The sequence below is a fragment of the Sphingomonas sp. AAP5 genome (assembly GCF_004354345.1).
Lineage (GTDB): Bacteria > Pseudomonadota > Alphaproteobacteria > Sphingomonadales > Sphingomonadaceae > Sphingomonas > Sphingomonas glacialis.
In genome coordinates this window covers 3,707,501-3,764,672 of the sequence record NZ_CP037913.1, presented here as the reverse complement: position 1 = coordinate 3,764,672, position 57,172 = coordinate 3,707,501, and the positions used below count along the sequence as shown (strand labels likewise).

Sequence of the window (57,172 nt, the reverse complement as noted above, 5' to 3'; positions counted from 1 at the left end):
CGACACCGCGATCGGATCGGCGGGCTCGGTCCGCGCGCTGTCGCGCACGCCGAAACCCTCGCGCAGGCCCTTGGCGAGCGCATGCCGGTCGAGCGTCTGGCTCGCCTGGAGAAACACGAAAAATCCGATCAGCAGCAGCGCCAGATCGGCGAGCGTCATCAGCCACACCGGCCGGCTCGAACCGAGCTCGGGCAGCGCGTCCTCGAAGGCAGCTACGGTCATGCGACTTCCATCAGCGCGGCACCGCGCGGACGCTCGCGCGCGGCGAGCGCGATCAGCGGCGGATCAAGCCGCAACCGCTCGATCGCCTCGTCGCGCGCCTGGCGGCGCAGCCGCGCGGCGATCGGCGCGAGGACGAGGTTGGCGAGCACCGCGCCATAAAGCGTCGCGAGCAAGGCAACCGCCATCGCCACGCCGATCGCGGCGGGATCCTGCATCTTCACGAACATGCCGACGAGGCCGATCAGCGTGCCGACCATGCCCATCGCCGGCGCGGTCTCGGCCGCGCCCGACCACAGTTCCGCAGACGCCACGGCGCGTTCGGTGCGCGCGCGGCGGCGCTGGCGGAGCAGTTCGGCGACATCCTCGGGCGTCGCGCCGTCGACGATCGCGGCGACCGCGGCGGCGATGTCGGGGTCGGCGATGACGGAGCGGTCGAGCGCCATCACGCCGTGGCGCTTGGCGATGCGGCCGAAGGCAGCGATCTGGTCGAGCAAAGGATCGGCATCGAACCGCGCCCCGGCAAGTGAGCCGAGCGCGGCAAACCCGCCCGCCAAGTCGCGCGCCGGCGTGCGCAGCACCATCGCCGCGAACGTCCCCCCACCGACGATGGCGAAAGCGAGCGGATCGAGAAAGGGGGCAAGGAGCGCTGTCATCGCGCTGTGCATTGCAAGGCGCGGGCCAGTTTCACCCCCGCGTCGCCCCGGCGCAGGCCGGGGCCGCCATGGGACCGCGCACGGCGTCACCCGCGCGCTACGCCGGCTCTCTCATGTCGCAGCGGCCCCGGCCTGCGCCAGGGCGACGACCGGCAATCGTATTGCCGCCTTCCGGCAAGCGTTTGCCGCCCGCTCCCGCCGAATGCCGCATTTCACGCCCATACTCCATTTGGCACGCCCCTTGCTGATACCCCTTCGCGCAATAAGGCGCTGGAGACGGGCGATGCCCAACGACAGTTTGTTCGGAGTACATGGGTCAGCCCTCGAAGTGCGTTCGCAGCGCATGGGCGTGCTCGCGTCGAACATCGCCAACGCTTCGACCCCGGGCTTCAAGGCGCAGGACGTCGATTTCCACACCGCGCTCGCCGCGGTCGAAAATGCTGGCGGCGGCAATGCGAGCATCACCGGCGCGCTGCAATATCGCGTGCCCTCGCAACCTTCGCTCGATGGCAACACCGTCGAGCTCGCGACCGAGCAGACCGCCTTTGCCGAGAACGCCGTCGCCTATCAGACGACGCTTTCCTTCCTCAACGGGCGGATCAGCCAGATCACCCGTGCACTGCGAGGCGAATAGAATGGCCGATCCTCTCACGATCTTCCAGGTCGCCGGGCGCGCGATGTCCGCGCAGCTCGTGCGGATGAACACGACCGCGTCGAACCTCGCCAATGCCGGCTCGGTCACGACCAGCGCCGAGACCGCCTACCGCACGATCAAGCCGATCTTCCGCACGCAGTACGACAAGGCCTCGGGCCTCGCGACGGTCAACGTCGAAAGCATCGTCACCGCCGGCGAGACGCCGTCGAAGCATTACGATCCGTCGCATCCGCTCGCCGACAAGGACGGCAACGTCTGGGAATCGGCGGTCGATGAGACGCGCGAACTGGTCGACATGATGGAGACCTCGCGCACCTACCAGAACAATGTCGAGGTCATGCAGACGGCAAAATCGCTGATCCTCGATACCCTCAAGATGGGACGCTAACATGGCCAGCACCTTCGATTCCACGCTCTCCAGCCTCGGCATCAGCGCGACGAAGTCGACTTCGGCCGCAGCGGCCACCGCCAAGTCGACCTCGCTTGGCACGTCGGATTTCCTCAAGCTGCTCACCGCGCAGCTGCAGAACCAGGATCCCTTCTCGCCGACCGACAACAGCCAGATGGTCGCGCAGCTCGCGCAGATCACCAGCACCTCGGGCATCGCCGACATGGGCACGACCTTGAAGGCGATCCAGACCAAGCTCGGCGCCACCAGCACCGCCGACGCGCTGTCCTATGTCGGCAAGACGATCCTGACCGAAGGCAGCACCGCCTACGGCCGGACCAGCGGCGGCATCGCCGGCGCGGCCGAGATCGACGGTGATGCGAGCGCAGTCCGCGTCGCGATCAAGGATGCCAACGGCCAGTTGCTCAACACGCTCGACCTCGGCGCGCAGAAGGCCGGCACGATCAATTACGACTGGGACGGCAAGACCGCGAGCGGCACCGACGCCGGCGCCGGCCCCTTCACCGTCTCGATCAGCGCGAGCAGCGCCAGCGGCAGCGTCGCCGGCCGCAATCTGGTGTGGGCGCCGGTCTCCACCGTTTCGGTTCCCGCCACTGGCAGCCCGACGCTCACCGTCCCCGGTGTCGGCCAGGTCGCGTTGAGTGCGATTCGCCAAGTCGGCTGACGCCCTTCCCCCGCTTTCTTCCCAGATTTTCAGGAGTCCGCCATGTCCTTCTACACCTCGCTCAGCGGCCTGCAGGCCGCGCAGACCGAACTCTCGACCGTGAGCCACAACCTCGCCAACGTCTCGACCGACGGCTTCAAGAAGAGCCGCACCAATTTCGCCGACGTGATCGCCTCGAGCATCGCGACCGATCCGACCAAGCTCGTCGGGTCGGGCGTGGTCGTCAAAGCGAACCAACAGCAATTCACCGAGGGTAATCTCAAGACCACCGGCGGCGCGCTCGATCTCACGGTGACCGGCGACGGCTTCTTCACGGTCAAGACCGCCGGGCTCAATCCCACCACCGCCTATACCCGCAACGGCGGCTTCAAGGTCGATCCGGCGACGCACAACATCGTCGACGCGCAAGGGTCGGCGCTGCTCGGCTATCCGGTCGATGCCAAGGGCAACGCCACCGCAACGGGCGCGGCGGGGCTGAGCGCGCTCAACCTGGCCGAGACGAGCGGCACCCCGGTGGCGACCGGCAAGGTCGCGCTCGGCGTCAATCTCTACGCCGCCGCGAGCGTGCCGTCCGCGACGTTCAGCCCGACCAACGCCGCGAGCTACAACAGCACGACGACGTCGACGATCTACGATTCGTCGGGCAAGGCGAGCACGCTCACGAACTATTACGTCAAGACCGCGGACAATGCCTGGACGGTGCACAGCTTTGCCGGCGACAAGGAATTGACCGTCGGCGGATCGACCGCGGGAACGCCCGTGACGTTCGGCAGCGACGGCAAGCTCACCGCGCCGACCGCGGCGATCGCCTATGACGCCTTCATGCCCGGCACCGGCGGCGTCTCGCAGACGCTGACGGTCAATCTGGCGGGTTCGACGCAAGCCTCGACGGCGTTCGCGGTCAATACGCGCAGCGTCGACGGGTCTTCGGTCGGCATGCTCGCCGGCGTGTCGGTCGATACGCAGGGCATCGTCTCGGCCAATTACTCGAACGGCGACACCGTCGCGCTCGGCAAGGTCGCGCTCGCCAATTTCGCCGATCCAACGGGCCTTCGCCAGATGGGCAACAGCTATTGGTCGGCGAGCGGCGTTTCGGGCCAGGCGACGCTCGGCGCCGCCAACGAGAACGGCTTCGGCTCGATGCTGTCGGGCACGCTCGAGGGGTCGAACGTCGATATCACCGAGGAACTGGTCAATCTGATCGCGGCGCAGCGCAACTTCCAGGCAAATGCCAAGGCTCTCGATACCGCCAGCCAGATCTCGCAGACGATCATCCAGATCCAGGGCTGATCGGGAGGCGATTGGAGTAGCGCATGGACAAGCTGGTTTACACCGCGGCCTCGGGGCTCAAGGCGCATCTCGCGTCGCAGGCCGCGATCGCCAACAATATGGCGAACGCCTCGACGATCGGTTTTCGCGCCGATCGCGTCGTGTTCGACCGGCTGTCCTTGCAAGGCTCCGATTTCGACACGCGTACGCCCGCGTCGGCCGAAGTGGTCGATGCCGATCGCAAGGCCGGCACGATCCAGCAGACCGGGCGTCCGCTCGACGTCGCGGTGGCGAGCGACAGCTGGCTGACCGTCCAGGCGACCGACGGGACCGAAGCCTATACGCGCCGCGGGGATCTGGAAATCGCGCCTTCGGGCGTGCTCCAGACCGGCGACGGCTTCCCGGTGATCGGGTCGGGGGGCCCGATCACCATCCCGCCGGCACAAAGCGTCAGTATCTCGCAGAGCGGCGAGATCTCGATCATTCCGATCGGCGGCGACATCAAGAGTCCGCAAGTGATCGACACGCTCAAGATCGCCAGCGCCAAGGGGTCGGACACCGTCAAGGGCACCGACAATCTGCTCTACGTGCGCGGCGGCGGGGTGCTCCCCGCCGATGTCGACGCCAAGATCGAGAGCGGCGCGCTCGAGGGATCGAACGTCAACATGACTCAGGCGCTGGTCGACATGATCGAGAACCAGCGCAGCTACGAGGTCCAGGCCAATCTGATGAAGTCGGCCAAGGACATGGATGAATCCAGCGCATCGCTGATGCGGCTGCCAAGCTGAAGAAGGAATAGACCATGGGTAGTGCAGCCATGCAGATCGCGCGGACTGGGATCGATGCCCAGGACATGCGCATGCGCGTCATCTCGAACAACCTCGCGAACGTGAACACCACGGCGTACAAGAAGGACCGCGCCGCGTTCGAGACGCTCGCCTACCAGACGGTGACCGCGCCGGGCGCGCCGAGCTCTTCGGAATCGAAATACGCGACCGGGCTCAACCTCGGCACCGGCGTCAAGATCCAGGGCACCGCGCGGATCGATACGCAAGGGTCGTTCCAGCAGACCAACAACAGCCTCGACATGGCGCTCGACGGCGATGGCTATTTTCAGGTCCAGCTGCCCGGCGGCACGCTCGGCTACACCCGCGCGGGCAATTTCTCGCGCAGCCCCGAAGGGCTGCTGGTGACGAGCGAGGGCTATCAGGTCCAGCCCGGCATCACGATCCCCGAAGGCGCGACCGCGATCACCGTCGGCACCGACGGCACCGTCTCGGCGACCGTCCCCGGCCAGTCGGCCTCGACCCAGCTCGGCCAGATCCAGGTCGCGAGCTTCCCCAATGCCGCGGGCCTGCTGTCGAAGGGCGACAATTACCTCGCCGAGACTTCGGCCTCGGGCGCGGCCAATCTCGGCATCGCGGGACAAGAAGGCCGCGGCAACATCCGCCAGGGGCAGCTCGAAGGATCGAACGTCAACGTCGTCGAGGAGCTCGTCGACATGATCGAGACGCAGCGCGCGTATGAGGTGAATTCGAAAATGATCACCGCGACCGACGAGATGCTGAAATATGTTAACCAAAATCTGTGATGGTTAACACCATGACATCCTTCTCTCTCCGAATCGCCTGCGTCCTGACGCTCGCTTTGGTGCCGACGGTCGCGCAAGCGAACCTGTTCGGCGGCAAGAAGAAGCCTCCGGTCGATTTCTCGGCGGCACTCCCCGCAGCCGAGCCCGAGGCGCCGCTGGTGGCGAACGGGTCGATCTTCCAAGCGAGCACTGGCTATGCCGCGCTTTACGAAGGCACGCGCGCGCGCCGCGTCGGCGATCCGCTGACGATCGTGCTGGTCGAAGCGACCGCTGCGTCGAAATCGGCCAATTCAAAGCTCGGCTCGAGCGGCGGCCTCAGCCTGATCCCGCCGACAACCGGCCGGCTCGCGCTGTTCCAGGGCACCGACGTGTCGATGAGCGGGTCGCGCAATTTCAACGGCAGCGGCGCCGCCGACCAGTCGAACAGCCTGTCGGGCGAAGTCAGCGTGACGGTGAGCAAGGTGCTCTCGAACGGCACGATGCTCGTCCAAGGGCAGAAGCGCGTCACGCTCAACCGCGGCGACGAGTTCGTCCAGATCAAGGGGCTGGTCCGCTCGGCCGATATCGACGCCAACAACCGCATTCCCTCGACGCGCGTCGCCGACGCGCAGATCGCCTATACCGGCAAGGGCGACGTGGCGCGCGCGAGCCGCCAGGGCTGGCTGAGCCGCTTCTTCTCGGTGGTGAGCCCGTTCTGATGACCCTTTCGCGCGCCCTCCCCCCCGTCACCCCCGCGAAAGCGGGGGTCCCGCTTCTCCTTCGGACCGCGGGCAAGAAGCGGGACTCCCGCTTTCGCGGGGGTGACGGCTGGAAGCTGGTGCTCGCTTTCCTTTTCGCCGTGCTGTTTGCCACCCCCGCCTCGGCCGACCGGATCAAGGATCTCGGCGGCTTCCAGGGTATCCGCACCAACCAGCTGACCGGCTACGGCATCGTCGTCGGCCTGCCCGGCACGGGCGACGACAATCTGGAATACACGATCCAGTCGATGAAGGCGGTCGCCTCGCGCTTCGGGCTGCAATTGCCCGCAAACGTCAACCCCGGCCTCAAGAACGCTGCCGTCGTGATGATCACCGCCGATCTGCCGCCCTTCGCCAAGCCCGGCCAGAAGCTCGACATCACCGTCGCCTCGATGGGCAAGGCCAAGTCCTTGCGCGGCGGCGCGCTGATCATGACCCCGCTGCTCGGCGCCGATAACCAGATCTATGCAATGGCGCAGGGCAATCTCGCGGTCGGTGGCCTCGGTGCCGAGGGCAAGGACGGCTCGACGATCGTCGTCAACATCCCCTCGGCGGGCCGCATCCCCGAAGGCGCGACGGTCGAGCGCGCCGTCGCGACCGGGTTCGAGAACACGCCCACCCTGACCTTCAACCTCGCACGCGCCGATTTCACGACGGCGCAGAACGTCGCCGGCGCGATCAATTCGCGGCTCGGTGCGGGCACCGCGCAGGCGACCGATGCCGTCTCGGTCGCGGTCCGCGCGCCGGTCGGCGGCGACATCCGCGCGACGCTGATGAGCGAGATCGAGAACCTCGACGTCGTCTCGGCCGAACCCTCGGCAAAAGTAATTGTTAATGCCCGGACGGGAACGGTCGTTATCAACTCTGCGGTCCGCGTCGGCACCGCCGCGGTGACACACGGCAAGCTGACGGTGCGGATCGACGAAACCGAGAAGGTCAGCCAGCCCTTGCCATTCAGCCAGGGCCAGACCGCCAAGCAGCAAAAGTCCGCAGTTGCGGTCGACGAGGAAAAGCACCCGATGTTCCTGCTCGAGCCCGGCCCCAAGCTGTCCGACGTGGTCAAGGCGGTCAATGCGATCGGCGCCTCGCCGGCCGATCTGGTCGCGATCCTCGAAGCGCTCAAGGAAGCCGGCGCGCTCAAGGCCGAGTTGATCGTGCTATGAGCGACGTTCCCGCCATCACCCCGATCCCGGGCCCGACGACAGGCATCAGCGTCGACACCAGCCGCTTGCAGAGCCGCGCCAACCTCGAGGCCGCCGGCAAGAAATTCGAAGCGGTGTTCACCGGCATGATGGTCAAGTCGATGCGGTCGACGCATCTCGCCGAGGATGGCCTGTTCGGCTCGAAGGGCATGGATACCTTCAAGGAAATGCAGGACACGCAAGTCGCGCAGAACATGGCCGAGCATGCGCCGCTCGGCATCGGCAAGGCGATGACCGCGTTCCTCGCCAAGTCGCAGGCCGCCCTGCAGCCCGCCGCCGAGCCACCGGCTGAGGGCAAGACGCCGTGAGCGACCTGCTCAGCATCGGCGCGAGCGGGGTGAAGGCGTATCAGACCGCGCTCACCACCGTATCCGAGAATATCGCGAATGCCGCGACGCCGGGCTATGCCAAGCGGACCGCGGATTTGCGCGAAGTCGCGCCCGCGCTCGGCATCGCGAGCGGCAGCAAGATCGCGGTCGGGCAAGGCGTCATCGCCGCCGGAATTACGCGCTCGGCCGACTCGCTGCGCGCCGCCGACGTACGCAACGCCAGCGCCGATCTCGCGCGGACCGACACCAGCGTCGAATGGCTCGGCCGCATCCAGAGCGCGCTGACCGGCAACCAGGTCGGCGAGCAGATCACCGGCTTCTTCAATTCGGCCAAGACCGTCGCCGCCGATCCCACCGCATCGGCGCCGCGCGCAGCGATGCTCGAACAGGCCAAGACCGTCGCCGCCAGTTTCACTGCAACGGGCAACGCGCTCGACAGCCTCGACGCCGATCTCGATACGACCGCGACGCAGGCGGTGACGACACTGACCGCGCTCGGCACCGCCCTCGCCAAGGTCAATGACGGGCTTGGCCGCGTACAACCCGGCTCGAACGGCGCGGCGCAACTCGCCGACCAGCGCGATTCGATTCTCAATCAAATGAGCGCAATCAGCGATCTCTCGGTTTCGACCGACTCGGCCGGGCGCGCGAGCGTGAAGTTCGGCAACGGCGGCGGCCCGACGCTCGTCGCGGGCAACCAGTCGGCAAGCGTCGGCTTTGCGCGTGGCACCGACGGGACGGTCGCCTTCACCGTTCAAGCCGCCGACGGCGTGGCGCCGGTGACCTCGTCGGGCGGCGCGCTTGCAGGCGTGGTCGAGGCCGCAGCGCGGATCGCCGATGCCCGCATCCAGCTCGGTGGGATCGCCAGCGCCTTCACCAGCGGCGTCAACGCCGTCCAGGCGGAAGGCAGCGACCTTACGGGCACTGCCGGCGCAGCGCTGTTCGCGACCGGCAGCAGCGCGACCGACATCACCGTCGCACTCACCGACCCGAACGGCATCGCCGCCGCCGCCAAGGGCGCGAGCCCGCGCGACAACAGCAACCTCGCCAATCTCGCCACGTTGCGCACCACCGGCGCGTTCGAGACCAAGGCTACCGCGCTCGTCTCGAGCAACGCCGCCACGCTCGCCAGCCGCCAGCAAGTCGCGACAGCGCAAGGGTCGATCCGCGACAATGCAATTGCCGCGCGCGACGCCGTATCGGGGGTCAACCTCGATAGCGAAGCGGTCGACCTGCTGCGCTTCCAGCAAGCCTATTCGGCGTCAAGCCGCGTGATCCAGGTCGCGCGCGACACGCTCCAGTCGATCCTCGACATCCGCTAGGACCCGCCATGCAGATCGGCACCAGCCAATTCTACGATACCGGAGCGTCGCAGCTGTCGAAGCTGTCGGCCAAGGCCGACACGCTCAACACGCAGATCGCGTCGACCAAGAAGTTCACCGATCCGTCCGCCGACGTGGTCGCGTACAACCGCCTTTCCACGATCAAACAGGCGACCGCCGACAGCAAGGCCTATGCCAGCAACGTGAGCATGGCGACATCGCTGCTGCAGCAGTCGGATTCGACGCTGAGCGCGATCGGCACCCAACTCCAGCAGGCGGCCGAGCTTACCACGCGAGCCGCGAACGGCACGCTCAACGACACCGACCGCAAGGCGATCGCGATCCAGCTGCAGAGCATCCGCGACGATCTCGTCAATCTGGCTGGAACAAAGGATGCGCGCGGCCAGCCGCTGTTCGGCGCGGCGACTGGCACAAATGCGGTGACCCAGGCCGCCGACGGCACGGTCAGCTTCGGCGGCACGGGCGAAGTCTCGGCGATCCCGATCGCCGACGGCACCAACATCCAGGCGACCGACAGCGCGCAGCGCGTGTTCGGCAACATCCCGACGAGCGGCGGCGGCACGACCGATGCGTTTGCGGTGCTCGCGAACTTCATCTCGGCGCTCAACGCGGGCGGCGACATTTCGAGTGCTGCGGGCACGGCGGCCGATGGACTGAAGGGCGCGATGACGCAGGTCAACGCGGTCCAGGGCTCGGTCGGCGCGCGCGCGGCGCGGCTCGACATCGTCTCGACGCAGTCGACCGACGCCGCCAGCGCGCGCGAGCTCGATCGCTCGGCGCTCGAGGATACCGACCTGTCGAGCGCGATCGCCGAACTGCAGAAGACGATGACGGTGCTTTCGGCAACGCAAGCAAGCTTCACCAAGCTCGGCTCGCTCTCGCTGTTCGATTACCTGAAATAAGCCGGTCTTCCGCCGGGAGCGCAAGCGATCGGCGCGGCTCGCCCCGCTCCTGAGGGCGATCGGGGTAAAACAAACCTTCGTTGGTTAACTGGTTGAACACCAATCCCCGCTAAGCCGTCATCATAGTCCGCAGGTCCACCCGACCCGCGTCAGCCAGGGGCCACCGCCACTCATGTTTCCGGTCATCGGCATAGTCGTTCTTCTCGTGATGATCTTCGGCGGTTTCGCGATCACCGGCGGCGCGCTCGGCCCCGTGATGGAGGCCATCCCGCACGAGATGCTGATCATCGGCGGCGCCGCAGTCGGCGCGCTCATCATCGGCAATTCGATGAAGGAGCTGAAGGCGCTCGGCGGCGGGTTGATGAAGGTCTTCAAGGGCCCGAAATACAAGAAGCAGGATTATCTCGACGTCATCTTCCTCGTGTCGAAATTGATGAAGATGCTGCGCACCGAAGGCCCGATCGCGCTCGAACCGCATGTCGAGGATCCCGCTTCCTCCGCAGTGTTCGCCGAATATCCGCGGCTGCTGTCGGATCATGCGCTGACCAACCTGATCGCCGATACGCTCCGGCTCGTCGTCGTGTCGTCGGGCACGCTCGACGTCCATGCTGTCGAGGACGTGATGGACAATATGATCAAGACCCACCACCACGAGGTCGAGGGCCCGCAAGGCACGATCGCGACGCTCGCCGACGCGCTCCCCGCGCTCGGCATCGTCGCGGCGGTGCTCGGCGTGGTCAAGACGATGGGGTCGATCGACAAGCCGCCGGCGATCCTCGGTGCGATGATCGGCTCGGCGCTGGTCGGCACCTTCATGGGCGTTCTGCTCGCCTACGGCATCGTCGCGCCGCTCGCCAATCGCCTCAAGCAAGTGCTCGATGCCGATGGCGCGATCTACCATGTCGTCAAGCAGATCATCATCGCCTCGCTCCACGGCCACCCGCAGCCGCTCGTCATCGAAGCAGCGCGCTCTGGCATCGCGCATTCGAACCAACCCGGCTTCGCCGAGGTGTTCGACGGGTTGCGGGGGCGGTAATCGTGACGGATCTAACGCGAAGCCGCGAAGGCGCGAAAAAGACTTTCACGCGGAGACGCGGAGACGCGGCGGCGTCGCACGTCGTTGCTTCGGCAGCGCTGCACCATTGCCGTGCGGAAGACGACAGCGCGCTGGCGCGCGCGCATCCTGCTTTGCGGGAACTGCGCGCTCTGCGCTGCCGCGCAAACGCCTCCTTCTTCCTCCGCGTCTCCGCGGCTCCGCGTGACTCCTCTCCGCTTCGCGCCTTCGCGCCGTCGCGTGAGCCCCTTCCGACAGGCCGACGCTGATGGCCGCCGCCCGCGCCCCGCACGGCGCCAACGTGCCGCCCAAGATCATCTACAAGAAGATCTATATCGAGGGTCATGGCGGCCATCACGGCGGCGCATGGAAGGTCGCCTATGCCGATTTCGTGACGGCGATGATGGCATTCTTCCTGCTGATGTGGCTGCTCGGTGCGACCAATGAAAAGCAGCGCAAGGCGCTCGCCGATTATTTCTCGCCGACGCTCGTCCAGATGAAGGAAAACAGCGCGGGCTCGAACGGCATCTTCGGTGGCGATTCGATGACGTCGAAGGACAATTACGCACACCGCGCCTCGCAGACCGGCACGCGCTCGATGACGATCCCGGTCGAGGCGATCGGCGGCGACCAGGTCGGCACCGGGCAGAAGGGCACGCTCAAGGACAAGGCGCTGACGACCGAGGATCGCAAGAATTTCGAGGCGATGAAGCACGCCATGACCAAGTCGATGGCGACCAACCCGGCCCTCGCGCGCCTCTCGAACCATGTCCGCTTCGTCAAGACCAATGACGGGATGCGGATCGATCTGCTCGACGATGCCGATTATTCGATGTTCGATCTCGGCACGACGCAACTCGATCAGCGCGCGTCGGCGCTGCTCGGAATGATTGCCAAATCGATCAAGGGCACCGACAACCCGATCATGATCCGCGGGCACACCGACAATCTGGGCTATGGCGATCCGCTCGCGATGAACAATTGGATGCTGTCGAGCGCGCGCGCCGAAGCGACGCGGCGCCGGCTCGCCGCGGGTGGGTTGCCCGACACGCGATTCAACCGGATCGAGGGCGTCGCCGACCGCGAGCCGATGATCAAGGACAATCCCTCCGATCCGCGCAACCGCCGCGTCGCGATCACCTTGCTCTACCGAGTGACTGCTTTCGGGCAGTGATGCCGCGCAGGACCCAGATCGAGCGCTGGACCAGATGGAGCGTCCAGGCGGCGCTGGGGCTGCTGCTGCTCTACGGTCTCAGTTCGATCCCCGATCTGAACGCGCGATGGGGCATCACTGTCGCTTCGATCGGCGCGGTCGCCGGCTGGATCGCCCTCGCCGCAACCGGGTTCGACATCCTGCGCGAGCGCCCCGGCATCGGGCCGCTCGCCGCGCTGGCGACGACGCTCGTGGTGGTCCGCAGCGTCTTCGCGTTGCTTGCCGTCGGGCGCACATCGACCGGCGACCCCAACGCCTATCTCAATCTCGCCAAGGGCCTGCTCGCTGGCCACGGGCTGGTAATCCACGATCCGTTCTTCGGCTCGGCGTGGCGTGCGCTGTTTCCGCCGCTCTATCCGCTGCTGCTGGCAGGCTGGGGCGCGGTTTTCGGGTTCGACACGGCCGCTGTGTTGACGCTCGGCACGCTGACCGATGGTGCGACGGCATGGCTGCTCTTCGTCCTGGGGTCCCGGCTCGGCAGTGCAGTGGCCGGACGCCGCGCCGCCTGGCTCTATCTGATCTGGCCGTCGGTGCTGTTTTCGGCGCCGCTTGCGCAGAAGGAGTCGCTGTGCGCGCTGCTCGTCCTCTTGCTGGCGCTCGCCTGGATCGATCGCCGCGCGGGCTGGCGCGGTGCGCTCGCGCTCGGGGTTCCGGCCGGGTTGCTCGCGCTGACGCAGCCGGGCGAGGCGCCGCTCGCCGCTGTGTTCGGGTTGGTGCTCGTCGGCCGGATCGGGCTGTGGCCGATGCTGCGCGCGGGACTGCAAGGCGGCGTGGTCGCAGCGGTGGTGCTGGTGCCGTGGTGGGTGCGCAACTGGGCAGTGTTCCACGCTTTCGTCCCGCTCACCACCGCGAGCGGCGCGAGCCTGTGGATTGGCAACAATCCCGATGCGACGGGCAATTGGCAACCGCCGCCGCCCGCCCTCAAGGGGATCCCCGAGCTCGCTTACGGCAAGCGCATCGGCGCGATCGCGGTCGAGTGGATCCGTACGCATCCGGTCGGCTTCGTCCGGCTGACGCTGACCAAATTCGTCCGCGCGTCGGGCATTGCGCAGTTCGGCGTGACGCGGCTCGTCGCGATGGGTCCGCCGGTGCCACGCGTGCTCGCCGCCGCCCTGTGGCCGCTGTCGATGCTCGCGCATCTCGCCTTGCTCGGCGGCGCGGCGTTCAAGCTCGGACCGCGCCTGCCCTTCACGCTCGTGCTGCTGATCGCCGCCTGCGGGCTGCAATTGCTGCTGTTCGGCGTGTGGTTCGAATTCGGGGAACGCCACCGCGAATTCGTCACGCCGTTCCTCCTGCTCGCTTTATGCTGGTCGTTCGCGGCGCCAGCGGTTGAGAAAGCGCCTGCGACCCCCTAGCTTGGGGACGTGAAGAACGCCGTCACCGCCCGTATCGTCGACGGCATCGCCGCCATCCCGGCGGAAGACTGGGATGCCTGCGCCGGCTCCGCCAATCCCTTCGTCAGCCACGCCTTCCTGTCGATCCTTGAATCGTCGGGCAGCGCGCGGCCGCGCACCGGCTGGCAACCGATCCCGATCATCGTCGACGGCGCCGACGGCAAGCCCGCTGCGATCGCCCCGGCTTATGCCAAGAGCCACAGCCAGGGCGAATATGTCTTCGACCATGGCTGGGCCGACGCGTGGGAGCGGGCCGGCGGATCCTATTACCCCAAGCTGCAGATCGCCGTGCCCTTCACCCCCGCGCCCGGCCCCCGGCTGCTGCTGCGCGATCCCGACCAAGCGCCCGCGCTGATCGCCGCGATCGAGGCGGTGACCGACCAGCACGGCCTGTCCTCGGCGCACGCCACCTTCGTCGCGTCCGAACAGCTCCCCGCATTCGAGGCGGCGGGCTGGCTGATCCGCGAGGGCACGCAGTTCCACTGGCAGAACCAGGGCTATGCCGATTTCGACGGATTTCTGGGCGATCTCGCCAGCCGCAAGCGCAAGGCGATCCGCAAGGAGCGCGCTGGCGCGGTCGAGGGCCTGACGATCCGCCATATCTCGGCCGCCGACATCAGCGAGGCCGACTGGGACGCCTTCTGGGTGTTCTACCAGGACACCGGCGCGCGCAAATGGGGCCAGCCGTATCTGACGCGGCAGTTCTTCACGCTGCTCGGCCAGACGATGCCCGAGCGTGTCCTGCTGATCTTTGCCGAGCGCGACGGGCGTCCCATCGCGGGTTCGCTCAACCTGATCGGGGAGGACACGCTCTACGGCCGCTATTGGGGTTGCACCGAGGATGTCCCCTTCCTTCATTTCGAGCTGTGCTATTACCAGGCGATCGACGCCGCGATCGCGCGCGGATTGAAGACCGTCGAGGCGGGTGCGCAGGGCGAGCACAAGCTCGCGCGCGGCTATGTCCCGGTCCCGACCTGGTCGGCGCATTACATCCCCGATGCGGGCTTCCGCCGCGCGATCGCCGATTTCCTGGTGCGCGAGCGCGCCTCGGTCGAATCCGACCAGGAATTCCTCGGCGCGATGACGCCGTTCAAGAAAGGCTAGAACGGCGTCGGACGCGGGCGCGCGGTCTTCAGCGCGGCGTCGCTGATCTCGATCCCGCGCTGGCTATGGTCGACGCGGAACAGCACGCTGCTCCCGTCACGCCAGATCGGGATCAGCCCTTGGTTGAACTTGGCATCGTACGCCGGCGGGCGGATCAGCCAGACATAGTCGAAGGCATTGCGCGGGAAGCGCGCCATCGCCTTGCTGATCGGGCGCCACCATTCGCGCGGGCATTGCACACTCGTCACGATCTCGGACGGATCGTGCGCAAAGCGCTGCGCACGGACATATTTCACCGTGAGCAACTGCGCGCCCGCCATCGACCATTGATCGTTGGCATAGGCCGCGCGGCGCTCGAGCGCGATCGCGGGGAGATGTTCGAGCCGCGTCATTTTCCACGGCGCACCGCATTGCGCGCCGACGAAGGTGACGAGCTTGGCGCCGACCGGGAGATGATCGAGCGCCTTCAACTCGCGGTCGTAATCCTGCGCGAACATCCAGAAGCTCGCCGTACCCGCCGCGATCCGCACCAGTACGAAGGCGAGCCCGAGCGCCGCAATCGTCGCGCTGCCACGGATCGACAGGCCCTTTTTCGGGCGCACCGCGATCACCGCGATGGCGAGCATGAACGGCGCGAGCCGCATGTCGGCATAGGCCGATCCGAACACGATCCGCGGCAGCAGGATGAACACCGCGAGCAGGAACAGCGCCGAAAGGCCGAGATTGCGCGAATATTCGACGCTCGGATCGCGAAAACCGCGGAACAGGATCAGCAGCAGGAGCGCCATCCCGGCGAGATCGAAGGTGATCCAGCGGTCACGCAGCGCCATCGTCATATAGCCGATCTTGGCGCGCCAGTTGAACCAGTCGCCGGTCTGCCCGCCGACATGCTCGCCGCTGCGCCACACCACCATCAACACCATCGGCAGGGCGAGCGGAACGCAACCGACGCCGGCGCGCAGCCATGCCTTGATCCAGCTTAGCGGACCGCGATCGACCCGCGCATCATGCTGGCGGACCATCTCGGCCGAATACGCCAGCACGCCGAGCACGCCCCAGCCAAAGGTGTGCGCCACCCAGATGATGCACGAGAGCGGCACGAAGATCGCCGCACGCAAGCCGAAGCGCTGGTGCCGCGCGAGCCGCAGCCACAGCGCGAACGCGTTGAGCGCGAGCGCCATCGAGAAGGCGAAATTGACGAAGCCGAACTGGAAGGCATAGCTGTATGCCAGCGGCAGCGCGAACACGGCGGTCGGCGGGATGCGCCCATGCACCTCGCGCGCGATCCACAGCAGCCCGGTAACCGTCAGCACCGGGATCGTCATCACCAGCAGCTTCACCGCGAGCTCGAGCCCGAACAGCTTGGCAAGCGGGATGATCAGGATGTCGATCCCGAGATTGCCGATCAGCTGCCAGTTGAAATTGTACCAGTCCGACAGCCACGGATATTCGTCGCGCGACAATTGCACGCGGTAGCGCCCCATATGGCCCGGCAGATCGACCAGCGGCGGGATTTCGGGACGCAGCAAGGGGATGATCGCAATCAGCGCCATCACCGCGACGAACCAGCGCGTCTGCCACCATTGTAGATCGGAAGAAGTCTCGTTCGGCATGCTAGCGCCTTACCGGCGAAACGGGCGGTGCGACAAGCGAAGTCGCGCCAGGCAGTGCAACACGAGCGGCCCGGTATGCGCCGCATGGCCGATCTGACCGGCAGGAGACGACACGGCGCGATGCCGATGGGCACGCCGTCGCGGTGATCGCGACACACCCGAACCAGCGCGCTTGCGAGCAGCGCGATATTGAGAAACCTTCCCGCATTTGCGGGGTCTTACTGCGGTGGCGTTTGCGAAAACAAGCGTGCTTCGACGCGGTAGAGGGCAAACGCGCGGCCGGGCGGCGCGATCGGCACGAGCCAGTTCGGCGCATGGCCCTGCCGAATGGCATAGGCGAGCGAGGCGCCGCCTGCCGAACCGAAGCTGTCGCCGCACAGCGCAACATACTGCACGTCCCAGCCGCGCGCGATCGCCGCGGCTTGCGCCGGGGTGCCGACGAAGAAGCGATAGACCGCGAGGTTGCCCGCAGCGTTGCGATGATAGGGCGCACCGACAACGCTCAATTGCGTCGCGCCGATCGCATAGGCGCCGAGCTCGAGCGGCGCGAGCAAGCCACCGGGGGGCAGACGTCGCAGCATCGCGAGTGTCGCTGGCGCGGTGCAGCTGTCCGCCGCAGTCTCGCGGACGCTGCGGCTCGCGACGAATGCCTGCGCGGCGATCGGATACAGAATCCCAGCCGACGTGATCCACGCCCCGGCCAGCGGCAGCACGCCACGTGCGCGCGCCGCAGCGATCACCGCCGCAAGCCCGGGCGCGGCCAGGATCGCACCGGCATATGCACCGCGCATCTGCGCGCAGCTCAACAGCAGCGCGGCAAGCTGGACGATCAGCAGACCGGCCCAACGCTGGTCGCGCGTCGCATACAGCCGCCAGCCGCTCGCCAGTACGCCCGCGACCATCATCCCGGCATAGCCGATCACGGTCGGCAGCGTCGCTATGGTGACCGACCGCGCGTCGGCAATCTCGGCGCGCCACAGTTGGACGAGAATCGGATCGATGCCGCCATCCGGTACAAGGCATTCCGGCGCGACCAGCACGATCCCCGTCGCGACCACCGCGATGATGATCGTCCCCAACACCGCACGCGTCGCCGGACTGGCGATGTCGCGCGCGGCGAGCGCCATGCCCATCGGCGCGAAGGCGGCGATCACTGCGGCGCGCCAGGCGGTCATGGTGAAACCATCGCACGCTGCATAATTCCATACGATCGGCTGGAATACGATCGACGCGGCGAGCAGCCCCGCTCCGAGCCCGATCCCCAGCCCCATCATCCGGTCGTCGGCGCCGCTGCGCGCGCGCAGCCATTCGATCGCCATCGCACCGCCGACCGCCACGATCAGCGGGGCGTACTCAACCCCGATGACAAGGCTCGCCGCCCCCGCAAGTCCGGCGACCAAGCCCGGTTCGATCGCCGCCCGCGCGACGAGCGCGCGCGCCATGACCAGCACCAGCACGATCTGCAGCCCGTCGGCGTCGATCCTGCCGGGCAGAAAGATCGTGGTTGCGGGAAAGGCGATCGCAGCGACGACGGTCGCGGTGCGCGCGATCGCGCTGCCGCCGAGCGCGCGCGCGATCCGTGTGACGAGCAGCAGCGCCGCAGCGAACAGCGCGGTCGGCCAGACGATCACGGCGATCATTTCGGCAAGCGGCGCGCCGGCGATCGGTGCGAGCGCAGCGATGATCGCGCCGGGCGCGAGGTCGGGCAGACGCGACCATTCCAGCGCAAGTCCGGGCGCAGCACCGAGCCGATGCTGACGCAGATCGGCAAACCCCTGCCCCGCCAGCCAGTCGCGAATCTGCTGAAGCCGCAGCATGGCGTCGGCGTCGGGAAGGTGCAGTGACGAAAGCAATCCCCGGTCGCAAAACGCCCAGACCGCACCCAGCAGCGCCGCCAGCGCGAGCGCACACAGTGCGTCGCTCCGGCGGGCCAATCGGGATTCGCGAGCGTCCATCGCGACCGACTTAGGCGAACGGGGTTAAGGCGAAGTTAGATCGCGCCGTTTTCGCGCGTCACTTGACCCCATCCGCCTATTGTCAAACGCTTAGGCGCGATCACGCCGCCCCAGAAGCCGCAAGCGCAGCGCCTGCAACTTGATGAAACCAGCCGCATCGCGCTGGTCGTACGCGCCCTGATCGTCCTCGAAGGTGACGACCTTCTCCGAATAGAGCGAGAAGGGCGACTTGCGCCCGGTGACCGAGACATTGCCCTTGTAGAGCTTGAGGCGGACGGTGCCCGTCACCTTGCTCTGGCTGTGGTCGATTGCCGCCTGCAGCATCTCGCGCTCGGGGCTGAACCAGAAGCCGTTGTAGATCAGCTCGGCATAGCGCGGCGCAAGCTCGTCCTTGAGATGCGCGGCGCCGCGGTCGAGCGTCAATTGCTCGATCCCGCGATGCGCGAGGTGATAGATCGTGCCGCCCGGCGTCTCGTACATCCCGCGCGACTTCATGCCGACGAAGCGGTTTTCGACCAGGTCGAGCCGGCCGATACCGTGACGCCGGCCCATCTCGTTGAGCGTCTCGAGCAAAGTCGCCGGCGACATGCCGACGCCGTTGATCGCGACGCCGTCGCCGCCCTCGAAATCGATCGTGATCGTCTCGGGCTCGTTCGGCGCGTCCTCGGGATTGACCGTGCGCGAATAGACGTAATCGGGGACCTCGTCCCATGGATCCTCGAGCACTTTGCCTTCGGACGACGTGTGCAGCATGTTGGCGTCGGTCGAGAACGGCGCTTCGCCGCGCTTGTCCTTGCTCACCGGGATCTGGTGCTGTTCGGCGAACTCGATCAGCTTGGTGCGGCTGGTCAGATCCCATTCGCGCCACGGCGCGATCACCTTGATGTCGGGCGCGAGCGCGTAATAGCCGAGCTCGAAGCGGACCTGGTCGTTGCCCTTGCCGGTCGCGCCATGGCTGACCGCGTCGGCGTTCAGCATCTTGGCGATTTCGATCTGGCGCTTGGCGATCAGCGGCCGCGCGATCGAGGTGCCGAGCAGATACAGCCCCTCATAAAGCGCGTTGGCGCGCATCATCGGGAAGACGTAATCCTTGACGAATTCCTCGCGCAGATCGTCGATGAAGATGTGCTCGGGCTTTACGCCGGCCGCTTCTGCCTTCCGCCGCGCCGGCTCCAACTCTTCGCCCTGACCGAGATCGGCGGTGAAGGTGACGACCTCGCAATTGTAGGTCTGCTGCAGCCACTTCAGGATCACGCTGGTATCGAGCCCGCCCGAATAGGCGAGGACGACGCGGTTGATCTGATCAGTCATGCGAGCGAATCCTTCGGTTTTGGCGCGGGTGCGCCCTATGCGACCAGCGCGGCAGGTGCAACCGTCGGGGAGCGCATCGCGCGCTCGCCCTCGAGCATATAGTCGCGCGTGATCGGCAGGACATGGCGGTTCTTGGCGAACTGGACCTGGTAATTGACCATGCTGCCGTAATGGAACGACTGCCCCGCCCCGGCGAGGTAGAATTGCCACATGCGATAGAAGCGCTCGTCATACAGTGCGATGATCTCGTCGCGCGCCGCGACGACGCGATCGTACCATTGGTCGAGCGTGTAGCCGTAATGCAGCCGCAGCACTTCGATGTCGGTGATCATGAAGCGCAGCCCTTCGTTCGCCGCGACGATCTCCGACAGCGCGGGATTGTAGCCGCCCGGGAAGATGTATTTCGCGGTCCACGAATCGGTCACGCCCGGCCCGCCGGCGCGACCGATCGTGTGGAGCAGCATCACGCCGTCATCGGTCAGCAGATCGCGGCACTGGCGGAAAAAGGTGGTGTAATTGGCGGGACCGACATGTTCGAACATGCCGACCGAGACGATCCGGTCGAACTTCCCCGTGACGTGGCGATAGTCGATCAGCTCGAACGTGACCTTGTCCGCCACCCCCGCCGCGTCTGCCCGTTCGCGCGCGACCTTCAACTGCTCCTCGCTGAGCGTCACGCCGAGCACTTCCGCCCCGGTCTGCTGGTGCAGGTACAGCGCCATCCCACCCCAGCCGCAGCCAATGTCGAGTACGCGCATCCCTGGCGCGAGCGCGAGCTTGGCGGCAATATGCGCCTTCTTGTCGTCCTGCGCTTGCTCGAGCGAGTTGGCCGGATCGGTGAAATAGGCGCAGCTATATTGCCGGTCGGCATCGAGGAAGAGATCGTACAGCCGATCCGACAGATCGTAATGATGCGCGACGTTGCGCTTCGACTGGCGCGCCATGTTGACCCGTCCGAAGCGCAGCGTCACCGCTTGCACCGCGCGCCGCAGCGGCGACGCGGCGAGCCCGTTCTGGCCGGCCTCCCACGGATCGTTCTTCATCAGCAGCTTGACGAGATCGCGCGCGTCACCCTGCTCGATCACCATCCGCCCGTTCATATAGGCCTCGCCCGCGCCGATCCCCGGATCGCGCACGATCGCGGCGGCAGCGCCGGCATCGGTGAAGCGCAGGACGATATCGGGGAAACCCGGTGTCGCGGTGCCGAAGGTGCGGGTCTTGCCATCGGCATGATGGAGCGTGAGCGTGCCGCGCTTGACGCGCTTGGCGAGGAATAAGTCGATCAAAGCCATAGCTGCGCGTATTTAGCGATTAGATGCCGGCATACCAATCGTAATCGATCGCATCTTCCCAATAGCCGCCCTTACCCTTGCCGATCCCGGCGAGCGAAGCGACCGCGTCAATCCGCATGATATATTTCGCCTGCTTGTAGCCGAGCTGCCGCTCGACCCGCAGTCGCACCGGCGCACCGTGGCCGACGTCGAGCAGATGCCCGTTCATCGCCCAGGCGAGGATCGTCTGCGGATGGAAGGCATCGATCAGGTCGATCGACTCATAATAATGCTGGCCCGAGAACAGATCGGCGCAGGTGAACACGACATAGCGCGCGGTGGTGCGCACGTCGGCCGCCTTGAGGAGCGTGCCGAGCAGCGGGCCATGCCACTGGCCGATCGCACTCCACCCCTCGACGCAATCGTGCCGCGTGATCTGGCTCCGCGCCGGCATCGCCTGGAGCTGCGCGAGCGACAGCGCGAGCGGCCGGTTGACCAGCCCGCCGACCTGCAGCCGCCACTGCGAAAACTTGTCCGCGGACATCGCGGTGTAATCGGGCGTGTTGGGGTTGCGCGTGCCGTTGGTGCGGAAGAAGGGCGACATCTGGTCGGGGCGATATTCCTTCGCCAGGCTGCCGCGGTTCGATAATGCGCGCTGCAACCCCTCGTTGATTGTCTCGCCCGAGAACAGGATCTTGCGCAACGCAGGTGTGTTGGCGACCTGATCGCACCCGCTCAGCAGCGCGCCCGCGCCGAGCGCGCCAGTGGTGAGCAAAGCGCGCCGCGTGATGATACCGCTCATGCCGCTTCCTCCACACGGTCTTCGGGCACGCGCCACCAGCCCGTCAGCATCGACTTCACCTCGGGCCAGGCGCCCGCGAGGATCACGAGCACGAGGTGCACGATGATGAACACCACCAGTCCCGACGCGGCGATGAAATGCACCGACCGCGCCGATGCGCGACCGCCGACGACCGCGAGCAACCACGGCCACGCCGCGGTCATCGCGGGCGACAATGCGAGCCCCGAGACGATCATCGTCGGGATCAGTCCGAAGATCGTCAGCGCATAGGACAGCTTCTGGAAGATGTTGAACGCCGCCGGATGCTTCGGATCGTGGAAGCGGAAGGCGAGATGCTCCTTCAGATCGAACCACAGGTGCGACGGCGCCAGCTCCTTCAGCCGGATCCGCAGATCCTTCTGGAAATGGCGGTTGATCACGCTCGCGACCATGAAGGCGAGCAGGCCGAAGCCAAAGACGAGTGCGAACAGCAGATGCCAACGCCGCGCGATCGCCAGATTGTAGCCCGCCGGGATTGTTAGATAGGACGGCATATGCGGCGGATTGAACCACGAATGATCCGAATTCGCGCCATATTCGCCCCAATAGAGGTGCGGATGCGCGTTGAGGATCGTCAGCCCGCTGCCGATCATGATGACGATCGTCACCGCATTGACCCAGTGCCAGACCCGCGTCGCGAGGCGATGGCGATAGATCGAGGTGCTCGCGGGAACGGCCGTGGGCGAAGCGGGTTGTCCCGGGGTTGGCTGGGGTGCGTCGGTCATGCAGATCCCTATTCGCGCCACACGGCGGCTCGGTTACACCTTAGTCGCAGCGACGCGCCGACGAAACCGCAAATACGACAGCACATATGAGCCAAGGGCCGCCCGATCATGTCAGACCTGCATTTCTACGAACCGCGCAACGGCCATGCCGCCGTCCCCGGCCTCGCGCACGATCCGCTCAATTCGATCGTCGCGCCGCGCCCGATCGGCTGGATCAGCTCGCTCGCCACCGACGGCACACGCAATCTCGCGCCGTATAGCTTCTTCACGCTGCTCAACTATCGCCCGCCGATCGTCGGCTTCGCCTCGATCGGCTGGAAGGACAGCGTCGCCAATATCGCCGCGACGGGCGAATTCGTCTGGAATCTCGCGACGCGCGAGCTCGCCGCGCCGATGAATGCAAGTGCGGCGATGGTCGCGGCCGGAGTCGACGAATTCGAGCTAGCCGGGCTCGAGGCCGCGCCCTCGCGGATCGTCGCGCCACCCCGCGTCGCGGCGAGCCCCGTCGCGTTCGAGTGCCGCCACACCCAGACGCTGCGCTTGCAGGGCATCGATGGCGCCGAGATCGACACCTGGCTAATCCTCGGCGAGGTCGTCGGCATCCACATCGCGCCGCAGCTGATCGAGGATGGCGCTTACCGCACCGCCGCAGCGCATCCGATCCTGCGCGGCGGTGGCCCGGCCGATTATTTCGAGATCAGCGACGACACGCGCTTCGAGATGCGCCGGCCAGGATGACGCTTTACCCCTCCCCTTAAGGGGAGGGGCTTACGCACCTCAGCGCGTCGGCACGGGCTCCGGGCCCGAATAGTCGTAGAAGCCGCGCCCGGTCTTGCGGCCGAACCAGCCCGCCTCGACATATTTCACCAGCACCGGCGCAGGCCGGAACTTGGGGTCGCCCGTCCCTTCGAACAGCACACGCGTGATCTCCAAACACGTGTCGAGCCCGATGAAATCGGCGAGCGTCAGCGGGCCCATCGGATGGTTGAGCCCCAATTGGCACGCCAGATCGATGTCGCGGATCGTCGCGACGCCTTCGCCGAGCGCGAAGCACGCTTCGTTGAGCATCGGCATCAGCACGCGGTTAACGATGAAGCCCGGCGCATCGTTGGCGCGCACGACCTGCTTGCCGAGCCGCCCCGCATAGGCCTCGACCGTCGCCACCGTCGCATCCGAGGTGGCGAGACCGCGGATCAATTCGATCAGCCCCATCACCGGCACCGGGTTGAAGAAATGCACACCGACGAAGCGCGCCGCATCGGGTGCCGCCTGCGCGAGCCGCGTGATCGGAATCGACGAGGTATTCGAGGCGAGCACCGCGTCCTGCGACAACACCTTGCCGACCTCGGCGAAAATCGCGCGCTTGATCTCCTCGCGCTCGGTCGCCGCCTCGATCACGAGGAACGCCGGGCCCATTGCCGCGACGCTCTCGACCGGCTCGATCAGCGCCAGCGCCGCGTCGCGGGCCTCGGCGGTGATCTTTTCCTTAGTGACCGCGCGGTCGAGCTGCTGGGCGATCCCCGCCTTGCCCGCCTCGGCGCGCGCGAGGTTCATGTCCGAAAGCAGCACGCGGTATCCGGCTTGCGCCGAAACCTGCGCGATTCCCGCGCCCATCTGCCCTGCCCCGATGACTCCGACCGTATCCATGCGTCCGCTCCTATCCGTTTGACGCGTCGATAGCGGATTTGGCGCGGCGGGGAAGGTCTTACGGCGCGAGCCGTGCCGCCTGGGCTTCGGCGAGGATCACCGCGAACTTGCCCTCGGGGTCGGTCCATTCGGCGATCGGCGTCCACCCGCCCGCGCGCAGCAGGATGCGCGCGTCGCGCGCGCCGTATTTGTGGCTGTTCTCGGTGTGGATCGTCTCGCCCGCGGTCATTTCGAACGGCCGCCCCTCGATCGTGAAAGCCACGTCCTCGGTCGCCTCGAGATGCATCTCGATCCGCGCCCGATCGTCGTTCCAGATCGCGCGGTGGCGGAAGCGCTCGACCGGGATCGTGCCGGCAAGCTCGCGGTTGATCCGCGTCAGCAAGTTGAGATTGAACGCCGCGGTGACGCCCTGTGCGTCGTCATACGCCGCCTCGAGCGTGGCCGCGTCCTTGATGCGGTCCATCCCGATCACGAGCATCGCGCCCTCGCCGAGCGATTCCTTCATCGCGCGCAGCAGATCGACGCTCGAATGCGGGATCATGTTGCCGATCGTCGAGCCGGGGAAGAAGCCGAGCTTGGGCGTCGCTGCGACCTGCATCGGCAAGGCGATCGGATGCATGAAATCGGCCTCGACCGGAAGCACGTCCAGCCCGGGAAACGCCGAGGCCAGCCCCGCAGACGATTCGCGCAGGAAGTCGCCCGAAATGTCGATCGGCACATAGGCCGCAGGCGCCACCGCCTGCAGCAGGATCGGCGTCTTGGTCGACGATCCCGAGCCGAATTCGACGACGGCACGCCCCTCACCGGCACGCGCCGCGATCTCGGGCGCACACGCGCGCAGGATCGCCGTCTCGGTCCGTGTCGGATAATATTCGGGGAGATCGGTGATCTGCTCGAACAGTTCGGACCCGGCGCGATCATAGAACCAGCGCGCTGGGATGGCGCGCGGACGCATGTCGAAGCCCCGCAATACATCCTGGCGAAACGCCGGGTCGGCCAGCGACGCCTGGCCGTCCTCGATTTCCTGCTTCAACATCTCAAAGGTCTTTCGCGAGCCGCACGCCGGTGAATTGCCACCGCTGGTGCGGGTAGAAGAAATTGCGGTAACTGGCGCGCGCATGGCCGCGTGGCGTCGCGCACGATCCGCCGCGTAACACGCACTGGCCGCTCATGAACTTGCCATTATATTCGCCGACCGCGCCTTCGATCGCGCGGAAGCCGGGATACGGGCGGAAGGCGCTGCCCGTCCATTCCCACACATCGCCGAAGAATGCCGGACCGCCCGCCGAAGGCCGCGGCTCGACCGGACCGGGCGCATCCATCTGATTCCCGCCGGCGGAATCGTGCGCGCTCGCCGCAACCTCCCATTCGGCCTCGGTCGGCAGCCGTGCGCCCGCCCAGCTGGCATAGGCGTCGGCCTCGTAGAAACTGACGTGCGTGACGGGCGCGGCAGGATCGATCGCGCGGCGTCCGTCGAGCCCGAAGCGCGTCCATCCCGACTCGCCCTGCTCCCAATAGAGCGGCGCGACGATGCCCTCGCGCTTGACCCACGCCCAGCCGTCCGAGAGCCAGTGGCGCGGCTCGGCATAGCCGCCATCAGCGATGAACGCGGCCCATTCGCCGTTGGTGACGGTACGGTCGGCGATGGCATGCGGGCTGAGCAGCACGGCGTGGCGCGGCCCCTCGGCGTCGAACGCGAAGCCGTCGCCGTCATGCCCGATCTCGGTCACCGCGGCCGGGCCTTCGATCCAGCCGATCGGACCCGGCATCGCGACGGGCACCTTGCGCGCGGCGGGCCAGATCGCGGGCTCGATCGGATTTTGCGCCATCAGATGCAGGATATCGGTGACCAGCAGTTCCTGGTGCTGCTCCTCATGATGGCAGCCGAGCGCGATCAGCGCGCGCGCCGCTTGCGGAAGATCGGGCAAGGCGGCCAGCACCGCCGCATCGACATGCGCGCGATAGGCGAGGATCTCGTCGAGCGCGGGGCGCGTCACCATTCCGCGCCGGTTGCGCGCATGGCGCTGCCCCTCGGCTTCGTAATAGCTGTTGAACAGGAAGGGGAAGCGCGCGTCATAGAGCGTGTAGCCCGCCACGAAATCGCGCAGCACGAAGGTTTCGAGAAACCAGGTGGTGTGCGCGAGATGCCATTTGGCGGGGGAGGCATCGTCCATCGACTGCGCCGTCGCATCGGCATCCGACAACGGCGCGACCAGGCCGACGGTCAAGCCGCGCACCGCTTCGAAGCGGGTGGCAAGACCCGCAGGGTCGGGCATCGGGGCGGTCTGCGGTTGCGTCGTCATCTCACCATTCCCCCGTATGACCCGCGCCGTCACCTTGACGGACAGCGAGTCCCGGCAGCGCTGGTGCGATTATCGCGTCGCGCCGGGTCGCCAAAGAACGTCGCCACCCGCCTTTTGGTTCACTGCGCGAGCCGCAACGAAAAGATAATCCGAGAGCCGGTTCAAATAGGCGAGCGCGAGCGGGTTGATCGCGACCTCGCGCGCCGCCGCGACGCCCGCGCGTTCGGCGCGCCGGACGGTCGCGCGCGCGACGTGCAGCGCCGCCGCCGGGGCGGTGCCGCCGGGCAGAATGAAGCTCGTCAGCGCGCCCAGTTCGGCGTTCATCCGGTCGATCTCGTCCTCGAGCCGCGCGACCTGCGATGCGACGATACGCAGCGTCATCTCGGACGGCGCGAAATCGTCATCCTCCCCCGCGCTCGGGGTCGCGATATCGGCGCCGAGGTCGAACAAATCGTTCTGGATCCGCTCGAGCAACGCCGGCAGCCAGGCGAGATCGAGCCCCGCGGCGCGCAAGGCGACGACAGCGACACCGATCGTGCTGTTCGCTTCATCGACATCGCCGATCGCCGCCATCCGCGCGGCGTCCTTGGGCGTGCGCGATCCGTCGACGAGGCCCGTCGTGCCGTCATCGCCGGTGCGCGTATAGATTCGGTTGAGCTTGACCATGCTGGATTCCCCGAGAGCGAGCGGCTCAGCTCTTGCCGGCGAGCCACATCAGCAGGACGACCAGGAAGATCGCAATCGCCTGGAACATCACGCGATATTGCATCATCTTGTTCGACTTGATCGACGAGGCGGAGACGGCATCGTTCGACGTCCCGTCGCGCAGATCCTGGCTGGCACCGAGCAGGAAGACCACCAGCCCGCGCACGAGGACGACAACCACCGCAATCATCGCGGCGACCAGCAAGATGGTGAGAAATGTGCTCATGCAGTCAATCTAGGCGTTCGCTGCGACAAAGCCAATGCCCGCGCGCAGCGATGCCGCAAGCGCAGGCCCGTCCTCGCCAGCCAGGCGCAGGCTTTCGAGCGTCGGCGCGTGATTGCGCTTGGCGAGGCGCGCGCCATCGGGCCCCGCAATCAGCGCATGGTGGTGATAGATCGGCGTCGGAAAACCGAGCAGCGCCTGGAGCAGGCGGTGGACATGGGTCGCGCCGAACAGATCGACTCCGCGCACGACATGGCTGACGCCTTGCGCGGCATCGTCGATCGTCACCGCAAGATGATAGCTCGCGGGCGCATCCTTGCGCGCGAGGATCACGTCGCCGTGCGAGAGCGGATCGGCGACGATCGTGCCGGCGATTTCGTCGGTCCAGGTCAAGTTTCCACCTCCCCTCGCTGGACGGGAGGGGATCGAGGGGTGGGGCGGCCCGTAGTGGGGCGCAACGCCCGCCTCCAGCCGACCCACCCCCAGCCCCTCCCTCCCAGGGAGGGGAGGCGCGAGGGCGAGCGCCTTGGCCATATCGAGCCGCCATGCGAAGCGGTCCCCGTGCGCAACCCGCGCCGCGACCGCATCGGCGTCGAGCGCACGGCACGTCCCCGGATACACCGCCTCGGGCCCATGCGGCGCGCTCAAGCTCGCCGCGATTTCGGCGCGCGTGCAGAAGCACGGATACAGCAGCCCCATCCCCCGCAACCGCTCGAGCGCGGCGGCATAGACATCGAGCCGAGTCGATTGGAACAGCACCGGTCCGTCCCACGCCAAACCGAGCCAGCGCAGATCCGCCTCGATCGCCGCGACATGCTCGGGGCGGCTGCGGGTGCCGTCGATATCCTCGATCCGCAGCAGAAACCGCCCGCCCGCCGCCCGCGCGCGGTCGTGCGCCTGCACCGCCGAATAGGCGTGCCCCAGATGCAGCCGCCCGGTCGGGCTCGGCGCAAAGCGCGTGACGACCGAGGCCACGCGCGCACTTGACCGCGAGTCGGTCGCCGTGCTGAAATCGGACGAGACGGGTAGCGCTGTCATGACAGCGTCATCCTAATGGGCTTGAAGCCCCGCAGGAAGCGCCACTCAGTGGTAAAGGAGGGGCCGAAGTGTACCATCCCGATCTGATCCGCCACCCCGATGGCTGTCCCGCGCTCGTGCTCAACGCGGACTACACTCCGCTGAGCTATTATCCGCTGTCGGTCTGGCCGTGGCAGACCGCGATCAAGGCGGTGTTCCTCGACCGCGTCGACATCGTCGCCGAATATGAGCGCGAGGTGCGCAGCCCGACGCGGGCGCTCAAATTGCCCTCGGTGATCGCGCTCAAATCGTATGTCCGCCCCAGCGCCTTCCCCGCCTTCACGCGCTTCAACCTGTTCCTGCGCGACAAGTTCGTCTGCCAATATTGCGGCGCGGGCAACGATCTGACCTTCGACCATATCGTGCCGCGCGCGCAGGGCGGCCGCACGACGTGGGAAAATGTCGCCACCGCGTGCTCGCCGTGCAACCTCAAAAAGGGCGGGCGCACGCCGAAACAAGCGGGGATGCCGCTGCATATCGACGCGATCCGCCCGACCAGCTGGCAGCTGCAGGAACACGGCCGACGCTATCCGCCCAATTTCCTCCACGATACCTGGCACGACTGGCTGTATTGGGACGTCGAGCTCGAGGCCTGAGCTGCCGGCGGTGCCGAAACGACAGTGCCGGAACGATCGGCGTGGCGCGCCGTTCACCCCCCAACGGGAGAAAACAATGCGCCGGCTGATGATCACGACCTGTCTGTTGCTTGTGGCAGGATGCGAATCCAAGCCGACCAATGACGAATATGCCGCCAATTTCGTGCCCCCGACGCTGCTCAAGCGCGCCGAATATGAAACGCTGCTCGAATCGCGCTGGACGCGGCTCGACCGCAATCTCGACGGCGCCATCGCGCAGTCCGAGGTTCCGGTTAAATATGCCAAGCGACTGAACGCGCTCGATGCCGATCACGACGGCAAGATCACCCACCGCGAATTCATCAGCGGCAGCCTCGCGCGCTTCGACCGCGAGGATGCCAATCACGACGGCTTGCTGACCAACGTCGAGAGCAGCGCGGCGCGTACCGCCGAGGATGCTTCGAACAATGCGTCGTCCGCCGCAGCAGTGAAATAATCGACAAGCGATTGACCGCGCCGCTGCCGCAATGCAGCATGAAATCATGGCTGACCTCCCCGGAATCGCAAACAATCCCGACATTCGTTTTCTGGGCAAATTGCTCGGCGACGTGATCCGCACCTATGGCGGCGACGCGCTCTACGCGCGGACCGAATCGATCCGCGCCGCCTCGGTCGATCGACATCGCACAAAGAACGGCGGCGGTGGCCCCGAAGCCGATCTCGGGCTCGATGCGCTGAGCCTCGACGAGACGCTCGATTTCGTGCGCGGTTTCATGCTGTTCTCGATGCTCGCCAATCTTGCCGAGGATCGCCAAGGCGTCGCCGCCGAACAGGGCGCCGATCTTGCCGCAGCGCTCGAACGGCTCGCCGGCGAAGGCATCGACAAGGCGCAGGTGATGGACTTGCTCCACCATGCGCTGATCGCCCCCGTCCTCACCGCGCATCCGACCGAAGTCCGCCGCAAGTCGATGATCGACCATCGCAACCGGATCGCGGCGCTGATGCGGCTGCGCGATGCCGACGTCCACGAGACGCCCGATGGCGACGACGTCGAGGAAGCGATCCTGCGCCAGATCGCGCTGCTGTGGCAGACGCGTGTGCTGCGCCGCGAACGGCTCTACGTCACCGACGAGGTCGAGATCGCACTGTCGTATCTGCGCGACGTCTTTCTGCCCGCGCTGCCCGCGCTCTACCAGCGCTGGGACCGCGCGCTCGGCGAGCGCGTGCCGAGCTTCCTCAAGCCCGGCAGCTGGATCGGCGGCGATCGCGACGGCAACCCGTTCGTCACCGCCGACAGCCTGAAGACCGCGCTCGCCAAGGCAAGCGAAGCGGTGCTCGGCTATTATCTCGACGCGGTCCATGCGCTCGGCGCCGAGCTGTCGATCTCGACCAATCTCGCGCCCGCCGACGACGCGGTGATCGCGCTCGCCGATGCCAGCGGCGACACCGCCGAGAGCCGCAGCGACGAGCCGTATCGCCGTGCGCTGTCGGGCATCTACGCGCGCCTCGCCGCGACCCACCTTGCGCTCACCGGCAAGCCCGCGCCGCGCGCCGCTGCGCTCAAGGGCGAACGCTATGCCGATCCGCAGGCGTTCCGCGCCGATCTCGTCACGATCGCGCGCGCGCTTCGGTCCGGCGGCGGCGCGCTGTCGTCGGGCGGGGCGCTCGGCCGGTTGATCCGCGCATGCGAGACCTTCGGCTTCCATCTCGCGACGCTCGACCTGCGCCAGAACAGCGCGGTGCACGAACGCGTCGTCGCCGAACTGCTCAAGGTGGCGGGCGTCGAGGCGGATTACCTGTCGCTCAACGAATCGCAGCGCGTCTCGCTGCTGCGCCATGAACTGTCGAACGCGCGGCCCTTGGCCAGCCCGTTCGCCGACTATTCGGACGAGACGAAGTCCGAACTCGCGATCGTCCGCGCCGCCGCCGAGGCGCACGCCACCTACGGCCCGGCGTGCATCGTCCAGCACATCGTCTCGATGGCGCAATCGGTGTCCGACCTGCTCGAGCTCAACATTCTGCTCAAGGAGGTCGGGCTCTACCGCGGCGGCGCGACGCCTAGCGCGGCGATCATGGCGGTGCCGCTGTTCGAGACGATCGGCGATCTCGAGGCCGCGCCCGGCATCATGACCGAATGGTTCTCGCTGCCCGAAGTGCGCGGCATCACCGCGGCGCGCAGCTTCCAGGAAGTGATGATCGGCTATTCCGACAGCAACAAGGATGGTGGCTATCTCACCTCGACCTGGAGCCTGTCGAAAGCCTCGACCGCGCTGAAGGGCGTGTTCGCCGGCGCGGGTGTGGGCATGCAGCTGTTCCACGGCCGCGGCGGCGCGGTCGGGCGTGGCGGCGGCTCGGCGTTCGCGGCGATCCGCGCGCAGCCGTCGGGCACCGTCCAGGGCCGCATCCGCATCACCGAGCAAGGCGAAGTGATCGCGGGCAAATACGGGACGCGCGACAGCGCGATCACCAATCTCGAGGCGATGGCGTCGGCGACATTGCTCGCCAGCCTCGAGCCCGATGCGCTGTCGGCCGCCGACACGCGGCGTTTCTCCGCGGCGATGGACACGCTCTCGGCCTCGGCCTTCGAAGCGTATCGCGGGCTGGTCTATGGCACCGAGGGCTTCCGCACTTTCTTCCGCCAGATGACGCCGATCGTCGAGATTGCCGGCCTCAAGATCGGCAGCCGCCCGGCGAGCCGGACCAAGTCCGACAAGATCGAGGATCTGCGCGCGATTCCGTGGGTGTTCAGCTGGGCGCAGGCGCGCGTGATGCTGCCGGGCTGGTACGGCGTCGGCCAGGCGCTGAGCAGCTTCGAGGACAAGGGGCTGCTCGCCGAGATGGCGCAGGGCTGGCCGTTCTTCGCCGCGAGCCTTGCCAATATGGAGCAGGTGATCGCCAAGTCCGACATGGACATCGCGGCGCGCTATGCCACCTTGGTCGAGGACCGTGCGCTGGCCGACGCGATCTTCCCGCGGATCGTGGGTGGCTGGCAGCAAGCGCATGACGGCTTGCTCGAGATCACCGGGCAGACACGGTTGCTGCAGGCGCATCCCGCGCTCGATGCGTCGATCCGGCTGCGGCTGCCGTATATCGAGCCGCTCAACCTGCTCCAGATCGAGCTCATCAAGCGCCGCCGCGCGGGCGACGAGGACGAGCGGATCGGCGAGGGCATCCTGCTGTCGATCAACGCGATCGCGACCGCGCTGCGCAACAGCGGCTAACCTGAAAGCCCCTCCCCTTCAGGGGAGGGGTTGGGGTGGGGAAGTCCCGAGCGCAGGTCTCTGCCAGGCTTCCCCCACCCCAATCCCCTCCCCTGAAGAGGAGGGGCGCACCGATTACGCGACCGCCGCTCCACCTTCCGCCACCGGCGCATCGACGACCTCGCCGCGTGAATAGAGCCCGGTCAGAATCCCGGCACCGATCACATGCCCCGCCATCGCATTGAGCACCGCCCCGCGCCCCGGGCCATCCCCCAGATCCTCGGGCGAGCAATCGAGCGCGAACAGCTGGAAAACGTAGCGATGCTCGCCGTGCCCGCTGGGCGGATCGGGCGCGAGCCAGCCTTGCGACAGATAGGAATTGATCCCGATCGCACCCGCCGCGCCGTCGGCTGCGATCGCGCCCTCGGCGAGGCCCGTCGTCGCGACGTTCATGCCCCACAGGATCGCGTGCACCAGCGGCGCCGGCGTCGGCGAATCGGCATCCTCGATGATCAGCGCGAGGCTCTGCGTGCCCGCCGGCGCGTCGGACCAGTGGAGCGGCGGCGAGACGCCCGCGCCATCGGCGGTGAAGCGCGCCGGCATCTCGGCGAAATCGCCGAACGCCGGGCTGCTCAGCGCAATCTCGACCGCGCCGACGCCGAGCGAGGGATGGACGATCGCGAGATGCTCGGCACCGGCGCGGATGTTGCGCAAACTGGCGCCAAGCCATTCGGGGACATGTTCGAGCATTGCTGCGGCCTTTCAAAAGCTTGAGACAACCAAGCCCTCGGGCGCCGCACAGGTTCCGCCCGCGTCACAAAAACGGCGCGGCGATCTCGTCGCGCACCCGCGCGAGCTTGCCGGTCGCGCGGTCGAGCATCGCCCAGGTCGTCAGCGCCTCGACCTTGACCTTGCCGTCGGCCCCGGTGAAGCGCACCGCGCGGTCGAAGCGCGCGCCCTTTGGCGCCGCGGCAACCCAGGTCTCGCCGGTTACCGTCTCGCCGACACCGACATTGCCGCGATAATCGACCTCGTGCCGCGTCACGACCCAGAAATAGGCGTCGCGATGCTCGGGCAGCGCCTGCGCCATCCAGTGCGCCACCGCGATCTCCTGGATCCAGCGCACCCATACCGCATTGTTGACGTGGCCGAGTTCGTCGATGTCGGCGGCGCTCGCGGTGATCGCCTGCACGAAGCGGCTCACGTCGCGGCTTTCCCGCGCGTGCGCCACCAATGGATCGCCCCGACGATCGCGGCGACAACGACGACCGCGCCGCCGACGATCAGGATCGCATGCTTGTCGGGCAGGAAGCGCTCGATCAGTTTTTCGAAACTGTGCCCGAACAGATAGCCGATTCCGGTGAAGACGATCCCCCATACCACCGCCGCGATCGCATTGATCAGCAGGAACAGCCTAGTCTCGACCCTGGTCGTGCCAATCGCGATCGGGCTGATCGTGCGGAAGCCGTAGATGAAGCGGAAGGCGAAGATGAAGCCGATCGGATAGCGTTCGAGCAATCCCAGCGCGCGCGCGAAGATCGGACGCTGCTGCTGGCGTTTGACCCACGCCTTGCCGCGGAAATAGCGCCCGGCGCTGAAGAAGATCTGGTCGGCGACGAACGACCCTGCCGCCGCCGCCGCCATCGCACCGGGCAGCGGGAGCAGGCCCTTGTGCGACAGCAACCCACCCGCGACGACGACGGTCTCGCCCTCGATGCCGGCGCCGAGAAACAGCGCGGCAAGGCCATATTTCGCAATGATCGTTTCGATCGACACTAGCGTACGCCGCCTCTTACCTGAGCCACCACCGTCATCCCCGCGAAAGCGGGGATCCCGCTTCTTCTTCGCGAACCGGGCCAGGCAGCGCGACCCCCGCTTTCGCGGGGGTGACGGAGGAAGGGCTCCACCTCATCGCAGCTAGGCCTCGACGCCCAATTGCCACAGCACGAAGGCATGCTCCTCGGCCGCCTCGCGCAAGCTTTCGAAGCGCCCCGACTTGCCGCCATGCCCCGCGCCCATATTGGTCTTGAGCAGCAGCACGTTGCTATCGGTCTTCACGCTGCGCAGCTTGGCCGCCCATTTCGCGGGCTCCCAATAGGTCACGCGCGGATCGTTGAGGCCGCCGCTGATGAACATCGGCGGATAGGCCTGCGCCTTCACCTGGTCATACGGCGAGTACCCGCGGATCAGTTCGAACGCCGCCTTATCCTCGATCGGGTTGCCCCATTCGGGCCACTCGCCCGGCGTCAGCGGCAGTTCGGCATCCATCATCGTGTTGAGCACGTCGACGAACGGCACGTCGGCAATCACCGCGCCCCACAGGTCGGGATCCGAATTGACCACCGCACCCATCAACTCGCCGCCGGCCGAGCGGCCCGCGATTGCGATCTTGCCCGCCGAGGTCCAACCGCCCGCAATCAGCCCTTTCGCCACATCGACGAAATCGTTGAAGGTGTTGGCGCGCTTCTCGAGCTTGCCGTCGAGATACCATTGCTGGCCGAGATCGTCCCCGCCGCGGATATGCGCGATCGCATAGGCAAAGCCGCGATCGAGCAGCGACAGCCGCCCGGTCGAGAAGCCCGGCGGGATCGCATAGCCATACGCGCCGTACGCATAGAGATAGATCGGCCGGCTGCCGTCGCGCGGAAAATCCTTGGGGTAGACGATCGACACCGGCACCTCGGTGCCATCACGCGCAGCGATCTTGAGCCGCTCGGTGCGATATTTGTCGCCGTCATAGCCGGAAGGGATTTCCTGAACCTTGAGCGTCGTCAGCGTGCCCGTCGCGACGTCGTAATCATATTCGGTGCCCGGCGTGACCATCGATTCATAGCCGACGCGCAGCACATCCATCGCATATTCGGGATTGTTGCCGAGGCCGGCATCGTAGCTCGCCTCGGGAAACACGATCCGCTGCGGTGCGATGCCCTCGTCGTAGCGGTGGATCTCGATCTGATCCAACCCGTCCTCGCGCCCGTCGACGATGAAGAAATCGCGGAAGCAGTCGATCCCCGTCATGTAGAAATGCTTCGACGGGCCGATCTTCTCGACCCACTCGCCCGGCGCCGAGATATGCGCGGTGCACAGTCGGAAATTGGGGTCGGTGTCGTTGGTGTGGATGAACAGCGTGTCGCCGTGCATGTCGACATCGTATTCGCGCCCGACCTTGCGCGGCGCGACGCACAAAGGCGTCGCTAGCGGGTCGGTCGCCGGGAGCAGGTAGATCTCGCTCGTCACATGGTCGCCGCTCGACAGCACGATCCACTTTCGGTCGCTGGTCTCGCTGACGCCGACGCGGAAGCCTTCATCGGCCTCCTTGAACAATTCGACATCATCGGCGACCGGCGTTCCCAGCCAGTGCAGCCTCGCATTGTCGGTGCGCCACTGCTCGTTGGCGAGGCCGTAGAGGAAACCCTTGTCGTCGGCGGTCCAGACGATCTCGGACAGCATCCCCGGAATGACGTCGGGCAAATGCTCGCCCGTGGTCAGATCCTTGACGCGCACCTCGAACCGCTCCGAGCCATTGTCGTCGATCGCATAGGCGAGCAGCCGCCCGTCGTTCGACACCGAGAAAGCGCCCAAACGGAAATATTCCTTGCCCTCGGCCAGCGCGACCTCGTCGAGGATCAGGTCGGGCTCGCCCCCGCCGACGGGCTTGCGCCACCATTTGCGATATTCGCCGCCGGTCTCGAACGAAGTCCAATACAGCCAGTCGCCATCCTTCTGCGGCACCGACGAATCGTCTTCCTTGATGCGCCCCTTCATCTCGGCATAGAGCCGGTCGATCAGCCCCTTGTGCGGCGCCATCACGGCTTCGAAATAGGCGTTCTCGGCCGCGAGATAGGCGAGCACGTCCGTATCGTCGACCTCGGGATAGTTGGGGTCCTTCAGCCACGCGTAAGGGTCTTCGATGGTCACGCCGTGTGCGGTGAAGCTGTGGGCGCGAGTCTGCGCGACGGGCGGGGTAAGATCTGTCATCCCCAATCCCTACCCGCTCCCGGCGGGACAAGTCGAGATGCGTGCGCTTGGGCGACCCGGCTCAGGCTGCGCGCCGTCGACCTGTCCGACCGCAGCGACCGCCACCCCGACATCCGCTTGCGTCGCGCTGCGCTCTCTTCTCGGCGCGCATCGCCAGCGTCGGGACGAGACCTCCAGCAGCAACCCACATCCTAAGGATAGCGCGTCCGCAGGCGAACCGGGCACGCCTGCGGGGATGGATGCCGTCGACCCTGTCGCGCCCGGGCGCGATCTGGCAAGGTTGCGCTTCGTCCCGCCCGATCCGTCAGGATAGGCTGCCTCGCAACCGAACGCCCTCCCCGCTTCCCGCAACCACGAGAAAACGCATGTCGATCCATTCCACCCGCCTCGCCGCCCTTCGCGCTCAGCTCGCGCACGACCGTCTCGACGGCTTCGTCGTCCCGCTGACCGACGAGCATATGAGCGAATATGTCGGTGCCTATGCGCAGCGCCTCGCGTGGCTGACGGGATTCCAGGGGTCCGCCGGAAGCGCGGTCGTGCTGACCGAGCGCGCCGCGATCTTCACCGACGGCCGCTATACGCTGCAAGTCCGCGAGCAGGTCTCGGCCGACGACTGGGCCTATGTCGCCGTTCCCGCGACGAGCATCGCGGCATGGCTCGGCGAGCATGCGCCGGCCGGCGGGCGGATCGGCTATGATCCCTGGCTCCACACCCGCGGCTGGGTCGACGACACGCGCGCCGCGCTCGCCGCGCGCGGTGCCGAACTCGTCGCGGTCGAGGCCAATCCGATCGATGCCGTCTGGAGCGACCGCCCAGCCCCATCGGACGCGCCGCTCGTCGTCCAGGACGAAGCGCGCGCCGGCGTCGGCTCGGCCGCCAAGCGTGCGCAGATCGCCGACTGGCTCGCCGCGACCAAGGCCGACGCCGTCGTGCTGACCGCGCTCGATTCGATCGCCTGGGCACTCAACGTGCGCGGCACGGACGTCGCGCACACGCCCGTCGCGCTGGCCTACGCGATCGTCGATGCCGACGGCACCGCCGACCTGTTCGTTGCGCCGGAAAAGGTCAGCGACGCGGTGCGCCAGCATCTCGGCAATGCGATCCGCCTCCACCCGCGCAGCGCCTTTGCCGACGCGCTCGGCCGCTACGCCGGCAAGCGCATCGCGGCCGATCCCGAGCGCGCGGTTGCCGCGATCTTCGACCGGCTCGATCAGGGCGGTGCCACGGTGCTCGCGCTGCGCGACCCCGTCGTGCTCGCCAAGGCGGTCAAGAACCGCGTCGAGATCGATGGCCACCGTGCCGCCTCGGCGCGCGATGGTGCCGCGCTTGCGAAATTCCTCCGCTGGGTCGAGGTCGAGGCGCCCAAGGGCGGGCTCGACGAACTGGCGTGCGTCGCCAAGCTGCAGGCGTTCCGCGAAGCGACGGGCGTGCTGCTCGACACCTCGTTCGACACGATCTCGGCGACGGGCGCGCATGGCGCGAGCCCGCATTATCATTCGACGCCGGAATCGAACGCGCCGCTCGAACTGGGCCAGCTCTATCTGGTCGATTCGGGCGGGCAATATGCCGACGGCACGACCGACCTGACGCGCGTCCTGCCAATCGGCGAGCCGACGCCCGAAATGCGCGACCGCTTCACACGCGTGCTGCAGGGCCATATCGCGCTGGCGACCGCGGTCTTCCCGCACGGCACGACCGGCGGGCAGCTCGATCCGTTCGCGCGGCGGCCGCTCTGGGCGGTGGGGCTCGATTATGCGCATGGCACGGGCCACGGCGTCGGCGCCTATCTCTCGGTGCATGAAGGGCCGCAGCGGATCGCGCCGCCGACCTATCCCGGCGGCGGCCCGGCCGAGCCGCTGCGTGCCGGCATGATCCTCTCGAACGAGCCCGGCTATTACAAAGCGGGCGAATACGGGATCCGGATCGAAAACCTGATCCTGGTCGAGGAGCGCGGCTTTGCCGAGGGCGCGACGATGCTCGGGTTCGAGACGCTCACTTTCTGTCCGATCGAACGCTCGCTGATCGTCACCGAGATGCTGAGCGCTGCCGAACGCGCGTGGCTCGATTCATACCATGCCCGCGTCGTCGCGGTGATCGGCGATCATCTCGATGCCGACGAGCGTGCCTGGCTCGCGGCGAAATGCGCGCCTATCGCGTGACATCGTCGTCGCGCGGCGCCGCGTCGAGCGCCCGCTCGCGTCCCTTGCGGCGCTTGAGGTTCTCGCGCAGCGCCGCGGCCAGCCGCGCCGCTTTCTCGTCTTCTTTTGTGCTCACCTGTGAAACGCTCCTTGACAATCCCCGCGCCAACCGCTCTTAGGCCGCTTCCGCAGACGCCGTAAGGTGCTTTGCGGACATGCTGCCGTAGCTCAGTGGTAGAGCGCATCCTTGGTAAGGCTGAGGTCGTGAGTTCAATCCTCACCGGCAGCACCAGTTTTTAAAGTACATTCCTACGTTGGGTCTGACAATTTGCCTTCGGGCAAGGCGGCCGCAGCGCCTTCGTCGGTCGGCGGCGCCGCTCGTATGGAATACGGTCATACCGAAAACTCGTTTCAGTGCCGCTACGCCACGGGCGATGACGGGCAGAACGACGCCCGCGTTGCGGCGGAGAAACCGCGTCGATCGCCAAGCGCATCGGTTTTGCCGACTGTCGGGGCAACCACCATTTCCTTTCGACAGCCGACCTCGCCACCGCCGACCGCGCGTCGCTGTTCTTGATGGATTATTCCACCCGACGCCGCCTCACGATAATCGGCCCCGCACACTAAACCCGTTGGCGTCGTAGCCACGATCATCCGACCGCCGGAAGCTCGGTGCAGCGACGGCCATCGCCGCCGGCGCTGGACGGGGCATCGGTCCTAGAGGTTTCGTTAACTAACAATCCTTAGAAATGGCATGCACAATTCGGGACGACGCGAAAATGCATACAGCTCTCAGTCTTATGCAAGCATCCCCGGCTAAGCACGCCGTCCCGCGACCTTGGCTCTCGGTCATTCTGCCCGTCTATCGTGGCGAGGAATGGCTGGAACGGACGCTGTTGTCGATCGCCGCCGATTCCGATCCCGGCATCGAGGTCGTGGTCATCGACAGCAGCCCCGATGGCGGATCGATGACCATCATCCGCCGCTTCGCGGACCGGCTGAACTTCCGGTTCGTCGACCCCGACGGCATCGACGGCTGCTCACCCAAAACCAATCTCGGTGTCCGCCATGCCAGCGCCCGGCATGTCACCTGGCTATGCCAGGACGATCTGTGGCTGCCAGGCCGGGCCGCGGCAGTGCGGCGCTGGATCACGGGACGGCCGGACGCGGCGCTGCACCTCGCGCCGACCGCGATCATCGACAAGGACGACAAGGTTCGCGGTATCTGGCGGTGTCCGCTGGCTGACGGCGGAGCGCCGGTCGAGCGGAGCGCATTGCTCGAAAAGCTGCTCGTCCAGAATTTCGTCGCGGTGGTGAGCCCGGTCATCCGCCGCGACGCCTGGCTCGCTTGCGGCGGCCTCGACCTTGATCTGTGGTACACCGGCGACTGGGATCTGTGGATCAAGCTCGCGCTGCATGGCGAGGTCCTCTATCACGACACCGTCACCGCCGCCTTTCGCATTCACGGGTCGTCCGCCACCACGACCGGCAGCCGCGCGGCGAGCAATTTCAAGGCGCAGCACCGCATCGTCGTAGACCGTCACATCGCCGCTGTTCCGCAAGGCCGTCGCGCACAGGTACGCCGGCTCGCCAATGCCTCGATCGCCGTCAATTCGGCGCTCGCCGACGCGGCGAACGGCCAGTTGCGCGCGCTTGGCGCAGCGCTGCTGTCGGTGCTTCGGCTCGGGCCCGTCGGGGCCGGACGCTATATTCATCGATCGCGCATCATCGAGCGCGTGCTGCCGCGCCTGCGCGCCAAATCCGCAGGAGTGCTGTGACGATGCCGATCGGGCCCACGGTGCGCCGCATGTTCGGTCGGCACGAACATCTCGTCGCCGCCCTCTATCGATCGGTGTTCATCGATATCGACGCCTATTGTCGTCAAATCGGCGCATGGGTGCCGCAGGCGCGCAGGATTCTCGAAGTGGGATGCGGCGAAGGTGCGGTTACCGAACGGTTGGTACAGCTGTACCCCGACGCGGACATCATGGCGATCGACGTGACGCCCAATGCCGGACGTTTGTTTCGCGGATGCCGCGAGCGCGTTTCGTTCGAGGAGAAGACCGTCCAGGCGGTCGCGCTCGAGCAGCCCGGACAATTCGATCTCGTCATCCTGTCCGACGTGATCCATCATGTTCCGACAGCGATCCGCCGCGAACTGCTGGCGGCAGTGCGGCGGACTGTTGCGCCCGACGGAGCGCTTGTTTTCAAGGATTGGGAGCGGACGCCTACCCCGATCCACTGGCTTTGCCACGCCGGAGATCGATGGCTGACGGGCGACCATGTCCACTATCTCTCCAAGCCCGATTCCGAAGCCGTCGGTCGTGCACCGATCGTGGCGGAGGCGCATGTGCGGCCCTGGCATGGCAATTTTGCGATATGAGCACGCGTGTGATCAGGCAGCTGATCCAGTTACAATCGTCGCGCTATTTGGCAGTCGGAGTTTTTTGCGCACTGTTGCACAATATTACTGTGATCTGCGGCACGCAGTTCGGGGTAGCCTACCCGGTCGCGCTCATCGTCTCCTTCTGCACTACGACACCGGTCGGCTATTTTCTCCATAGTGTGTTCACCTTCGATAAGGCGCCTTGTTGGAACCGGCTGCAGCGCTTTCTCGTCACCTCGATCATGGGATTTCTGGGCTCGACGCTGCTGATGGTGCTGCTCTGCACGGGGCTGCGCGTGCCGGTGATCGTGGCGACGCCGGTCACCACGGTTCTGTTGTTCCTGTGGAATTTCACGTCGGCACGCTGGGCGATCCTCCAGGGGCGCTAGCCGACAGCGGTCGGGGTGTAGCATCACAGGGCATCGTCCTGTATCGAAACGCCAAATCGGGCGGGGAGTTTGATATGAAGGCTGTGATCCTCGCCGGCGGTCTGGGGACGCGCATCTCGGAAGAAACCCATCTCCGCCCGAAACCGATGGTGGAGATCGGCGGCAAGCCGATCCTGTGGCACATCATGAAGATTTATTCCGCCCACGGAATCAACGACTTCGTGATCTGCTGCGGCTATAAGGGCTATATCATCAAGGAATATTTCCTGAACTACATGTCGCATGTCTCCGATCTCACGATCGACCTGGCACGCAACGAAACCACCTACTCCAACCGCCGCGCCGAGCCCTGGCGGATAACCCTGGTCGATACCGGCGAAGCGACGATGACCGGCGGGCGATTGCGCCGCGTCGCAGGCCATGTCCGCGACGAGGCGGCGTTCTGCTTCACCTATGGCGATGGTGTCGCCGACATCGACATCACCGCCTCGATCGCGTTTCACAAGGCGCATGGCAAGGCGGCGACGATCACGGCGGTAAAGCCGGCGGGCCGATACGGCGCGCTCGAGACGACCGGCGATCAGGTCATGGGCTTTGCGGAAAAACCGCGCGGCGACGGGGGCATGATCAACGGCGGCTTCTTCGTGCTCAACCCCAGCGTCATCTCGGAAATCGCGGACGATGCGACGACCTGGGAGGCCGCCCCGCTCGAGACGCTCGCCGCCAAGGGCGAGTTGATGGCCTATGCGCACGATGGCTTCTGGCAACCGATGGATACGATGCGCGAAAAGCAGCAGCTGGAAGAGATGTGGGCGACCGGCCGAGCACCGTGGCGGACATGGTGATGCTGGCTGACCCGTCCTTCTGGCCCGGGCGTCGGGTTCTGCTGACCGGCCACACCGGCTTCAAGGGGGGCTGGCTCGCGATCCGGCTCGCCCAGCTTGGTGCCGAGGTGACGGGGCTTGCGCTGGCTCCCTCGACGACGCCCGACCTGTTCTCGCTGGCCCGCATCGCGGATGGCCTTACGCATCGCGACTGCGACGTCCGTGATCGCGCCGGCGTTGCCGACGTGGTGCGCGCCGCGCGCCCCGAAATCGTCCTGCATCTGGCCGCCCAGCCGCTGGTGCGCGCAAGCTACGCCGATCCGCTCGCGACCTTCGCGACGAACGTGATGGGCACCGCCCACCTCCTCGACGCTTGCCGCGACAGCGCCGGCCTGCGGGTGATCGTGGTCGTCACCACCGACAAGGTGTACCGCAACCTGGAGCATCCCTATCCCTATCGCGAGACCGACGCGTTGGGCGGGCACGACCCCTATAGCGCGAGCAAGGCGTCGGCCGAGATCGTCACCGCAAGCTATCGCGACAGCTATCTGGCGGGCGCCGGCATCGCGGTCGCAACCGCACGCGCGGGCAATGTCATCGGCGGCGGGGACTGGTCGGACGATCGACTGCTGCCAGATGCGGTGCGGCATTGGCAGACAGGCGCCGTGCTGGACGTGCGCCGCCCAGACGCGGTCCGTCCGTGGCAGCACGTCCTCGAGGCCGTCCATGCCTATCTCCAGCTGGCAGAGGCGTTGTGGCACCAACCCGCCTTGGCCGGCGCCTATAATTTCGGACCGGAGACCGGTGACGCCGCGTCGGTGCGGACGGTGGTTGATCTCGCCCGTGCGGCCTATGGGCGCGGCGAAGCGCGCTTCGGTGCGGTCGAGCCGGGACCGCACGAAGCCGGCTGGCTGAGTCTGGAGATCGCCCGAGCGCGCGCCGCGCTGGGCAGCGTGCCGCGCTGGACATTGGAGGAGGCGGTACGTCGCACGATGGGCTGGTACCGCGATCTTCACGACGGCGCCGACGCCCGTGCGCTGTGCGAAGCGGACACTGCCGCATTCTGGGCAGCGCGATGAGCCGTTTTACCGTCACCGAGCTGATGCCTGGCGGGCCGCGCCTGGTCGTCCGTCATCCGGTGGGGGATCCGCGCGGCGCCTTCACACGCCTGTTCTGCGACGATGATCTGCTCGCGGCCGGCTGGAGCGGGCCGATGCGCCAGGCGAACCACAGCCGGACCGAGCAGGCCGGCACGGTTCGCGGCATGCATTTCCAACGCGCGCCGCATGCGGAGACCAAGCTGGTGCTGTGTCTAAACGGCGCCGTCTGGGACGTGGCGACCGACATTCGCCCCGACTCTCCCACCTTTCTCACCTCGGTCTCGGCCGAAGTGTCGGCGGACAACAATACCGCGATGCTGCTTCCGCCGGGCTTTGCGCACGGCTTCCAAACGCTGACCGACAGTGTCGATCTGCTCTATTTCCATTCGGCGAGCCATGTCCCCGAAGCCGAAGACGGCCTCAATCCGCTCGACCGACGCCTTGCGATACCGTGGCCGCGGGAAATCACGATCCTGTCTGAGCGCGATCGCTCGCGGCCGATGCTGACAGACGATTTTCGGGACGTAATGCTGTGAAATGTCGCCACTGCGCCGCGCCTTTGCAGGCGCCCTTCCTGGACCTCGGCAGTGCGCCGCCGTCCAATGCCTATCTTTCGGCGGATCGGCTCGACGCGCCCGAGACGTGGTTCCCGCTGCGCCTGCTGGTGTGCCATAGCTGCTGGTTGGTGCAGACCGTCGATTTCACCAGCCGCGACGCCTTGTTCACCGCCGACTATGCCTATTTCAGCTCCTTCTCGCAAAGCTGGCTCGACCACTCCAAGCGGTATGTGGCGGACATGACCGAACGGTTCGGCCTCGATGCGGCGTCGTGCGTGGTCGAGGTCGCCGCCAATGACGGCTATCTCCTGCAATATGTCCGCGACGCCGGCATCCCCACCTACGGCATCGAGCCGACCGCCAGCACGGCGGCCGCCGCGCGTGCCAAGGGCATCGAGATTGTCGAGGCCTTCTTCGGCGTTACGCTCGGCGAGACACTGGCCGCCGACGGGCGTGATGCCGATCTGATCATCGCCAACAACGTGCTGGCGCATGTGCCCGACATCAATGATTTCGTCGGCGGTTTCGCGCGGTTGCTCAAGCCGACCGGCGTTGCCACCTTCGAATTCCCGCATTTGCTCGAAATGGTTTCACGCAACCAGTTCGATACGGCGTATCACGAGCATTATTCCTATCTCTCGCTGACGGCAGTCGCGCGGATTTTCGCGGCGAACGGCCTTTCGGTGTTCGACGTCGCGCGCCTTCCGACGCATGGCGGCAGCCTGCGCGTCTTTGTTCAGAAGGCGGGCGGGCCTCATGCCGTCACCCCGGCGGTGACGGCACTGCTCCAGACCGAGCAGGATGCCGGCATCACGACGCCCGCTTTCTACGCGACGTTCCAACGCTCCGCGGAAACGGTGAAGGACGATTTGCTCTCGTTCCTGCTGGCGGCGCGGCGCGACGGGTTGAAGGTGGGCGCCTATGGCGCTGCCGCCAAGGGGAACACCTTGCTCAACTTCGCCGGTATCCGCCCCGATCTTCTTCCCTATGTGGTCGATCTCAATCCAGCGAAGGCGGGATCGTACATGCCCGGCAGCCGGATCCCGATCGTCGCAGAGGATCGACTGCGTGCAGACCGGCCCGACCGCATCTTGATCCTGCCGTGGAACCTGCGCGACGAGGTCGTTGCGCAACTCGCCTATGCGCGGGAATGGGATGCCCGCTTCGTGGTGGCGGTGCCCAGTCTCCAGCTGATCTGATGCGGGTCCTTCTCACCGGCGCCAGTGGCTTCATCGGCCGCGCGGTGGTGCCGATGTTGCTGGGGGCGGGTGTCGAGGTCCACGCGCTGGGCCGATCGCCGGTCGACCATGCCGGTGTCATCGATCATCCGGCCGATCTGTTGGCCGGTGTCGATCGCAGCATGATCGAGGCAATCGGCGCGACCCACCTGCTCCATCTCGCCTGGGAGGCGAGGCCCGGCTTCTGGGCGGCCTCCGAGAATCTCGATTGGGTGGCGGCGTCGATCGGCCTCGTCCGCGCCTTTGTCGCGGGCGGCGGCCGGCGCGCGGTCGTTGCGGGCAGCTGCGCGGAATATGACTGGACGGGGTCGGGCCGGCTCGAAGAGGCCACCTCGCCGATACGGCCAGCGACCCTCTACGGCACGGCGAAAGCGAGCCTCCACGCGGTCCTCGCAAAGGCCGCCCCCGGGCTTGGTCTTTCGCTCGCCTGGGCGCGGATCTTCTTTCCCTATGGCCCCGGCGAGCGATCCGAGCGATTGCTCGGCTCGCTGCTCGAAGCGGCGCACAGCGGCGACGTCGCCAAGGTATCCGAGGGTTCGCAGCGACGCGATTTCATCCACGTCGAGGATGTTGCGGCCGCGCTGGTGGCGATCCTCGCCGCACCGGTCGAGGGCGTAGTCAACGTCGCGAGCGGGAAGGCCGCGACCGTCCGACGCTTCGTCGAGATCGCGACGCAGGCAGCCGGATCGGCCGATCGCGTCGCCTATGGGGCGATCCCGACTCGTCCGGATGATCCGCCCCTGATCGAAGGCGCGATCGACCGCTTGCTCGCCGAGACCGCGTATCGCCCCCGCTTCACGCTGGAGACGGGTTTGGCCGACGCCGTTGCCCGCTTTGGCGTCTCGCCGCCGACCTCTGACTAACGCGCCGGCTTCCGCCGTCAGCCGCGGCCGAGCGTCGCGATCGGGATCGTCATGCCGCGATCCGGTCGATCGGGACGGCGCTTGCGACAAACGCGTCCTGGCGCGCCGTTGCGACGAAGCGCGCTTCGTGCCCGGCGATGATCGCCAGCAGGAAGCCGCCGATGATCGTCTGCAGCCCGGTCGCGCCCAGTACGCACGCGAGGATCAGCGGCAGCGGTGTGGACAGCGCGGCAAAGTCGCCGTTGGACCACTCCCACGCGACCGCGCCGAGCCCGCACCCCGATACGAGCAGCAGCGCAGCACCGGTGATCAGCATCGTCTCCAATGTCAGCAGCCGGGCATAACGGCGCACGATCTTCGGCATGCGCCGATACCCCTCGTTGACGCTGTGAAGATGCGTCGCGGCGGCCATGACGGCCGAAAGATGCCCGATGCAGAACAGGAATCCGGCAACGAGCGACCAGCTTGTGCCGAACGCACCCGTCCCGGGGAGAAGTCCCAGCATATGCGCGAGCGCTATGGCGAGGATGACTGTCGCGACGCCCATCGCCGCGAGCGCCGGAATCCCGAACAGCCATGTCGGGCTGAGCATCAGCAAATAGCGCAGATGCCGCCACCCGTCGCGCCACGGGCGCAGATGCGGCGCACGGTCACGCAAATCGACCGAAAGGGTTGCCGGCGTCTGTTCGATACGGATTCGCTTGAGGCTGGCTTTGACGACCATTTCGCTGGCGAATTCCATGCCGGCCCCGGTCAGGCCCAGCGCAACGAACACATCGCGGCGAATGGCGCGCAGCCCGCAATGCGCATCCTCGATGCCCGAGCGGAACAGCAGGTTGAGCACGCCGGTGAGCAGCGGGTTGCCGATATAGCGGTTCTTCCAGGGCATCGCGCCCGGTGCGATGCCGCCGGCGAAGCGCGATCCCATGCACAGGTCGGCGCCCGCCAGGAGACGCGCGATCATCGCGACGCCATCGGTAAAATCATAGCTGCCGTCGGCATCGCCGATGAGGAGATAGTCACCGAAGGCGGCGTGCCCGCCGCCGATGATCGCCGCACCGTAGCCGCGGTCGGCAATCGCGACGACGCGCGCACCGCAGGCGGCCGCGATCGCCTGGCTGCCATCGGTCGAGCCGTTGTCGGCGATGAGGATCTCGCCGCTGATCCCGAACTCGCGCTCGATCGTGTTCAACGCATCGCGCGCATTGGCGATGCAGTGCGGCAAGCTGATCGCTTCGTTGAGGCACGGCATCACGATCGAGATCGCAAGCGGCATGGCGGCTGGCGGGAGCGTCTTGTCGAACCGTTGAACGAACATGCATGGCCTCCGCTGCGCTCATCTCGGGCTAGCGGACAATGGTTAACCAACCGCTACCGCATGGTCGGGCGGCCAGCCGCAATCGACGTCGCCGCTATTGCTTCTCCCGACATTTGACTAACCCAACGCTGCTCGGACAGGGTGAACGCGTCGTTTGGCTTTCCCTGGTCGATCGGCCACGCCACCGTGTCAGGAACTTCGATGCAGACTATGATCGGTGCGCCCAAGCGACAGCCAAAACCGCTTGGATCGCTGGACCTCGCGGCGCTGATGCTGCTTCCGCTGGTCGCGCGTGCGGCGACGACGACCGGCAATCTTTTCACACTGTACCAAGTGCAGACGCAGGACATCGCCATCCTGCTCGCGCTGCCAGTCCTGCTTTTCATCCTCCAGCGTTTCGCCCCCGCATGGCGCCTGCCGGATCGAGCACCGAGCGCGCGGGTCGTTCTGATCGCCAGCGTCGTCATCGCACTGTTGCTGGGCTGGGGCGCCTACGCACTGCTCTTTGATTTTCCGATCTCGGGCGACGAGCGCATGGTCGTTTTTGACATGCAGGTCTATGACAAGGGGCGGCTCGCAGCTCCCTTAGCCCCGCAGTGGCGACCTTTTGCCGGTGCGCTGGTGCCCGCATTCCTCCTGAACGCGGAATCGCCGACCGCAATGGTGTCCGGCTATTTGCCGGTTAACGCGCTGTTGCGTCTCGCCTTTTCCAAGATCGCCGACCCGGTGTTCTACAACCCCGCATTGGTGGTGTTCGGCGCGGTCGCGCTGCTCGATCTCGCCAAGCGCCTGTTCGGCGCAGATAACCGAGCGATCTGGGTCACGCTGATCGTCTATTTCACCTCGAGCCAGATGCTCGTCAACGCGATGACCACCTATGCGATGACGGGCCACATGGCGTTGAACCTGATCTGGCTGGCCGCGTTTCTGCGCGGCGGTCGTTGGGGTCATGCCGGCGCGATCGCGATCGGGTTTCTCGCGACCGGGCTCCACCAACTGGTGTTCCACCTGTTCTTTGTCGCGCCGTTCATTGTCTGGCACCTCCGGCTGGGCAGATGGCGGCTGTCGCTGCTGTACTGCGCTGCCTATTGCGCGATTGCCGCGTGGTGGATCGGGTTTCCGTTGATTGCGGCGTTGCAAACTGGCGCATCCGCGCATCCGGACCCGAGTGGCAGCCGGTTCCTCGACAAGGTCATACCGCTGCTCCTGGTTCGCGATCCGCTGACGTTGTCATGGATGATGCTGAACATGCTGCGTTTCGTCGCCTGGCAGAACCTGGCGCTGCTCCCGCTCATCGTGGCGGCGGTGCCCGTCGCTCGACGAGGCGGAGTGGCCGCGCCGATGCTTCTCGGGATCGCGATCTGGCTGTTGTTCGTAGGATTCACCCTGCCGTACCAGGGTCACGGCTGGGGATATCGCTATCTGCACCCCTATCTCGGCAGCTTCGCGCTGCTCGCGGGGCTGGGCTATCAGCAGCTGGCTTTGAAAGCGCCGCAGCGAACCGACGGTATGGTCATCCTATTGAGCGTGCTGACGCTGGTGCCGGCGATGCCGATCCTCATGCTCCATGCGCGCTGGTTCGCGGAGCCGCAAGTGCGGCTCGATCGCTTCATCTCGACGAAGCAAAGCGACTTTGTCGTGATCAATACAGATCCGCCAAGATCAACCAGCGACGGGCGCTGGGCGATAAGCGCGGTGGATCAAGTCGGTACGGATCCGGATCTCACCAACCGCCCGTTGCGCTTCGCCAGCCATGCCCTGAACCGCGAAATGGCGGTCGCGCTCTGCCGCCGTGGTACGGTCAGTGTGGTCGACTGGCCCGAAATGCACAAACTCGGCTTCGGCCTCAACGTTATCGGTAGCGAGCGGAGATTTGATGCACTGCAAAATCTCTTTCGAACCGAGGGGTGCCTGAAACCGTAACTTCGACCAACCGCGCGAAGATCGGTAGCCCACGCCCATAGCGGACGCTTTCAAGAGGGAAACTTCAGCGGCAATCGGCCTTGAAGGTCCGACAGGGTTTCTCGAGGTTGCTGTGCGCGCAAGTGCGATCAGCGGATGAGCTGCAACGCTTCGCGATCGGCGGTCGCCGCAGCCAATTCGGCACGAGCAGACGCGATCCGCGCCTGCGCGTCGACCAGGCGCACGCGCGCGTCGGTCGCGGTTTCCTCGCGCTGGTTGACCAGGAAGAAATCGGCCGATCCAAGCTCGAACCGACGGCGCTCGGCCGTCGCCAGGCGTTCGGCTAGCTGACGCTCCTCGTCGGCAATCGCGGCCAGCCGCTCGGCGGCACCGACCGCGATGACGATACCCTGAACCTCGACGGTAATCTGGTCGCGGAGAAAGCGACTGCGCTGGCCGAGCGCCTCGATCTCGGCGCGGGCTTCGGCAACGCGGCCCTTGGCGGCGCGGTTCTGCAGCGGCACGCTGAACCGGAAACCGACGGCCGCCTCAAGCGGCGTCCTGTTCGGGCCGCCGAGACCGACCGACCCGACATCCTTGCCGACTTCGCCGCGCAGGTCGAGCCGAGGCGACAGATCGTTTTCCGCCAGGGCCAGCCGCGACGTCGCCTGGTCGATCCGCGCGAGCACCGCGCGGTAGTCGGGCCTCTCGACCGGTCCCGCGCGCGTCGTGGCGATAGAAAGCGCGGCCAGCGCGCCGGCATCCTCCGGCAGGCGATCCTCCGAAACCGTCACAGGCGTCCCCGCTTCGTCGCGCAGATAGAGCGACAGCGCATTGGCCGCGCCCGCGACGTCCTGTTCCGCACGAACCGCTAGCGCACGTCGCCGCACGAGATTCTGATCGTTCTCGACGAGCAGGATGTCGGGGCGCGCACCGAGCGTCACCAGCCGGCCGATAGCGCTGCGGCGGCGCTCCGCGAGGTGCAGCAGATCGCGATAGGCGCGCATGCGCAAGCCGGCCGCGACCCAGGCTTGATAGGCGTCGACTGCGCGGCGCTGCACGCCGATCGCAACCATGTCCGCCTCGAACCGCGCGACGTCGATATCGGTGCCGGCGATGCTGCGCCGGGTGCGGCGTTCGTCGATCACGCGGTCGCGCAGCAGCGCGAACAGCGCGCCGACCTTCGCCTCGCCGAGCCGGTTGGTATAGGCCTGGTCCTCATACACGGGAAAAGTGCCGCGCGACGCGCGATAGCCGCCATAGACATAACCGCCATTGTCGGTGAGCGGTCGGGTCGCGCGCGCTTCAACGACGGTGCCGTCATAATAGCCCGCGACGCGCGACCGCGCATCCACGTCGAACACGGTGTCGAAGGCGCCCTCGGCGGAAAGCGCGCGCCCATCCGCCTGACGCACCCGTGCCAGCGCCTCAACGATCTGCGGCGCGGACCGCGCGGAGGAGCGCAGCACCTCGTCGAGCGTCAGTGGCGCGCCCTGCGCCGATGCGACGCCGGGACACAGCATGAGGAGCAGCGGGACGATGCGCAGCAGGGCGATCACACGCGTCACTTCTTTGCCTCCGCGTCCTTGCCGGTTTCGTCGACGCTGGGCTTTGCGGGCGGCTTGGGTTGCGCCTTGCCGGACGCCGCGCCGCGCTGGCCGAATTCCAGCGGAAAGTCGTTAAGCTGTCGCCACACTTCGTAGCCGACGAGGACGGTTTCGCCCTGCACCCAACCGCGCACTTTTCCGCCTGGGCGGACGAAGGTGCCGGTTGGCCAAGCCGGTTTGCCGGGTCGCGGTTCGACAAGGATGCGGAAGGCGCCGTCGGGGGCGGCATTGGGATCGATCATGCGAACGCGCCCGTCGAACATGCCTTGCGCGACCGATGGCCAGCCACTGAACTGGATTGCGGGCCAACCCTCGAACTCGAGCCGCACCGGACGACCGGGGCGGATCAGCGGCATGTCGCGACCATCGACGTACAGCTCGACCGCGCGCTCGACGCGCTCGGGCGCGATCACCGCCAGCACCGTGCCGGGCGATACCAGCGCGCTGCCGCTCGCGGCATTCAATTGCTGGACGCGGCCGTCGCGCGGGGCGCGGACGAGTTGCGCCGACTGCCGCCTGAGCTGGATATCGATCCGGTTGAGTTTGGCGCGCGCTTCGGCGAGCTTGGCGCCGGCGTCGGCGACCTTGATCTGCGTCTGCTCGTAATCGCGGCGGGCGGCGAGCCCCTCGGCGAGCAACTGCCCGGTGCGCGCAACATCGATTCCGGCGACCGCGCGGCTTTGCTGGACCGCGGCGATCTCCGCCTGCACCTGCGCGCGTTCGGCCCCCAGGCGCGCGAGCAGGTCTGGGTCGAGATCGACGACGCGTGCGATCGGATCGCCGCGCGCGACGTGCTGGCCGTCCTGAACGTACCAGCGCTCGACCTTGCCCGGAACCAGCGCGGTCACCGGTTGCTGCCGGTCGCCGGGATCGAGCGCGACGACTTGCCCCGTGCCGTTGGCGGTCTGCACCCAGGGGACCAGCGCCATGATCGCCGCGGCGATCGCGATGCCCAGCACGAGCATCCACGCCACGGCCGACGCCACTCGCGGCGCGCGCATTGCGGCAAGCGTCTGGAAATGCGCGAGGCGATCGGGCTTATACGGCATTGCCGGCTCCGTGCTGGGTCGCGGCGACCAGCGCTGCACAACTGTCGAAGCGTCGCTGCCGATCGGGTTCGAGATGGAACCAGCCGTCGAGCGCGATATCCTCGGGCCGCCCCGTGCACAGCAAGACCGTCGTATCGGCCGCCTTGAGCTGGCGCAGCACCTCGGCCAGGCGGCTCGTCGGGATCAGATCGTAGAGCTGCGCCAGCATCAGAACGTGCGGGCGCACCAGCAGCGCATTGGCGAGCTTCAGCGCCATGACCTCGCCGATCGACAGCGGATAGCCCGATGCCGCCAGCGGTGTATCGAGCCCGTGCGGCAGCCCGGCGATGCGGTCGCGCAAGCCGACCGTCTCCAGCGCGTCGAGCATGACGGTGGATGTCGACGCAGCCGCAGCGAGAGTCAGATACTCGCGGATCGTGACCTCGACGATGCTCGGCCGGTCGAGCACCATGACCTCGGATCGCAGCCGATACATGTCGAACGTCGCCATGTCGGCGCGACCGACAGTGACCAGGCCGCGCTCGGGAATCACATGGCGCTTGAGAACCATTGCCAGCAACCGTTCGGCACCCCCGTCGGCGCGCGTAACGAGCTGTTCACCGGCCGCGAGCTCGAAATCGAAGCGCGCGCCCTCGATCACGACACGGTCGAGCCGCACCGCACCGTCGCCGGGCGACTGCCCCACCGCGACGACCGCGCTCTCCTGCGGTATCGCGTAGAGCAGCGACAATTCCTCCGCGCTCGCCACCAGATCGTAGAGCGTGTCGAGATACCAGCCGAGCTGCGACACGCCGTAGAACACGCCGCCCAGGATCAGCTCCGCCGCAACCAGCTGTCCGATCGACAACTCTCCGCTCAAAATGAGGGTGCCGCCCAGCGCCAGCAGCGCCGCGCTGGCAAAGGCATAGAGGAGCAGGAAGGCGACCGTCTGCGTGAAGCTGTAACGGAAATAGCGGCGATGGCGATCGACATAGGTGGCGGTGACGGCTTCCGAACGGTCCATCGCGAAATCGAAATGGCGGCTCGACTTGTAGAAGCCGTTCGACCCGCCGACGCTTTCGAGCCAGCGCGCGGCGTCGTGCTTGGCATGGCTCAGCGCGACCGCCGAGCGGATCGAGCCGCGCGACCAGATCAGCCAGATCGCTAGAATGATGAGCAGGAGGATCGCGTTGAAGGCGAGGAAGAAGGGATGGTAGAAGCTGGTGACGATGAGGCCCACCGCCGATTGCAGGATGATCGTGAACGCACCGATGACCAGGCTCGGCACCGCTTTCTGCACGATGACGAGGTCGAAATAGCGATTGAACAGGTCGCCGCGATTCTGGTCGGCGAAGAACGGGTTCTGGGCATGGACCGCGCGGACGGTGATCTCGGCGACGATGCGCGCGAACAGCCGACGCTCGAACAGCGCCATCATCCAGAACCGCATGGCGCTGAGCCCCGCGACCACCAGCAGCAGCCCGAGCAACAGCCCCGCCAGCGTCCATAACGGTGCTGGCATCGCGGTGTAGGCGACGCTGTTGATCAGCAGCTGCACCGAGATCGGCGTGGCGAGCGACAACAGGCTGATCGCGACGCCGTAGACCATCGTGAGACGGACGTACGCCATGTCAGGCCCGACGATTTCTGCCAGCCACCCGAGCGCTGAACGCCATCCGATGTGTTCGCCCGCCATGTGCCCCTCGCGATAATCGAAGCCGAGTATCTTCGATTGCCGGCATTAGGACAATGCAGTGCAGCTTATGATATCAATAGGAATGTCCTATGGGAAGACGGAGCGGAGCAAGCCGGCGATCAAGCCATAGGCCGGTGCGCGGCCGGCACCGTGTCGCCACAGCAGTCCGATATCTCTGTAGTAGCGGCTCCCCTTTATCGGCCGCACGACGACGTCGTCGCCTTCGCGAACTTCCTGGCGGATGTAGAGTTCGGGTAGCAAGGCAAGGCCCATGCCCATGCCCGCCATCTGGCGGATCGCATCGAGGCTTGTCCCCTCATAGTCCCGTAATACGTTCGCGCCCACATCGATCGCGATCGCCGCGACCTGTTCGGCCAGCCGATATTCGGGTTGCAGCGTCAACAGGCTGGTGCCGCGTAAATCGGATGGTGCGATGATCGTCTTTGCCACGAGGGGATGATCGGACGCCATCGCGACGTACAAAGGTTCGCGAAAGAGGCGCTCGCTGTGGAACGCGCCGCCCGTCACGGGCAGTTGCGCCAGGATCAGATCGTGGACGCCAGTGGCAAGTCCGGTCGCGAGTGCGGTCGGCAGGCCCTCGCGGACATGGACACGGAGCGTGGGATGCTCGCGGTGCAGCCGCGCGACCAGCGCCGGCATAAGATACGCGCCGAGCGTCGGCGATACGCCGAGCCGGATCGTGCCGATCAAGGGATCGGCCGAACTTGCCCTGAAATCTTCGAGGTCGACAACATCGAGCAGGATGCGCCGTGCCCGGTCGAGCAAGTCGCGTCCCAACGGGGTAAGGATTGCGGGACCTCCCCGCTCGAACAACGCTGCGCCGATGATGGTTTCGAGCGCGCGGATCTGTTGCGAGAGCGACGGCTGGGAAACGCCCATCCGCTCGGCCGCCCGCGTGAAGCTGGCCGCTTCGGCCAGCGCGACGAAATAGCTGAGGTGACGAATCGTGGTTTTGGGAAAAGGCATGGTCCACGCTATCGCGTTAGGCCGTCTGCGCGCACCCCCTGATGGTTGAACGGCGCAGACGCGCGCCTGTCAGGGAATGCCGGTTGCAGGATCATGTCGCCATGGCCGACACGTTGTACGACGAATTGGTCCACGGCGAAGCGGCGGAGATACAGGTAACGTTTATCGAGGGCGTGGCTGTACATCCGGACGGTGCACACGGCCCGTAAGCGGACGTTGTCGCGAAGCTGTCGAATTTGATGGCGTTTGCCACAAACGACAACGCCGCCCGTGAGGGCGGCGATGGTCGTTTTATGGCGGTGGTTGCGGGGACAGGATTTGAACCTGTGACCTTCAGGTTATGAGCCTGACGAGCTACCGGGCTGCTCCACCCCGCGACAGGGATTTTGTATGTTTTGCTCGCGAGCGCGAGTGGGTTTTAGATGACATGTAAATGGGTTCTCATGAGAGACACGAACGTTTTGTGTTCACCGGCTTCAATGCCTGGCGACGACCTACTCTTCCATCGCTTAAGCGATAGTACCATCGGCGCAGTCAGGTTTCACGGCCGAGTTCGGGATGGGATCGGGTGGGGCACTGACGCTATAGCCACCAAGCAATGGAGCCGGTGAACAGCAAAAAGTTCGGGTTCTTTCGGGGGGCCCAGCTTGCGCTGGGCTCCCAAAAACGATGTCCGTGCATACCTATGTGATGATGTAGTTTGTTCAATCAGGCGTTGCATTTGATCATCCGCCATCGGTGACGTGCTGGTTTACCCAGGATTGTCATTGATGGTGGGACTCTCAAGCGCGAATAGAGCAATTAGTATCGGTTAGCTCCATGGATTACTCCACTTCTACATCCGATCTATCAACGTCATGGTCTCTGACGGCTCTATGAAATCTTATCTCGAGGGAGGCTTCCCGCTTAGATGCTTTCAGCGGTTATCCCGTCCATACATAGCTACCCTGCTGCGCTCTTGGCAGAACGACAGGTACACCAGAGGTATGTTCAACCCGGTCCTCTCGTACTAGGGTCAACTCCTCTCAAATTTCGACGCCCACGGCAGATAGGGACCAAACTGTCTCGCGACGTTCTGAACCCAGCTCACGTACCACTTTAATTGGCGAACAGCCAAACCCTTGGGACCTGCTCCAGCCCCAGGATGTGATGAGCCGACATCGAGGTGCCAAACAACCCCGTCGATATGAGCTCTTGGGGGTTATCAGCCTGTTATCCCCGGCGTACCTTTTATCCGTTGAGCGATGGCCCTTCCACGAGGGACCACCGGATCACTATGACCGACTTTCGTCTCTGCTCGACTTGTCAGTCTCGCAGTCAGGCGGGCTTATGCCATTGCACTCTAACAGACGGTTTCCAACCGTCCTGAGCCCACCATTGCGCGCCTCCGTTACTCTTTAGGAGGCGACCGCCCCAGTCAAACTACCCGCCACAGAGGGTCCCTGATCCAGTTTCATGGATCGAGGTTAGACATCAGAAACAAACAGGGTGGTATTTCACCTATGGCTCCACGTCAGCTGGCGCCAACGCTTCATAGCCTCCCACCTATGCTACACAGTTTCTTCCTAATGCCACTCTGAAGCTGCAGTAAAGGTGCACGGGGTCTTTCCGTCTAACCGCGGGAACCCCGCATCTTCACGGGGAATTCAATTTCGCTGAGCATGTCCTGGAGACAGTGGGGAAGTCGTTACGCCATTCGTGCAGGTCGGAACTTACCCGACAAGGAATTTCGCTACCTTAGGACCGTTATAGTTACGGCCGCCGTTTACCTGGGCTTCATTTCAGAGCTTGCACCCCTCCACTTAACCTTCAGGCACCGGGCAGGCGTCAGGCCCTATACGTCGTCTTGAAGCCGACTTAGCAGAGCCCTGTGTTTTTGCTAAACAGTCGCTACCCCCTGGCCTGTGCCCCCCAACAGAGCTTGCGCTTAGTTGGGGCCTCCTTCTTCCGAAGGTACGGAGGCAATTTGCCGAGTTCCTTCAGGACACTTCTCTCAAGCGCCTTGGTATACTCTACCTGACCACCTGTGTCGGTTTCGGGTACGGTCTATACGGTGGGGCTATTTCCTGGGACCTCTTCGAAGCCTTCCCAATCCAATAAGGGAAGACAACACACGAGATCCGTCACACACCACCAGGTCACGGAATATTAACCGTGTTCCCATCGACTACCCCCTTCGGGCTCGTCTTAGGGGCCGACTCACCCTGCGCGGATTAGCCTTGCGCAGGAACCCTTGGTCTTTCGGCGAAAGGGCATCTCACCCTTTTTATCGCTACTCATGTCTGCATTCGCACTTCCGATACCTCCACGACCCATTACCAGATCGCTTCACAGGCTTACGGAACGCTCCGCTACCGCGTACCATATAAATGGCACACCCTAAGCTTCGGTGCGTGTCTTGAGCCCCGTTACATCTTCGCCGCAGAACCTCTTATTTAGACCAGTGAGCTGTTACGCTTTCTTTAAAGGATGGCTGCTTCTAAGCCAACCTCCTGGTTGTTTTGGAAGTTCCACATGCTTTCCCACTTAGACACGACTTGGGGACCTTAGCTGTAGGTCAGGGCTGTTTCCCTTTTGACGACGGACCTTAGCACCCGCCGTCTGTCTCCCGGATATCACTCTTGGGTATTCGGAGTTTGGTTAGAGTTGGTAGGTCTCGCGACCCCCGCATCCATCCAGTGCTCTACCCCCCAAGGTGTCCATCCGAGGCACTACCTCAATAGTTTTCGCGGAGAACCAGCTATTTCCCGGCTTGATTGGCCTTTCACCCCTAAGCACAACTCATCCGGTAACTTTTCAACGTTAATCGGTTCGGACCTCCAGTGCGTGTTACCGCACCTTCATCCTGGTCATGCATAGATCGCCGGGTTTCGGGTCTAATACATCAAACTCTGGCGCCCTATTCAGACTCGCTTTCGCTGCGCCTACACCTAACGGCTTAAGCTTGCTTGATACATTAAGTCACAGACCCATT

The 57,172-nt window shown here is 65.9% G+C and carries 53 protein-coding genes, 2 tRNA genes and 2 rRNA genes (2 of these 57 cut by a window edge); 30 read left to right on the top strand and 27 right to left on the bottom strand.

Going from position 1 to position 57,172, the window contains the following annotated elements; genetic code table 11:
* Together E2E30_RS17445 and E2E30_RS17440 are read right to left on the bottom strand one after the other, a co-directional pair.
* On the bottom strand, positions 1–222 hold the 5' end (the start) of the coding sequence (locus E2E30_RS17445; protein ID WP_133191632.1) for a flagellar motor protein MotB. Its footprint begins 369 nt before the window's first position; 222 of the gene's 591 nt are visible here — the first part of the coding sequence; its start codon is at positions 220–222; its stop codon lies beyond the left edge, outside the window.
* Entirely contained in the window at positions 219–875 is a 657-nt protein-coding gene (locus E2E30_RS17440; RefSeq protein WP_133191631.1) for a motility protein A, read from the bottom strand. The genes E2E30_RS17445 and E2E30_RS17440 overlap by 4 nt, the downstream gene beginning before the upstream one ends.
* Positions 876–1,158: 283 nt before the next feature.
* On the opposite strand from E2E30_RS17440, the gene flgB reads away from it, so the two are divergent.
* The 15 genes from flgB to E2E30_RS17365 all read left to right on the top strand — a co-directional run bounded on the left by flgB (position 1,159) and on the right by E2E30_RS17365 (position 14,741).
* Positions 1,159–1,509, top strand: coding sequence for a flagellar basal body rod protein FlgB (gene flgB / locus E2E30_RS17435; protein WP_133191630.1), 351 nt, complete (start codon positions 1,159–1,161; stop codon positions 1,507–1,509).
* A 1-nt stretch (position 1,510) separates the two neighbouring features.
* Positions 1,511–1,918 (top strand): flagellar basal body rod protein FlgC, encoded by a 408-nt coding sequence (gene flgC, locus E2E30_RS17430; protein ID WP_133191629.1) that lies wholly within the window; start codon positions 1,511–1,513, stop codon positions 1,916–1,918.
* Position 1,919: 1 nt separating this feature from the next.
* A complete protein-coding gene (locus E2E30_RS17425) occupies positions 1,920–2,603 on the top strand; it encodes a flagellar hook assembly protein FlgD (protein WP_133191628.1) in 684 nt (227 codons plus the stop codon).
* A 42-nt stretch (positions 2,604–2,645) separates the two neighbouring features.
* On the top strand, positions 2,646–3,893 hold the full coding sequence (locus E2E30_RS17420; RefSeq protein ID WP_133191627.1) for a flagellar hook protein FlgE: 1,248 nt from the start codon (positions 2,646–2,648) through the stop codon (positions 3,891–3,893).
* Between the two features lie 23 nt (positions 3,894–3,916).
* The gene (locus tag E2E30_RS17415) at positions 3,917–4,660 is read left to right on the top strand and encodes a flagellar basal body rod protein FlgF (protein ID WP_133191626.1); all 744 of its coding nucleotides are present in this window, start codon (positions 3,917–3,919) and stop codon (positions 4,658–4,660) included.
* A 14-nt stretch (positions 4,661–4,674) separates the two neighbouring features.
* Positions 4,675–5,463, top strand: coding sequence for a flagellar basal-body rod protein FlgG (gene flgG, locus E2E30_RS17410; RefSeq protein ID WP_010184707.1), 789 nt, complete (start codon positions 4,675–4,677; stop codon positions 5,461–5,463).
* 11 nt (positions 5,464–5,474) lie between these two features.
* The gene (locus E2E30_RS17405) at positions 5,475–6,161 is read left to right on the top strand and encodes a flagellar basal body L-ring protein FlgH (RefSeq protein WP_133191625.1); all 687 of its coding nucleotides are present in this window, start codon (positions 5,475–5,477) and stop codon (positions 6,159–6,161) included.
* A 119-nt stretch (positions 6,162–6,280) separates the two neighbouring features.
* Positions 6,281–7,363 (top strand): flagellar basal body P-ring protein FlgI, encoded by a 1,083-nt coding sequence (locus tag E2E30_RS17400; protein WP_354288133.1) that lies wholly within the window; start codon positions 6,281–6,283, stop codon positions 7,361–7,363.
* Entirely contained in the window at positions 7,360–7,710 is a 351-nt protein-coding gene (locus E2E30_RS17395; RefSeq protein ID WP_133191624.1) for a rod-binding protein, read from the top strand. Before E2E30_RS17400 ends, E2E30_RS17395 begins: the two co-directional genes overlap by 4 nt.
* A complete protein-coding gene (flgK, locus tag E2E30_RS17390; RefSeq protein ID WP_133191623.1) occupies positions 7,707–9,053 on the top strand; it encodes a flagellar hook-associated protein FlgK in 1,347 nt (448 codons plus the stop codon). Before E2E30_RS17395 ends, flgK begins: the two co-directional genes overlap by 4 nt.
* Before the next feature lie 8 nt (positions 9,054–9,061).
* Positions 9,062–9,976 (top strand): flagellin N-terminal helical domain-containing protein, encoded by a 915-nt coding sequence (locus E2E30_RS17385; RefSeq protein WP_133191622.1) that lies wholly within the window; start codon positions 9,062–9,064, stop codon positions 9,974–9,976.
* A gap of 172 nt (positions 9,977–10,148) precedes the next feature.
* The gene (gene motA, locus E2E30_RS17380) at positions 10,149–11,012 is read left to right on the top strand and encodes a flagellar motor stator protein MotA (RefSeq protein WP_133191621.1); all 864 of its coding nucleotides are present in this window, start codon (positions 10,149–10,151) and stop codon (positions 11,010–11,012) included.
* A 286-nt stretch (positions 11,013–11,298) separates the two neighbouring features.
* Positions 11,299–12,204, top strand: a complete 906-nt coding sequence (locus E2E30_RS17375; protein ID WP_133191620.1) for a flagellar motor protein MotB — start codon at positions 11,299–11,301, stop codon at positions 12,202–12,204.
* Positions 12,204–13,598, top strand: coding sequence for a glycosyltransferase (locus tag E2E30_RS17370; protein WP_133191619.1), 1,395 nt, complete (start codon positions 12,204–12,206; stop codon positions 13,596–13,598). Before E2E30_RS17375 ends, E2E30_RS17370 begins: the two co-directional genes overlap by 1 nt.
* A gap of 9 nt (positions 13,599–13,607) precedes the next feature.
* A complete protein-coding gene (locus E2E30_RS17365) occupies positions 13,608–14,741 on the top strand; it encodes a GNAT family N-acetyltransferase (protein ID WP_133191618.1) in 1,134 nt (377 codons plus the stop codon).
* On the opposite strand, the gene E2E30_RS17360 is transcribed toward E2E30_RS17365, so the two are convergent.
* The 6 genes from E2E30_RS17360 to E2E30_RS17335 all read right to left on the bottom strand — a co-directional run bounded on the left by E2E30_RS17360 (position 14,738) and on the right by E2E30_RS17335 (position 22,457).
* Positions 14,738–16,354 (bottom strand): hypothetical protein, encoded by a 1,617-nt coding sequence (locus tag E2E30_RS17360; protein WP_133191617.1) that lies wholly within the window; start codon positions 16,352–16,354, stop codon positions 14,738–14,740. The genes E2E30_RS17365 and E2E30_RS17360 overlap by 4 nt on opposite strands.
* 218 nt (positions 16,355–16,572) lie before the next feature.
* Positions 16,573–18,288, bottom strand: a complete 1,716-nt coding sequence (locus tag E2E30_RS17355) for a hypothetical protein (RefSeq protein ID WP_165954555.1) — start codon at positions 18,286–18,288, stop codon at positions 16,573–16,575.
* 111 nt (positions 18,289–18,399) lie between these two features.
* A complete protein-coding gene (locus tag E2E30_RS17350; RefSeq protein ID WP_133191615.1) occupies positions 18,400–19,620 on the bottom strand; it encodes an argininosuccinate synthase in 1,221 nt (406 codons plus the stop codon).
* Between the two features lie 35 nt (positions 19,621–19,655).
* Positions 19,656–20,912: an SAM-dependent methyltransferase gene (locus tag E2E30_RS17345; RefSeq protein ID WP_133191614.1), complete on the bottom strand. Its 1,257-nt coding sequence runs from the start codon at positions 20,910–20,912 to the stop codon at positions 19,656–19,658.
* A gap of 19 nt (positions 20,913–20,931) precedes the next feature.
* Complete coding sequence (locus E2E30_RS17340) at positions 20,932–21,693, bottom strand: molybdopterin-dependent oxidoreductase (protein WP_133191613.1); 762 nt, start codon at positions 21,691–21,693, stop codon at positions 20,932–20,934.
* Positions 21,690–22,457: a cytochrome b/b6 domain-containing protein gene (locus E2E30_RS17335; protein WP_133191612.1), complete on the bottom strand. Its 768-nt coding sequence runs from the start codon at positions 22,455–22,457 to the stop codon at positions 21,690–21,692. The genes E2E30_RS17340 and E2E30_RS17335 overlap by 4 nt, the downstream gene beginning before the upstream one ends.
* A 108-nt stretch (positions 22,458–22,565) precedes the next feature.
* Here E2E30_RS17335 and E2E30_RS17330 point away from each other — a divergent pair, with 108 nt between their 5' ends.
* Positions 22,566–23,195, top strand: a complete 630-nt coding sequence (locus tag E2E30_RS17330; RefSeq protein ID WP_133191611.1) for a flavin reductase family protein — start codon at positions 22,566–22,568, stop codon at positions 23,193–23,195.
* 39 nt (positions 23,196–23,234) lie between these two features.
* Here E2E30_RS17330 and E2E30_RS17325 read toward each other — a convergent pair whose 3' ends face one another.
* The 6 genes from E2E30_RS17325 to E2E30_RS17300 all read right to left on the bottom strand — a co-directional run bounded on the left by E2E30_RS17325 (position 23,235) and on the right by E2E30_RS17300 (position 28,373).
* Entirely contained in the window at positions 23,235–24,104 is an 870-nt protein-coding gene (locus tag E2E30_RS17325) for a 3-hydroxybutyryl-CoA dehydrogenase (protein ID WP_133191610.1), read from the bottom strand.
* Between the two features lie 58 nt (positions 24,105–24,162).
* Positions 24,163–25,140 (bottom strand): L-histidine N(alpha)-methyltransferase, encoded by a 978-nt coding sequence (gene egtD, locus E2E30_RS17320; protein ID WP_133191609.1) that lies wholly within the window; start codon positions 25,138–25,140, stop codon positions 24,163–24,165.
* Position 25,141: 1 nt separating this feature from the next.
* Positions 25,142–26,380, bottom strand: a complete 1,239-nt coding sequence (gene egtB / locus E2E30_RS17315) for an ergothioneine biosynthesis protein EgtB (RefSeq protein WP_240699123.1) — start codon at positions 26,378–26,380, stop codon at positions 25,142–25,144.
* Positions 26,381–26,476: 96 nt separating this feature from the next.
* The gene (locus tag E2E30_RS17310; RefSeq protein WP_133191607.1) at positions 26,477–27,073 is read right to left on the bottom strand and encodes a cob(I)yrinic acid a,c-diamide adenosyltransferase; all 597 of its coding nucleotides are present in this window, start codon (positions 27,071–27,073) and stop codon (positions 26,477–26,479) included.
* Positions 27,074–27,098: 25 nt separating this feature from the next.
* Positions 27,099–27,338, bottom strand: coding sequence for a twin transmembrane helix small protein (locus E2E30_RS17305; RefSeq protein ID WP_133191606.1), 240 nt, complete (start codon positions 27,336–27,338; stop codon positions 27,099–27,101).
* 9 nt (positions 27,339–27,347) lie between these two features.
* Positions 27,348–28,373 (bottom strand): glutamyl-Q tRNA(Asp) synthetase, encoded by a 1,026-nt coding sequence (locus tag E2E30_RS17300; RefSeq protein ID WP_133191605.1) that lies wholly within the window; start codon positions 28,371–28,373, stop codon positions 27,348–27,350.
* A gap of 68 nt (positions 28,374–28,441) precedes the next feature.
* On the opposite strand from E2E30_RS17300, the gene E2E30_RS17295 reads away from it, so the two are divergent.
* The 3 genes from E2E30_RS17295 (at position 28,442) to ppc (ending at position 32,208) form a co-directional block, all read left to right on the top strand.
* Complete coding sequence (locus E2E30_RS17295; RefSeq protein WP_133191604.1) at positions 28,442–29,008, top strand: HNH endonuclease; 567 nt, start codon at positions 28,442–28,444, stop codon at positions 29,006–29,008.
* A gap of 88 nt (positions 29,009–29,096) precedes the next feature.
* Positions 29,097–29,483, top strand: a complete 387-nt coding sequence (locus E2E30_RS17290; protein WP_133191603.1) for a calcium-binding protein — start codon at positions 29,097–29,099, stop codon at positions 29,481–29,483.
* Positions 29,484–29,529: 46 nt separating this feature from the next.
* Positions 29,530–32,208 carry a phosphoenolpyruvate carboxylase gene (gene ppc / locus E2E30_RS17285; RefSeq protein WP_133191602.1) on the top strand — a complete coding sequence of 893 codons (2,679 nt, stop codon included), beginning with the start codon at positions 29,530–29,532 and terminating at the stop codon, positions 32,206–32,208.
* Between the two features lie 114 nt (positions 32,209–32,322).
* Here the strand turns inward: ppc and E2E30_RS17280 are convergent, their stop codons facing one another.
* The 4 genes from E2E30_RS17280 to E2E30_RS17265 all read right to left on the bottom strand — a co-directional run bounded on the left by E2E30_RS17280 (position 32,323) and on the right by E2E30_RS17265 (position 36,165).
* The gene (locus E2E30_RS17280) at positions 32,323–32,937 is read right to left on the bottom strand and encodes a YbhB/YbcL family Raf kinase inhibitor-like protein (protein ID WP_133191601.1); all 615 of its coding nucleotides are present in this window, start codon (positions 32,935–32,937) and stop codon (positions 32,323–32,325) included.
* 64 nt (positions 32,938–33,001) lie between these two features.
* Entirely contained in the window at positions 33,002–33,391 is a 390-nt protein-coding gene (locus tag E2E30_RS17275) for an acyl-CoA thioesterase (protein ID WP_133191600.1), read from the bottom strand.
* Positions 33,388–33,963: a DedA family protein gene (locus E2E30_RS17270; RefSeq protein WP_133191599.1), complete on the bottom strand. Its 576-nt coding sequence runs from the start codon at positions 33,961–33,963 to the stop codon at positions 33,388–33,390. The genes E2E30_RS17275 and E2E30_RS17270 overlap by 4 nt, the downstream gene beginning before the upstream one ends.
* A 141-nt stretch (positions 33,964–34,104) precedes the next feature.
* Positions 34,105–36,165 (bottom strand): S9 family peptidase, encoded by a 2,061-nt coding sequence (locus E2E30_RS17265; RefSeq protein WP_133191598.1) that lies wholly within the window; start codon positions 36,163–36,165, stop codon positions 34,105–34,107.
* 365 nt (positions 36,166–36,530) lie between these two features.
* Here E2E30_RS17265 and E2E30_RS17260 point away from each other — a divergent pair, with 365 nt between their 5' ends.
* The gene (locus E2E30_RS17260) at positions 36,531–38,324 is read left to right on the top strand and encodes an aminopeptidase P family protein (RefSeq protein ID WP_133191597.1); all 1,794 of its coding nucleotides are present in this window, start codon (positions 36,531–36,533) and stop codon (positions 38,322–38,324) included.
* On the opposite strand, the gene E2E30_RS21145 is transcribed toward E2E30_RS17260, so the two are convergent.
* A complete protein-coding gene (locus E2E30_RS21145) occupies positions 38,314–38,439 on the bottom strand; it encodes a hypothetical protein (protein WP_268249518.1) in 126 nt (41 codons plus the stop codon). The genes E2E30_RS17260 and E2E30_RS21145 overlap by 11 nt on opposite strands.
* 81 nt (positions 38,440–38,520) lie before the next feature.
* On the opposite strand from E2E30_RS21145, the gene E2E30_RS17255 reads away from it, so the two are divergent.
* From E2E30_RS17255 to E2E30_RS17215, 9 genes are all read left to right on the top strand, one after another.
* Positions 38,521–38,595: transfer RNA gene (locus tag E2E30_RS17255), tRNA-Thr, on the top strand.
* A 487-nt stretch (positions 38,596–39,082) separates the two neighbouring features.
* On the top strand, positions 39,083–40,081 hold the full coding sequence (locus E2E30_RS17250; RefSeq protein WP_206365606.1) for a glycosyltransferase: 999 nt from the start codon (positions 39,083–39,085) through the stop codon (positions 40,079–40,081).
* Positions 40,082–40,083: 2 nt separating this feature from the next.
* Positions 40,084–40,686, top strand: a complete 603-nt coding sequence (locus E2E30_RS17245; protein ID WP_133191596.1) for a class I SAM-dependent methyltransferase — start codon at positions 40,084–40,086, stop codon at positions 40,684–40,686.
* Positions 40,683–41,078, top strand: coding sequence for a GtrA family protein (locus E2E30_RS17240; protein ID WP_165954554.1), 396 nt, complete (start codon positions 40,683–40,685; stop codon positions 41,076–41,078). The genes E2E30_RS17245 and E2E30_RS17240 overlap by 4 nt, the downstream gene beginning before the upstream one ends.
* A 74-nt stretch (positions 41,079–41,152) precedes the next feature.
* Entirely contained in the window at positions 41,153–41,923 is a 771-nt protein-coding gene (gene rfbF, locus E2E30_RS17235) for a glucose-1-phosphate cytidylyltransferase (protein ID WP_133191594.1), read from the top strand.
* Positions 41,887–42,981 carry a CDP-glucose 4,6-dehydratase gene (gene rfbG, locus E2E30_RS17230; RefSeq protein ID WP_206365605.1) on the top strand — a complete coding sequence of 365 codons (1,095 nt, stop codon included), beginning with the start codon at positions 41,887–41,889 and terminating at the stop codon, positions 42,979–42,981. The genes rfbF and rfbG overlap by 37 nt, the downstream gene beginning before the upstream one ends.
* Positions 42,978–43,538, top strand: coding sequence for a dTDP-4-dehydrorhamnose 3,5-epimerase family protein (locus E2E30_RS17225; RefSeq protein WP_133191593.1), 561 nt, complete (start codon positions 42,978–42,980; stop codon positions 43,536–43,538). The genes rfbG and E2E30_RS17225 overlap by 4 nt, the downstream gene beginning before the upstream one ends.
* Positions 43,535–44,758, top strand: a complete 1,224-nt coding sequence (locus E2E30_RS17220; protein WP_133191592.1) for a class I SAM-dependent methyltransferase — start codon at positions 43,535–43,537, stop codon at positions 44,756–44,758. The genes E2E30_RS17225 and E2E30_RS17220 overlap by 4 nt, the downstream gene beginning before the upstream one ends.
* On the top strand, positions 44,758–45,660 hold the full coding sequence (locus E2E30_RS17215; protein ID WP_206365604.1) for an NAD-dependent epimerase/dehydratase family protein: 903 nt from the start codon (positions 44,758–44,760) through the stop codon (positions 45,658–45,660). The genes E2E30_RS17220 and E2E30_RS17215 overlap by 1 nt, the downstream gene beginning before the upstream one ends.
* Before the next feature lie 49 nt (positions 45,661–45,709).
* Here the strand turns inward: E2E30_RS17215 and E2E30_RS17210 are convergent, their stop codons facing one another.
* Positions 45,710–46,978 (bottom strand): glycosyltransferase family 2 protein, encoded by a 1,269-nt coding sequence (locus E2E30_RS17210; protein ID WP_206365603.1) that lies wholly within the window; start codon positions 46,976–46,978, stop codon positions 45,710–45,712.
* A gap of 201 nt (positions 46,979–47,179) precedes the next feature.
* On the opposite strand from E2E30_RS17210, the gene E2E30_RS17205 reads away from it, so the two are divergent.
* Positions 47,180–48,901: a hypothetical protein gene (locus tag E2E30_RS17205; RefSeq protein WP_133191591.1), complete on the top strand. Its 1,722-nt coding sequence runs from the start codon at positions 47,180–47,182 to the stop codon at positions 48,899–48,901.
* 128 nt (positions 48,902–49,029) lie between these two features.
* On the opposite strand, the gene E2E30_RS17200 is transcribed toward E2E30_RS17205, so the two are convergent.
* From E2E30_RS17200 to E2E30_RS17170, 7 genes are all read right to left on the bottom strand, one after another.
* Entirely contained in the window at positions 49,030–50,448 is a 1,419-nt protein-coding gene (locus E2E30_RS17200; protein WP_443018354.1) for a TolC family protein, read from the bottom strand.
* Positions 50,445–51,536: an efflux RND transporter periplasmic adaptor subunit gene (locus E2E30_RS17195; RefSeq protein ID WP_133191590.1), complete on the bottom strand. Its 1,092-nt coding sequence runs from the start codon at positions 51,534–51,536 to the stop codon at positions 50,445–50,447. The genes E2E30_RS17200 and E2E30_RS17195 overlap by 4 nt, the downstream gene beginning before the upstream one ends.
* Entirely contained in the window at positions 51,526–53,211 is a 1,686-nt protein-coding gene (locus E2E30_RS17190; RefSeq protein ID WP_133191589.1) for an ABC transporter transmembrane domain-containing protein, read from the bottom strand. Before E2E30_RS17190 ends, E2E30_RS17195 begins: the two co-directional genes overlap by 11 nt.
* Before the next feature lie 87 nt (positions 53,212–53,298).
* The gene (locus tag E2E30_RS17185) at positions 53,299–54,198 is read right to left on the bottom strand and encodes a hydrogen peroxide-inducible genes activator (RefSeq protein WP_133191588.1); all 900 of its coding nucleotides are present in this window, start codon (positions 54,196–54,198) and stop codon (positions 53,299–53,301) included.
* A gap of 300 nt (positions 54,199–54,498) precedes the next feature.
* Positions 54,499–54,575 (bottom strand) — tRNA-Met (locus E2E30_RS17180).
* A 104-nt stretch (positions 54,576–54,679) separates the two neighbouring features.
* Positions 54,680–54,794, bottom strand: a 5S ribosomal RNA gene (gene rrf / locus E2E30_RS17175).
* Between the two features lie 185 nt (positions 54,795–54,979).
* Positions 54,980–57,172: ribosomal RNA gene (locus E2E30_RS17170) — 23S ribosomal RNA — on the bottom strand; it runs 603 nt beyond the window's last position.

Coding starts and splice junctions, on each gene's coding strand:
- flgC (WP_133191629.1), top strand. CDS start 1,511: ATGGCCGATCCTCTCACGATCTTCCAGGTCGCCGGGCGCGCGATGTCC.
- E2E30_RS17405 (WP_133191625.1), top strand. CDS start 5,475: ATGACATCCTTCTCTCTCCGAATCGCCTGCGTCCTGACGCTCGCTTTG.
- E2E30_RS17250 (WP_206365606.1), top strand. CDS start 39,083: ATGCATACAGCTCTCAGTCTTATGCAAGCATCCCCGGCTAAGCACGCC.
- E2E30_RS17425 (WP_133191628.1), top strand. CDS start 1,920: ATGGCCAGCACCTTCGATTCCACGCTCTCCAGCCTCGGCATCAGCGCG.
- E2E30_RS17210 (WP_206365603.1), bottom strand. CDS start 46,978: ATGTTCGTTCAACGGTTCGACAAGACGCTCCCGCCAGCCGCCATGCCG.
- E2E30_RS17310 (WP_133191607.1), bottom strand. CDS start 27,073: ATGGTCAAGCTCAACCGAATCTATACGCGCACCGGCGATGACGGCACG.
- E2E30_RS17260 (WP_133191597.1), top strand. CDS start 36,531: ATGTCGATCCATTCCACCCGCCTCGCCGCCCTTCGCGCTCAGCTCGCG.
- E2E30_RS17345 (WP_133191614.1), bottom strand. CDS start 20,912: ATGGCTTTGATCGACTTATTCCTCGCCAAGCGCGTCAAGCGCGGCACG.
- E2E30_RS17350 (WP_133191615.1), bottom strand. CDS start 19,620: ATGACTGATCAGATCAACCGCGTCGTCCTCGCCTATTCGGGCGGGCTC.
- E2E30_RS17305 (WP_133191606.1), bottom strand. CDS start 27,338: ATGAGCACATTTCTCACCATCTTGCTGGTCGCCGCGATGATTGCGGTG.
- E2E30_RS17240 (WP_165954554.1), top strand. CDS start 40,683: ATGAGCACGCGTGTGATCAGGCAGCTGATCCAGTTACAATCGTCGCGC.
- E2E30_RS17265 (WP_133191598.1), bottom strand. CDS start 36,165: ATGACAGATCTTACCCCGCCCGTCGCGCAGACTCGCGCCCACAGCTTC.
- E2E30_RS17440 (WP_133191631.1), bottom strand. CDS start 875: ATGACAGCGCTCCTTGCCCCCTTTCTCGATCCGCTCGCTTTCGCCATC.
- motA (WP_133191621.1), top strand. CDS start 10,149: ATGTTTCCGGTCATCGGCATAGTCGTTCTTCTCGTGATGATCTTCGGC.
- E2E30_RS17225 (WP_133191593.1), top strand. CDS start 42,978: ATGAGCCGTTTTACCGTCACCGAGCTGATGCCTGGCGGGCCGCGCCTG.
- E2E30_RS17330 (WP_133191611.1), top strand. CDS start 22,566: ATGTCAGACCTGCATTTCTACGAACCGCGCAACGGCCATGCCGCCGTC.
- flgG (WP_010184707.1), top strand. CDS start 4,675: ATGGGTAGTGCAGCCATGCAGATCGCGCGGACTGGGATCGATGCCCAG.
- E2E30_RS17185 (WP_133191588.1), bottom strand. CDS start 54,198: ATGCCTTTTCCCAAAACCACGATTCGTCACCTCAGCTATTTCGTCGCG.
- egtD (WP_133191609.1), bottom strand. CDS start 25,140: ATGTTGAAGCAGGAAATCGAGGACGGCCAGGCGTCGCTGGCCGACCCG.
- E2E30_RS17300 (WP_133191605.1), bottom strand. CDS start 28,373: ATGACAGCGCTACCCGTCTCGTCCGATTTCAGCACGGCGACCGACTCG.
- E2E30_RS17335 (WP_133191612.1), bottom strand. CDS start 22,457: ATGACCGACGCACCCCAGCCAACCCCGGGACAACCCGCTTCGCCCACG.
- egtB (WP_240699123.1), bottom strand. CDS start 26,380: ATGCCCGACCCTGCGGGTCTTGCCACCCGCTTCGAAGCGGTGCGCGGC.
- E2E30_RS17245 (WP_133191596.1), top strand. CDS start 40,084: ATGCCGATCGGGCCCACGGTGCGCCGCATGTTCGGTCGGCACGAACAT.
- E2E30_RS17370 (WP_133191619.1), top strand. CDS start 12,204: ATGCCGCGCAGGACCCAGATCGAGCGCTGGACCAGATGGAGCGTCCAG.
- E2E30_RS17290 (WP_133191603.1), top strand. CDS start 29,097: ATGATCACGACCTGTCTGTTGCTTGTGGCAGGATGCGAATCCAAGCCG.
- ppc (WP_133191602.1), top strand. CDS start 29,530: ATGGCTGACCTCCCCGGAATCGCAAACAATCCCGACATTCGTTTTCTG.
- E2E30_RS17360 (WP_133191617.1), bottom strand. CDS start 16,354: ATGCCGAACGAGACTTCTTCCGATCTACAATGGTGGCAGACGCGCTGG.
- E2E30_RS17195 (WP_133191590.1), bottom strand. CDS start 51,536: ATGCCGTATAAGCCCGATCGCCTCGCGCATTTCCAGACGCTTGCCGCA.
- E2E30_RS17340 (WP_133191613.1), bottom strand. CDS start 21,693: ATGAGCGGTATCATCACGCGGCGCGCTTTGCTCACCACTGGCGCGCTC.
- flgB (WP_133191630.1), top strand. CDS start 1,159: ATGCCCAACGACAGTTTGTTCGGAGTACATGGGTCAGCCCTCGAAGTG.
- E2E30_RS17215 (WP_206365604.1), top strand. CDS start 44,758: ATGCGGGTCCTTCTCACCGGCGCCAGTGGCTTCATCGGCCGCGCGGTG.
- rfbF (WP_133191594.1), top strand. CDS start 41,153: ATGAAGGCTGTGATCCTCGCCGGCGGTCTGGGGACGCGCATCTCGGAA.
- E2E30_RS17325 (WP_133191610.1), bottom strand. CDS start 24,104: ATGGATACGGTCGGAGTCATCGGGGCAGGGCAGATGGGCGCGGGAATC.
- E2E30_RS17385 (WP_133191622.1), top strand. CDS start 9,062: ATGCAGATCGGCACCAGCCAATTCTACGATACCGGAGCGTCGCAGCTG.
- E2E30_RS17420 (WP_133191627.1), top strand. CDS start 2,646: ATGTCCTTCTACACCTCGCTCAGCGGCCTGCAGGCCGCGCAGACCGAA.
- E2E30_RS17415 (WP_133191626.1), top strand. CDS start 3,917: ATGGACAAGCTGGTTTACACCGCGGCCTCGGGGCTCAAGGCGCATCTC.
- E2E30_RS17395 (WP_133191624.1), top strand. CDS start 7,360: ATGAGCGACGTTCCCGCCATCACCCCGATCCCGGGCCCGACGACAGGC.
- E2E30_RS17375 (WP_133191620.1), top strand. CDS start 11,299: ATGGCCGCCGCCCGCGCCCCGCACGGCGCCAACGTGCCGCCCAAGATC.
- E2E30_RS17280 (WP_133191601.1), bottom strand. CDS start 32,937: ATGCTCGAACATGTCCCCGAATGGCTTGGCGCCAGTTTGCGCAACATC.
- E2E30_RS17205 (WP_133191591.1), top strand. CDS start 47,180: ATGCAGACTATGATCGGTGCGCCCAAGCGACAGCCAAAACCGCTTGGA.
- E2E30_RS17190 (WP_133191589.1), bottom strand. CDS start 53,211: ATGGCGGGCGAACACATCGGATGGCGTTCAGCGCTCGGGTGGCTGGCA.